The sequence below is a fragment of the Ilumatobacter fluminis genome (assembly GCF_004364865.1).
GTDB classification, from domain to species: Bacteria; Actinomycetota; Acidimicrobiia; order Acidimicrobiales; family Ilumatobacteraceae; genus Ilumatobacter; species Ilumatobacter fluminis.
The window spans coordinates 3804496-3862166 of the sequence record NZ_SOAU01000001.1 but is presented as its reverse complement, the minus strand read 5'-3'; the positions used below and the strand labels follow the sequence as shown (position 1 = coordinate 3862166).

General features: G+C 68.6%; 47 protein-coding genes (1 of these 47 running past the window's edge). 24 read left to right on the top strand and 23 right to left on the bottom strand.

Translation table 11 applies throughout. The annotated features are described in order from the left end of the window. Positions 1 to 68: 68 nt before the first annotated feature. Positions 69 to 668 (top strand): class I SAM-dependent methyltransferase, encoded by a 600-nt coding sequence (locus tag BDK89_RS22710; protein WP_133870169.1) that lies wholly within the window; start codon positions 69 to 71, stop codon positions 666 to 668. Between the two features lie 50 nt (positions 669 to 718). Here BDK89_RS22710 and BDK89_RS22705 read toward each other — a convergent pair whose 3' ends face one another. Next, positions 719 to 856, bottom strand: coding sequence for a hypothetical protein (locus tag BDK89_RS22705; protein ID WP_166657659.1), 138 nt, complete (start codon positions 854 to 856; stop codon positions 719 to 721). A 301-nt stretch (positions 857 to 1157) separates the two neighbouring features. Between BDK89_RS22705 and BDK89_RS22700 the strand changes: the two genes are divergently transcribed. After that, positions 1158 to 1451 carry a hypothetical protein gene (locus BDK89_RS22700; protein ID WP_133870168.1) on the top strand — a complete coding sequence of 98 codons (294 nt, stop codon included), beginning with the start codon at positions 1158 to 1160 and terminating at the stop codon, positions 1449 to 1451. Positions 1452 to 2334: 883 nt separating this feature from the next. On the opposite strand, the gene BDK89_RS17455 is transcribed toward BDK89_RS22700, so the two are convergent. Further along, complete coding sequence (locus BDK89_RS17455; RefSeq protein ID WP_133870167.1) at positions 2335 to 2757, bottom strand: acyl-CoA thioesterase; 423 nt, start codon at positions 2755 to 2757, stop codon at positions 2335 to 2337. A gap of 81 nt (positions 2758 to 2838) precedes the next feature. Here BDK89_RS17455 and ybaK point away from each other — a divergent pair, with 81 nt between their 5' ends. After that, a complete protein-coding gene (gene ybaK / locus BDK89_RS17450; protein ID WP_133870166.1) occupies positions 2839 to 3306 on the top strand; it encodes a Cys-tRNA(Pro) deacylase in 468 nt (155 codons plus the stop codon). A gap of 148 nt (positions 3307 to 3454) precedes the next feature. Here ybaK and BDK89_RS17445 read toward each other — a convergent pair whose 3' ends face one another. Continuing rightward, complete coding sequence (locus BDK89_RS17445) at positions 3455 to 4354, bottom strand: M48 family metalloprotease (protein WP_133870165.1); 900 nt, start codon at positions 4352 to 4354, stop codon at positions 3455 to 3457. Positions 4355 to 4480: 126 nt separating this feature from the next. Here BDK89_RS17445 and BDK89_RS17440 point away from each other — a divergent pair, with 126 nt between their 5' ends. Next, positions 4481 to 6226 (top strand): HD domain-containing phosphohydrolase, encoded by a 1746-nt coding sequence (locus BDK89_RS17440; protein ID WP_166657658.1) that lies wholly within the window; start codon positions 4481 to 4483, stop codon positions 6224 to 6226. 20 nt (positions 6227 to 6246) lie between these two features. Here the strand turns inward: BDK89_RS17440 and BDK89_RS17435 are convergent, their stop codons facing one another. Further along, on the bottom strand, positions 6247 to 6882 hold the full coding sequence (locus BDK89_RS17435; RefSeq protein ID WP_133870163.1) for a TetR/AcrR family transcriptional regulator: 636 nt from the start codon (positions 6880 to 6882) through the stop codon (positions 6247 to 6249). A gap of 97 nt (positions 6883 to 6979) precedes the next feature. On the opposite strand from BDK89_RS17435, the gene BDK89_RS17430 reads away from it, so the two are divergent. The 3 genes from BDK89_RS17430 to BDK89_RS17420 are packed head-to-tail and all read left to right on the top strand — an operon-like array spanning position 6980 to position 9424. Further along, positions 6980 to 7744, top strand: a complete 765-nt coding sequence (locus BDK89_RS17430; protein WP_166657657.1) for an alpha/beta hydrolase — start codon at positions 6980 to 6982, stop codon at positions 7742 to 7744. Then, positions 7741 to 8682: a prolipoprotein diacylglyceryl transferase gene (lgt, locus tag BDK89_RS17425; protein WP_166657656.1), complete on the top strand. Its 942-nt coding sequence runs from the start codon at positions 7741 to 7743 to the stop codon at positions 8680 to 8682. The genes BDK89_RS17430 and lgt overlap by 4 nt, the downstream gene beginning before the upstream one ends. A 22-nt stretch (positions 8683 to 8704) precedes the next feature. Further along, positions 8705 to 9424, top strand: a complete 720-nt coding sequence (locus tag BDK89_RS17420) for a PIG-L deacetylase family protein (protein WP_133870161.1) — start codon at positions 8705 to 8707, stop codon at positions 9422 to 9424. Between the two features lie 6 nt (positions 9425 to 9430). Here the strand turns inward: BDK89_RS17420 and BDK89_RS17415 are convergent, their stop codons facing one another. Next, positions 9431 to 10465, bottom strand: coding sequence for an alcohol dehydrogenase catalytic domain-containing protein (locus BDK89_RS17415; RefSeq protein WP_133870160.1), 1035 nt, complete (start codon positions 10463 to 10465; stop codon positions 9431 to 9433). A gap of 114 nt (positions 10466 to 10579) precedes the next feature. Here BDK89_RS17415 and BDK89_RS22605 point away from each other — a divergent pair, with 114 nt between their 5' ends. After that, a complete protein-coding gene (locus tag BDK89_RS22605) occupies positions 10580 to 11902 on the top strand; it encodes a diguanylate cyclase (protein ID WP_133870159.1) in 1323 nt (440 codons plus the stop codon). A gap of 12 nt (positions 11903 to 11914) precedes the next feature. Here the strand turns inward: BDK89_RS22605 and BDK89_RS17405 are convergent, their stop codons facing one another. Further along, a complete protein-coding gene (locus BDK89_RS17405) occupies positions 11915 to 13057 on the bottom strand; it encodes a citrate/2-methylcitrate synthase (protein WP_243839260.1) in 1143 nt (380 codons plus the stop codon). 96 nt (positions 13058 to 13153) lie between these two features. Here BDK89_RS17405 and BDK89_RS17400 point away from each other — a divergent pair, with 96 nt between their 5' ends. Next, on the top strand, positions 13154 to 14317 hold the full coding sequence (locus tag BDK89_RS17400; protein WP_133870157.1) for a citrate/2-methylcitrate synthase: 1164 nt from the start codon (positions 13154 to 13156) through the stop codon (positions 14315 to 14317). Here BDK89_RS17400 and BDK89_RS17395 read toward each other — a convergent pair. Continuing rightward, positions 14229 to 15209, bottom strand: a complete 981-nt coding sequence (locus BDK89_RS17395) for an EamA family transporter (RefSeq protein WP_133870156.1) — start codon at positions 15207 to 15209, stop codon at positions 14229 to 14231. The genes BDK89_RS17400 and BDK89_RS17395 overlap by 89 nt on opposite strands. Before the next feature lie 92 nt (positions 15210 to 15301). On the opposite strand from BDK89_RS17395, the gene BDK89_RS17390 reads away from it, so the two are divergent. Genes BDK89_RS17390 through gatB form a run of 4 tightly spaced genes read left to right on the top strand, consistent with a single transcriptional unit; the run spans position 15302 to position 19399 of the window. Continuing rightward, positions 15302 to 16219, top strand: coding sequence for a LysR family transcriptional regulator (locus tag BDK89_RS17390; protein WP_133870155.1), 918 nt, complete (start codon positions 15302 to 15304; stop codon positions 16217 to 16219). Positions 16220 to 16230: 11 nt separating this feature from the next. Continuing rightward, entirely contained in the window at positions 16231 to 16533 is a 303-nt protein-coding gene (gene gatC, locus BDK89_RS17385; protein WP_133870154.1) for an Asp-tRNA(Asn)/Glu-tRNA(Gln) amidotransferase subunit GatC, read from the top strand. Continuing rightward, entirely contained in the window at positions 16530 to 17957 is a 1428-nt protein-coding gene (gatA, locus tag BDK89_RS17380) for an Asp-tRNA(Asn)/Glu-tRNA(Gln) amidotransferase subunit GatA (RefSeq protein WP_133870153.1), read from the top strand. The genes gatC and gatA overlap by 4 nt, the downstream gene beginning before the upstream one ends. A 41-nt stretch (positions 17958 to 17998) precedes the next feature. Beyond that, positions 17999 to 19399: an Asp-tRNA(Asn)/Glu-tRNA(Gln) amidotransferase subunit GatB gene (gene gatB / locus BDK89_RS17375; RefSeq protein WP_133871150.1), complete on the top strand. Its 1401-nt coding sequence runs from the start codon at positions 17999 to 18001 to the stop codon at positions 19397 to 19399. Between the two features lie 3 nt (positions 19400 to 19402). Here gatB and BDK89_RS17370 read toward each other — a convergent pair whose 3' ends face one another. From BDK89_RS17370 to BDK89_RS17350, 5 genes are read right to left on the bottom strand one after another with little or no spacing between them, the layout of a single operon-like run. Continuing rightward, positions 19403 to 21076, bottom strand: a complete 1674-nt coding sequence (locus BDK89_RS17370; RefSeq protein ID WP_133870152.1) for a GGDEF domain-containing protein — start codon at positions 21074 to 21076, stop codon at positions 19403 to 19405. A gap of 38 nt (positions 21077 to 21114) precedes the next feature. Further along, the gene (locus BDK89_RS17365; RefSeq protein ID WP_133870151.1) at positions 21115 to 22053 is read right to left on the bottom strand and encodes a mevalonate kinase family protein; all 939 of its coding nucleotides are present in this window, start codon (positions 22051 to 22053) and stop codon (positions 21115 to 21117) included. 31 nt (positions 22054 to 22084) lie between these two features. Continuing rightward, positions 22085 to 23725, bottom strand: a complete 1641-nt coding sequence (locus BDK89_RS17360) for an ABC transporter substrate-binding protein (protein ID WP_133870150.1) — start codon at positions 23723 to 23725, stop codon at positions 22085 to 22087. Next, positions 23722 to 24552 (bottom strand): carbohydrate ABC transporter permease, encoded by an 831-nt coding sequence (locus BDK89_RS17355; RefSeq protein ID WP_133870149.1) that lies wholly within the window; start codon positions 24550 to 24552, stop codon positions 23722 to 23724. The genes BDK89_RS17360 and BDK89_RS17355 overlap by 4 nt, the downstream gene beginning before the upstream one ends. 29 nt (positions 24553 to 24581) lie before the next feature. Further along, the gene (locus BDK89_RS17350) at positions 24582 to 25502 is read right to left on the bottom strand and encodes a carbohydrate ABC transporter permease (RefSeq protein ID WP_133870148.1); all 921 of its coding nucleotides are present in this window, start codon (positions 25500 to 25502) and stop codon (positions 24582 to 24584) included. Positions 25503 to 25735: 233 nt separating this feature from the next. Between BDK89_RS17350 and BDK89_RS17345 the strand changes: the two genes are divergently transcribed. Next, positions 25736 to 27184, top strand: coding sequence for an AlkA N-terminal domain-containing protein (locus BDK89_RS17345; protein WP_133870147.1), 1449 nt, complete (start codon positions 25736 to 25738; stop codon positions 27182 to 27184). Positions 27185 to 27237: 53 nt separating this feature from the next. Beyond that, entirely contained in the window at positions 27238 to 27768 is a 531-nt protein-coding gene (locus BDK89_RS17340; RefSeq protein ID WP_133870146.1) for a methylated-DNA--[protein]-cysteine S-methyltransferase, read from the top strand. 6 nt (positions 27769 to 27774) lie between these two features. Here the strand turns inward: BDK89_RS17340 and BDK89_RS17335 are convergent, their stop codons facing one another. Together BDK89_RS17335 and BDK89_RS17330 are read right to left on the bottom strand one after the other, a co-directional pair. Beyond that, a complete protein-coding gene (locus BDK89_RS17335; RefSeq protein WP_133870145.1) occupies positions 27775 to 28959 on the bottom strand; it encodes a D-arabinono-1,4-lactone oxidase in 1185 nt (394 codons plus the stop codon). A gap of 37 nt (positions 28960 to 28996) precedes the next feature. After that, positions 28997 to 29590, bottom strand: coding sequence for a hypothetical protein (locus BDK89_RS17330; RefSeq protein WP_133870144.1), 594 nt, complete (start codon positions 29588 to 29590; stop codon positions 28997 to 28999). Positions 29591 to 29710: 120 nt separating this feature from the next. Here BDK89_RS17330 and BDK89_RS17325 point away from each other — a divergent pair, with 120 nt between their 5' ends. Together BDK89_RS17325 and BDK89_RS17320 are read left to right on the top strand one after the other, a co-directional pair. Continuing rightward, positions 29711 to 30868 carry an ABC transporter ATP-binding protein gene (locus tag BDK89_RS17325; RefSeq protein ID WP_133870143.1) on the top strand — a complete coding sequence of 386 codons (1158 nt, stop codon included), beginning with the start codon at positions 29711 to 29713 and terminating at the stop codon, positions 30866 to 30868. A gap of 51 nt (positions 30869 to 30919) precedes the next feature. Continuing rightward, positions 30920 to 33937: a M16 family metallopeptidase gene (locus BDK89_RS17320; protein ID WP_133870142.1), complete on the top strand. Its 3018-nt coding sequence runs from the start codon at positions 30920 to 30922 to the stop codon at positions 33935 to 33937. 21 nt (positions 33938 to 33958) lie between these two features. Here the strand turns inward: BDK89_RS17320 and BDK89_RS17315 are convergent, their stop codons facing one another. Continuing rightward, a complete protein-coding gene (locus BDK89_RS17315; RefSeq protein WP_133870141.1) occupies positions 33959 to 34792 on the bottom strand; it encodes a PhzF family phenazine biosynthesis protein in 834 nt (277 codons plus the stop codon). 32 nt (positions 34793 to 34824) lie between these two features. Beyond that, positions 34825 to 35064: a hypothetical protein gene (locus BDK89_RS17310; protein ID WP_133870140.1), complete on the bottom strand. Its 240-nt coding sequence runs from the start codon at positions 35062 to 35064 to the stop codon at positions 34825 to 34827. A 369-nt stretch (positions 35065 to 35433) separates the two neighbouring features. On the opposite strand from BDK89_RS17310, the gene BDK89_RS17305 reads away from it, so the two are divergent. The 3 genes from BDK89_RS17305 to BDK89_RS17295 all read left to right on the top strand — a co-directional run bounded on the left by BDK89_RS17305 (position 35434) and on the right by BDK89_RS17295 (position 38420). Beyond that, positions 35434 to 36558, top strand: coding sequence for an NDMA-dependent alcohol dehydrogenase (locus BDK89_RS17305; RefSeq protein ID WP_133870139.1), 1125 nt, complete (start codon positions 35434 to 35436; stop codon positions 36556 to 36558). 6 nt (positions 36559 to 36564) lie between these two features. Next, a complete protein-coding gene (locus tag BDK89_RS17300) occupies positions 36565 to 37482 on the top strand; it encodes an AAA family ATPase (protein ID WP_208294113.1) in 918 nt (305 codons plus the stop codon). Between the two features lie 80 nt (positions 37483 to 37562). Continuing rightward, positions 37563 to 38420, top strand: a complete 858-nt coding sequence (locus BDK89_RS17295; RefSeq protein ID WP_133870138.1) for a VWA domain-containing protein — start codon at positions 37563 to 37565, stop codon at positions 38418 to 38420. Positions 38421 to 38509: 89 nt separating this feature from the next. On the opposite strand, the gene BDK89_RS17290 is transcribed toward BDK89_RS17295, so the two are convergent. The 3 genes from BDK89_RS17290 to BDK89_RS17280 all read right to left on the bottom strand — a co-directional run bounded on the left by BDK89_RS17290 (position 38510) and on the right by BDK89_RS17280 (position 44064). Beyond that, positions 38510 to 39814 (bottom strand): LCP family protein, encoded by a 1305-nt coding sequence (locus tag BDK89_RS17290; protein ID WP_133870137.1) that lies wholly within the window; start codon positions 39812 to 39814, stop codon positions 38510 to 38512. A gap of 54 nt (positions 39815 to 39868) precedes the next feature. Further along, positions 39869 to 40744: a L,D-transpeptidase gene (locus BDK89_RS17285; protein WP_166657655.1), complete on the bottom strand. Its 876-nt coding sequence runs from the start codon at positions 40742 to 40744 to the stop codon at positions 39869 to 39871. Between the two features lie 146 nt (positions 40745 to 40890). Beyond that, positions 40891 to 44064, bottom strand: a complete 3174-nt coding sequence (locus tag BDK89_RS17280) for a valine--tRNA ligase (RefSeq protein WP_133870135.1) — start codon at positions 44062 to 44064, stop codon at positions 40891 to 40893. 122 nt (positions 44065 to 44186) lie between these two features. On the opposite strand from BDK89_RS17280, the gene BDK89_RS22220 reads away from it, so the two are divergent. Further along, entirely contained in the window at positions 44187 to 49958 is a 5772-nt protein-coding gene (locus tag BDK89_RS22220) for a PKD domain-containing protein (protein ID WP_208294112.1), read from the top strand. Positions 49959 to 50042: 84 nt separating this feature from the next. Here the strand turns inward: BDK89_RS22220 and BDK89_RS17265 are convergent, their stop codons facing one another. Genes BDK89_RS17265 through BDK89_RS17250 form a run of 4 tightly spaced genes read right to left on the bottom strand, consistent with a single transcriptional unit; the run spans position 50043 to position 52230 of the window. Continuing rightward, entirely contained in the window at positions 50043 to 50330 is a 288-nt protein-coding gene (locus BDK89_RS17265; protein WP_133870134.1) for a hypothetical protein, read from the bottom strand. After that, positions 50321 to 50905, bottom strand: a complete 585-nt coding sequence (locus BDK89_RS17260) for a hypothetical protein (RefSeq protein WP_133870133.1) — start codon at positions 50903 to 50905, stop codon at positions 50321 to 50323. The genes BDK89_RS17265 and BDK89_RS17260 overlap by 10 nt, the downstream gene beginning before the upstream one ends. 45 nt (positions 50906 to 50950) lie before the next feature. After that, positions 50951 to 51790, bottom strand: coding sequence for a DNA-formamidopyrimidine glycosylase family protein (locus BDK89_RS17255; protein ID WP_133870132.1), 840 nt, complete (start codon positions 51788 to 51790; stop codon positions 50951 to 50953). 26 nt (positions 51791 to 51816) lie between these two features. Beyond that, on the bottom strand, positions 51817 to 52230 hold the full coding sequence (locus tag BDK89_RS17250) for an SCP2 sterol-binding domain-containing protein (RefSeq protein WP_133870131.1): 414 nt from the start codon (positions 52228 to 52230) through the stop codon (positions 51817 to 51819). A 61-nt stretch (positions 52231 to 52291) separates the two neighbouring features. Between BDK89_RS17250 and BDK89_RS17245 the strand changes: the two genes are divergently transcribed. The 3 genes from BDK89_RS17245 to BDK89_RS17235 all read left to right on the top strand — a co-directional run. Further along, positions 52292 to 52933, top strand: coding sequence for a hypothetical protein (locus BDK89_RS17245; protein ID WP_133870130.1), 642 nt, complete (start codon positions 52292 to 52294; stop codon positions 52931 to 52933). A 59-nt stretch (positions 52934 to 52992) separates the two neighbouring features. After that, complete coding sequence (locus BDK89_RS17240; protein WP_133870129.1) at positions 52993 to 53805, top strand: DUF3097 family protein; 813 nt, start codon at positions 52993 to 52995, stop codon at positions 53803 to 53805. Between the two features lie 400 nt (positions 53806 to 54205). Further along, a protein-coding gene (locus BDK89_RS17235) for an SdrD B-like domain-containing protein (RefSeq protein WP_133870128.1) crosses the window boundary here: on the top strand, positions 54206 to 57671 show its 5' portion. The gene runs 5171 nt beyond the window's last position; only the first 3466 of its 8637 coding nucleotides appear in the window; it begins with the start codon at positions 54206 to 54208; its stop codon lies beyond the right edge, outside the window.

The following is a 57671-nucleotide window of genomic DNA, read 5'->3' as shown; positions in this document are numbered from 1 at the left end:
CGAGACATCGAGGCGCCGGGCCGTTCCGCGTCGACACGCAGTCGCAGCGCTCGACCTACTGTCGGAGGATGGGTGTCGAGGAGGCGTACGCAGCGGTCGCCGACCGGTACATCGAGCTGTTCGGCCGCGTCGACCACGTCCACCCCGACGATGTCGATCTCATCGACCGTCACCTCACGATCCGTGCCGGCACCGTGCTCGACGTCGGCTGCGGCCCCGGCCACCTCACCGCGCACCTGATCGCACGTGACGTGACGGCGCTCGGGCTCGACCGAACGCGCGCCTTCGTCGAACACGGCCGGTCGTCGTTCGGGCTCGACCGACTGCTGGTCGCCACGGTGCAGCGCCTCCCGATCCGTGCTGCGTCGGTGGACGGCATCCTGGCGTGGTACTCGCTCATCCATCAGTCCCCGCACGAGATCGATGGTGCGCTCGCCGAACTGAGGCGCATCGCAACCCCGGGTGCTCCGATGGTGGTCGGGTTCTTCGACGGCGACGAGGTCGGTGAGTTCGACCACCAGGTGGCGGCGGCGTACCGCTGGCCGGTCGACGAGTTGTCGCGACGGTTGGCGACAGCAGACTGGACCGAGACCGAACGGCGCCGGCGGCCAGCCGACCCGAGCACCGGGTCGAGAGCCCACGCAGCCCTCGTCGTCTCGGCCTCCTGATACGGGCCGCCAGGCCCTGACCGAGCGCGTCCCGTGCGATGAGCGGATGGTCAGGCCGCCCGGCGGAGTTGGTCGATGTGGAAGCGGACGATGGCAATCGGGTCGTCCGGGATCAGGTCGGGGACCCGCTCGCCGACGGGAAGGACGACGGTGCCGTCTGCTCGAATGGTGTAGGCGGCCCCGGACATCGCGTCGGGTCCGCCATCGTTGTCGGTGTTTGATCCGATTGTGCGAGCCGCACACGACATTGCTGTTGTCCTGGTCGGTGCGGCCGCCCTCGGCCCACTCGATGTTGTGATCGACCTGCGACCAGGCGGCGGGCATGTCGCAACCGGGCGATTCGCACGATCTGCGGAGCAGCATCGCCGCCTGGCGGGCGAGGCCGGCGAAGAGTCGCTGCTTCGTCCCGTAGTCGACGATGACCCCCTTGGAGTCGAGCACGACCCGGCGGACGTGACCGTTGAGCATCGCCCGCAGGATCACGCTCTGATGAACGGGGGTGCCGTGGGCGGTCTCGCACCGACGCCGCAGGAACGCCTCGGGGTCGTCGTCGAGCGCCTCGGCGAGATCGCCGAGCAGCTGGTCCTCGTCGACGATCTCACCGTCGTCGTCGACCTCGACCTGCCGCTCGTTCGGCAAGATGATGCCGGCGGTGGCCAGCGCGTCGTGCGCCCGATCTTGATCGACGACCAGGTTCACGACGGTGTCGGGGAGACGTCGTCCATCGGGGGAGGCGTAGGCGGCGACGAACATCGCGAACAGTGCGTCGAAGGCTCGCTGTGATGCGGTTCGCGGGAGCGGGTGAGCGTCGGCGTCGTCGCCGTACAACTCCTTACGTGTCTCGACGTCGCGTCGGTACTCGGCCTCGACGAACGCCTCGAAGATCGCTGTCATCTGTGCCGCCTGGACGGGGTCGCCCCCGAGTGCGGTGACGGCGACCTCGCCGCCGACCTCGGCCACGCGCGCCCGGCGACCCTCGATCGAGTCCTTCAGGTCGTCGAACGCTCCGTCCTGGTCGAGGTCGGCGATCAGCGCGGTGACGCGATCGGCGAACTCGTCGTAGGAGGAGTGTTCGGCGAGTTCGGCCAGGACGTGGGCGATCGCCGGGAGGACGGGGCGCACTCGCGGATTCTGGTGCAGCCGACCGATCTGCAGTGCGTGGTCGACGGTGATGTGGCCGGCGTGGAGGGCCTCTCCGATCGCCGGGTACTCGGTGACGACCCGGCTGAGTCGCCGGTCGCGGGTGGTGGTGGCGGTGGAGCAGTTGACGGTCGCTCGGAGGTAGCCGGCCATCGAGCGGTGCTCGGCCGCGAACACGGCCCGATCTTCGCTGACGGCGACGAGGGCGGCCCGCTCGGCCATGAGCCGCCGCAACTCGAGCTCGTTCGTGCGCAGCCGTTCGTCGAGATTCGCATCGGACGAACCGACGCAGTCGTCGAAGAACTCGGCGAACATGAATCCATGGTAGCGGAACATCTGTTTGAGATCGATGCGATTATCTGCAATGACAAGGATATTTGTTGCCGTTTCGATGTCCGAACGCATCCGAGGCAGTGGGTGGTTCCGAAGATCTGGACACGTCGGCGACCCGACACTCATTCACGGGGGTGTCGGGTCGACCGACCGATCGAGCCTCGTGCCGTCGAGCCCCGTGCCGTCGAGTGTTTCAGACGAGGTCGCGGAGCCAGGTCGGCACCCGGGTGGGCCGACCCTCGGTGGTCACGCAGCCGTGGGCCGTGACCCCCGTTGCCCGAACCTCGCCCTCGACCGTGAGCAGGTAGCTCATCTGGAACGAGGCCCGTTCCACCGTCGCCACGTCGAGGTGTACGTCGACGACGTCGTCGAACCGCAACGGTTTGCGGTACTGACACCACGCCTCGATCACGCTCATGTCGACCCCCTCGGCCCGGATCTCGTCGTACGGGTGGCCGATGTGCCGGAGGTACGCGACCCGTGCTTCTTCGAGCATCGGCAGGTACCGGCTGTGGTGCACGATCCCCATCGCGTCGGTCTCCGCGAAGCGGACACGCAGCTGGTGCGTGAAGCCGTACGAGGCGGGATCGAGAGACGGGTCGACCGAGATACGCACGTCGGCGACCGTACCCCGACACGGCACCACCCGCCGGAATCGCCTTCGCGCCGGCCGGGGACGACCGGCATACTCGACACCGTGACCCCGGCGATCAACGAACTCGATGCCGCCGGCATCGCCTACACGACGCACGAATACGAGCACGACGGCGACGGGCACGACTTCGGGATGGAGGCGGCGACCAAGCTCGGCCTCGACCCCGACCAGGTGTTCAAGACGCTCCTCGTCACCGCGGACGGCGAGCAGGCGGTCGCCATCGTCCCGGTGAGCGGAAAGCTCGCCCTCAAAGCCGTCGGCCGGGCGCTCGGTGCGAAGCGGGTCGAGATGTGCGACCCGTCCGTCGCCGAACGGATCACCGGCTACGTGCGCGGCGGCATCAGCCCGTTCGGTCAGAAGAAGCGGCTCCGCACGGTCGTCGACGAGATCGCCACCGTCTACGACGTCGTGTACGTCAGCGGCGGCAAACGCGGCCTCGACATCGGCGTCGCACCGGCCGATCTCGTCACCCACCTCGACGCGGTCGTCGCCGACGTCGCCGCCGGCTGAGTCGGATGAGTCGGATGATGTCAGACATCGACCGACCGACCAGCGTGTCGGATGAGGTCAGACCCCAACCGACGGACAACCTGATCAGCCCAGTCGGCCGGATGTCGGTTGGGGTCTGACCTCAACCGACGTGACATCAACCGACTGGTTATTGGCTGGGGTGCCGCATCATCGCTTCGATGCGGGCGACCCGGGTGCGAGCCGGCGGGTGCGAGGTGGTGAGGCGGGCTCGCCAACCGACCGTCCGGGTGCCGCCACCCAGGCGGATGACCTGACGCAGCGCGTCGGCGAGCGCTCGGCCGTACCCCATCCGCACGGCGCGCCGGTCGGCTTCGAACTCCGACCCGTGGCCCACGAGATTCCCGAGCGCATCCGATGCGTACAACGCGGCGAGGAACACCCACGAGATCGCGTAGAGGATGCCGGAGGCGATTCGACCCAGCGCGGTGAGCGCAGCTGAGTGCGACACGAACGAATCGGTGGCGGCTCGAGCGACGTTCTGGAAGAAGAATCCGATCCGCGCCAGCGCGATGACCGGCAGCGAGAGCCAGTGTCCGACGGTGAGCGCAAACGTGTGGAAGCCGAGGTGATGACTGAGCTCGTGCGCCAACACGCCCGAGAGCTCGCGATCGGTGAGTTCCTCGAGCGCGAACGTGGTGACCACCACGAGGTGTCCGCCGCAGGCGAACGCGTTGAGTTCGTCGGAGTCGATCACCCGGATCGCGTACCGGTACGACGGCAGGTTCGCGGCGATCGCCAGGTCGCGCCAGATCGGGGCGATGATCGCCTGCTCCTCCTCGGTGGGCTGCCTCGCTCCGAACAGCGGACTCAGCACGGCGACCTGCACCGACGGGATGAACAGCAACGATCCGGCCACGAGCCACACGAGCGGCAGCACCCAGATCGGGATGTCGACGATCAGGCGGACCGGCAGCCAGATCACGACCATCGCGAGCAGCCAGAAGGGGAGGAGCGCGACGACAGGGAGCAACGCCGTGAGCGCAGACCGCTCGAGGTGCCGTCCTCGGGCGTCGACCGCCGGCTCCATCGCACGAAAGGATACGGACTCGACGACGTACCGGTGTCGCGACCAGCAGGTTCGCCTGTGATGACACCGTTGTGCCGTTTTCAAGAACCCTTCAAGCTCGGCGCGATCGATGCCGATGCACCAATCGTGGAGTCGAAGACAACGACCGCGGATTCGGGCGCGTCGCCCGCCGTGCGCGAACTGCTCGAGCGAGCGGCGCACGCGCGGCACAGCCAGCCCGAGGACGCCCGCAACTATGCGTTGCAGGCTCGCGTGGTCGCCCGCGCCGAAGGCGACCGTGCGGGCGAGGCCGAGGCCCTCTACCGACTTGCGAGTCTGGCCCACCTGGGCGGCGACCCCGAAGACGCCTTCGGTCTCGCAATGGAGGCCAGCGAGGTCGCCCAGTCGTGCGGCGCCGGGCTGGTCGACGCATGGGCGACCCACCTGCTCGGCATCATCCACTACCAGGCATCGAACTTCTCCGAGGCGCTCGACCACTGCCTGCGTGCCCTCGACACCTATCAGGCCGCCGTCGACGGCGCCGACGGGGTCGACAGCGGCAACATCCTCAACACGATCGCGGCGATCTATCACTCGATGGGCGACAACGACCGGGCGATCGTCACCTACGAGCAGGCGCTCGCCGTCGCCGAACCGTTCGGTCGCCAGGAGTTCGTCGCGCTCATCCTCGGCAACGTCGCACGCATCCGGGCCTCACGCTCCGAGTACCTCCCCGCCGTGTCGCTCGGCCGACGAGCGGTCGAGATCGCTCGCGAGAACAGCCCCTCGATCGTCGCCAACCTGCTCGCCGACCTGGCCGAGTCGTACATGGGCTTGGCCGACCACCAGAAGGCCGCCGAGTGTTTCGCCGAGGCGCGGCGCTCACTCGCCGAACAGTCCGAGGAAGGCACCGAGCCCACCACGGCGGCGCAGCTCGCCTTGATGACGGCCGAAGGGCGGGTCGCCCTCCGCCGTGGTGCCCTCGACGAGGCGATCGCCGTGCTCCAGGCGGCGCTCGACATGTCGGAGCGCACCGAGGCCAAGGAATACGAACTCGAGATCAACGACCTGCTGGCCACTGCGTTCAAGCGCAGCGGACGGTTCGAGGAAGCGCTCGAACGTCGTGAGGTGCACGACGACGAGTACCGCAAGATCTTCACGCACGCGGCCGACCTCCGGTTGCGCACCCTGCAAGTCGCCCACGAGACCCAGAACGCCCGCGCCGAGGCCGAGATCCTCCGGCTGCGGACGACCGATCGCAGCGACACGACGCCGTCGATCGTGGTGCGTCCCGAGCACGAGTCGCTCCACCTCGAAGCGTTCGAACAACTGGCGATCCTCACCGAGTTCCGCGACGCCGACACCGGCGCGCACACCGATCGCGTCGGCGACCTCGCCGCCGAGATCGGTCACGCCATCGGCAAGTCGCCCGAGTGGTGCGAACTGATGCGGCTGGCCGCACGCCTCCACGACATCGGCAAGGTCGCCGTGCCCGACTCGGTGCTCTTCAAGACCGGTCCGCTGACCGTCGAGGAGTACGAGATGATGAAGTCGCACACCTCGATGGGGCACCGCATCCTGTCGGGTAACTCGGCACCGCTGTTCCAGATGGCGGCCGAGATCGCGCAATCGCACCACGAGTGGTGGGACGGCAGCGGCTACCCGCTCGGGTTGAGTCATCAGTCGATCGCATTGAGCGGGCGGATCGTCGCCGTCGCCGACGTGTACGACGCCTTGTGCAGCAAGCGCCCGTACAAGCGGGCGTGGGCGAAGGACGAAGCGGCACGGTTCGTGGTGTCGGGCCGCAACGGCCAGTTCGACCCCGAGGTGGTCGACGCGTTCGTGTCGGTGATCTCGGCACGAGACCCCGAACTCGGCGAACAGCTGAAGTAGCGGATCGGCGACGGCGCCGGTCAGGCGCGCAGTGCGCCGACCACCCACCGGCCGACGAACGGGGCGAGGTCGTCGGGGTCGAGATCGATCTGGCCGTTCCGGAAGGCGCTGCCGAACGACGACACGGCCCCCAGCACGCCGAGCGCCAGCAGTCGTGGGTCGCCGTCCGCGACCTCGCCGTCGGCCTGGGCCTGTCGGATCAACGCGACCACGTCGTCGCGGTAGACGCGGTTCGTGCTCTTGAGCGCCTCGGTGACCGCCGGATCGGCGCGTTCGACCTCGACCAGTGCGAAGTAGTGGGCGTGTTCGGCGATGAACCCGACGCTCGCCTCGGTGCCGGCGCGGATCTTGTCGAGCGCCGACGACTCCGCCGCCATCGCCTCGGCCTGGGCGCGCCGCAATCGCTGCCGCATCGTGCGGACGAGTTCGTTGAACAGATCGACCTTGGTCGGGAAGTACCAGTAGAAGAGCCCCTTCGCGACACCGGCCTCGGCACAGATGTCGCTGATACGGGTGGCGGCGTAGCCGCGGTCGGCGAACAGCTCCATCGCGGCGGCGACGAGCTGCTCCTTGCGCTCGCGGCCCTGTTCGGTCAGCCGCCGCTCGCCGGCACGTTCGCCGGTCGATGCCGATGCGGTGCCCGACGTGCCTCCCATCGGCCCAGTTCAGCCGTCGCCTGACCCACGGGTCAAGTCGGGCGCCCCGGGCCTGGTGTCGGCGGGTTCCGACCGGGGTGCTGGTAGAAACGTGCGGGTGACGGCGACGCCCTCCGTGCTCCCCGGCTGCGAAGCGGTCTCCCACGCCAACGGTTCCGCCGTCGGCGTCGTGGTGATCCACGGCTTCACGGGAAGCCCGTTCTCGGTTCGCGGGGTTGCCGACGCCATGATCGCCGCCTCGTTCGACGTCGAGGTGCCACGCCTGCCCGGCCACGGCACCACCATCGACGACATGCTCCCGACCACGTGGGCCGATTGGTCGGCCGAGGTCGCCGCCGCCCGAGCCCGGCTGGCCGCCCGCGTCGACCACGTCGTCCTGGCCGGGCAGAGCATGGGTGCGACGCTGGCGCTCGCGTCGGCGCTCGACGACCCGTCGATCGCCGGCATGGTGTGCATCAACCCGCTCACCCGGCCACGCACCGCCGACGAGATCGAGATGATCGACGATCTGCTCGAGGACGGTTTCGGTGTGGCCCCCGGTGGCTCGTCCGACATCGCCGACCCCGACTCGCACGACATCTCGTACGAGGGAACGCCCCTCGCACCGATCCGCTCGCTCGTCGTCGACGGCGTCGCCCCGATCTCGACCCGGTTCGGCGAACTCGCCATGCCGCTGCGCCTGTTCTCGTCGCGCACCGATCACGTGGTCGACCCGGCCGACGGAGACCACCTCGCCGACTCCTGGGGTGGCCCCGTCGAGCGCACCTTCCTCGAGCGCAGCTATCACGTCGCCACCCGCGACTACGACCGAGAGGTCGTCGAGCGCGGATCCGTCGACTTCGTCCGGGAGGTCACCTCGTGAACACGCTCGCCGCGACCATCGGCGCCATCGTCGCGTCGATCCCGAGCCCGCCGTCGGGCTCGATCTCGATCGGTCCGCTCGACCTGCGCGCCTACGGCCTCATGATCGCGCTCGGCGTGATCGCCGCGGTCTGGCTGTGTGGCCGCCTGCTCGAACAGAAGGGCGCCGGCACCACCGACGACGTCAGCGCGATCGCGATCTGGGGCGTCGGCGCCGGCATCATCGGTGCCCGGCTCTACCACGTCGCCACCGACTGGGAGCGCTTCGAGGACAACCTCGGCGCGATCCCGAAGATCTGGGAAGGCGGCCTCGGTATCCCGGGCGGGCTCCTGTTCGGTGTGATCGTCGGCATGTGGCAGGCGAAGCGACGCGGCATCGAGCCGCTGGTGATGCTCACCTGCGCGGCCCCGGCGATCGCTCTCGCCCAGGCGATCGGGCGCTGGGGGAACTGGTTCAACCAGGAGCTCTACGGACGTGCGACCGATCTGCCGTGGGCGCTCGAGATCGACGACGACCACCTCCCGGCCGGCTACGAGTCGGGCACCACGTTCCACCCGACGTTCCTCTACGAATCGATGTGGAACTTCGCCCTTGCCGGATTCCTCATCTGGGTCGACCGGAGGTTCCGGCTGGCCCCCGGCCGCCTGATGGCCGTCTATCTGATGGGCTACGGCACCGGCCGGTTCTGGATCGAAGGGCTTCGCATCGACCCGGCCGACGAGATAGCCGGCCTCCGGTTCAACCAGTGGGTGTCGCTGGTCGCCATCGCCGCCGGCGCCCTGTGGCTGTTCCTCACCCGCGGCCAGAAGTGGCCCGAGACGCCGGTCGCCGGCGACGCCGACGGGACCGACGGGACCGTCGCCGACCCCGTGCGGGTCGACGAGCCCGACACGGCCGACGACGCACCCGACGGCGCAGCACTCGACGTCGACGACTGACCGGTCATCTACGCTCGGCGGCATGTCGGACGTGGTGGCACCGTTGGAGATCTTCCCCGAGGACTGGCGTCGAGGTCTCGCCGTCGTCGCTCACCCCGACGACATGGAGTACGGCGCCGCCGCTGCCGTCGCACGATGGACCCGACAGGGCAAGGAGATCTCGTACGTCCTCGTCACCGACGGCGAAGCCGGCATCGCCACGATGCCCCCGGTCGAGGTCGGCCCACTGCGGCGCCAGGAACAGATCGACAGCTGTGCGGTCGTCGGGGTCGACGAGGTCGAGTTCCTGGGGCTGCCCGACGGGTCGGTCGTCGAGGGACTCGATCTTCGTGCCGATCTCGCCGCCGCCATCCGACGCCACCGACCCGAGGTCGTGCTGTCGATCAACTTCCGCGACTCCTGGGGCGGCCACAGCTGGAACCACGCCGACCACCGAGCCGTCGGTCGTGCCCTGCTCGACGCAGTTCGCGACGCGGCCAACCCGTGGATGTTCCCCGAACGAGGCGCCGCGTGGTCGGGGGTCCAGTTCGTCGCGTTCAGCGGGAGTCCCGAACCGACGCATGCCGTCGACACGACGGAGACCTTCGACGCCGGTGTGCGCTCGCTCGAAGCGCACCGGGTCTACCTCGAACACCTCGGTGGCGACATGGCGTCGCCCGATGCGTTCCTGCGCGGTGCGGCCGAATCGACCGGTCCCCGCATCGGCGTCGAACTCGCCGCCGCCTTCGAACTCGTCGGCTAGGAGTGTTCAGAACTCGGTGATGACGGTCATGCCGAGTGCCGGCTCGGTCTCGAGCTTCGTCAAGACGTCGACGCCGTCGGCGAGCGCGACCCGCTCGCCGATCAGCCGATCCGGCTGGAGATCGCCGCTCGCCACGAGGCCGAGGACGCCCTCGAGGCCGGCGGGAGCGATGCCGTGCGAGCCGATGATCGCGATCTCGTGCGCGACGACGCGGCCGGCGGTCACGTCACCGAACGCCGATGGCTGTGGGAGGAGCCCGACTTGAACGTGTCGGCCCCCACGCCGCACGACCGACACCGCATCGGCGACGACACGCGGCGAACCGACGGCGTCGATCGAGACGTGGGGGCCATATGGATCGAGCAGCAGGAGTCCGTCATGTGCCTCGGACGGATCGAAGACGGCGGCTGCCCCGGCGTCGGTCGCGATCCGACGCGCCTCCGGGCGTGGGTCGATCCCGACGGCCCGAGCGCCGAGCGCCTCGGCGATCATGATCGCCGAGATACCGACGCCCCCGCAGCCGTACACGGCGACGATGTCGCCGCTGCCGGCCCGGCCCTGGTCGACCACGGCTCGGTAGGCAGTCGTGAACCGGCAGCCGAGCGCCGCCCCGGTGTCGAAGTCGACCGAGTCGGGCAGCGCAACGAGATTGAAGTCGGCGTGATGAACGGCGACTCGCTCGGCGAACGACCCCCAGTGCGTGAACCCGGGCTGCGTCTGATCGGGACAGACCTGGGCCTCGCCCGCCAGGCAGAAGACGCACGTTCCACAACCGGCGATGAACGGCACCGCCACGCGGTCGCCGGGCCGCCACCGAGCGACGTCGGCGCCGACGTCGACGACGACGCCGGCGAACTCGTGTCCCGGCACGTGTGGGAAGACCGAGATGTCGGCGTCGTGTCCCTGCCACCCGTGCCAGTCGCTCCGGCAGATGCCGGTCGCCCGCACCTCGATGACCGCGCCAGCGGCGTCAGCGACAGGTTCGGCCAACTCGCCGACCGTGATCGGCCCACCGAACGACGAGTACGAAGCACCACGCATGCCGCCGAGTGTGCCACACCCCACGTTCGGCTCCCGGTCCGTGTTCGGTCAGGAACCGGTCATGTTCGGTCGGTTTGGTGCCGATAGGTCAGACGGATGATTGTTGGTGCCCGGATGAACGCAGACACCTTGCTCGACGCCACGCGAACCGCCACGCTCGCGGTCGGTGAGGACGGCACCGTCTTGGCGGCGCGCGGCGGGTTCGGCGGGTTCGTCGGGATCGATCTCGTCGCCACTGTCGGGACCAACGTCTTCGCACGCCTGACACCCACCGACGCCGACGAACTCGCCACCTACTTCATCGAGAACGCCGGGGAAGCCGACGACACGGTCGCCTTGCCGGTGCCGTTCCGCGTCGGGATCATCGACGACGTCGGCAAGTCGCACCTCGTCGACATCATCGCTTCTGGGTGTTCCGATCAGGACGGTGATCGCTACTGGGTCGTCGTGCTGGTGCCGGTGGCTCTCAGTGCCTCGGTCACACGCTCGCTCGACCTGGAGATGGCGGGCGCCGATCGTGCGTCGGTGAAGCGGATGCTCTGCGAGGAGCTCGAGCTCGACAACGTCGACTACGAGAGCCGATGGCTGATGATCGACTTCTCCGACTCGGCGGGGCCCGACGTGGTCCACGCCCGCGACGCCGAGGCCGATCTGGCCGACGCCGTCCGTGTCGACCTCGCCGACGGGTGGCGGCCCTGGCACGGTGTGCCCGCCGGAGGCTGCGCCCCGGTCGACCCGGGTCTGTTCCCGCTGAACCTGCAGGCCTCGATGGCCCGGCGGGGGTGGCGTCGGATGATCGTCGCACCGGTGCACGTGAACGCTCGCCTCGCCGCCGTGCTGCTGTTGGTGGGACGGGTTCCGGACTCGTATCCGCTCGACGTCGTGAAGCGCAACATGGCCGCTCGCACCCAGAGCCTCGTGAAGGCGACGACGCTGCTGTTCGAACGTTGGGCCGAGCAGGACCACCTCCGCTCCGCAGCAACCAGCGATGCGCTCACCGGGCTGGGCAACAGTCGTGCCCTCACCGCTGCCCTCACCGACACCCACCGGGCAGGTGCGGTGCTCTTCATCGACATCGACCACTTCAAGGCGGTCAACGACCGCTACGGCCACCAGATCGGTGACGCCGTGCTCGTCGAGGTCGCCACGCGGCTCGTCGCATCGTGTCGCCACGGTGATCTCGTCACCCGCTTCGGCGGCGACGAGTTCGTGATCCTGCTCGACGGTGCCGACGAGGATCTGGCGGCCACGATCGGCTGGCGGATCATCGACTCGGTGTCGGCCCCGCTCGGCATCGAGGGTGGCCCCGACACGATCTCGGTCAGTGTCGGACTGGCGCCGCGCCACGGACTCGACGCGATCGACGTGGCCGACCGGGCGATGCTCGAGGCGAAGCGGTCGGGCCGTTCACGCCTGGCCACGCTCACGCCTCGCTGACCGGTCCGTCACTCAGCGGAGTTGCGTCAGCCCCCGGAACCGAACCGGTCGCTCGGCCGCCTCCTCGTCGTAGTGCGCGCCCCACCCGGCGAGACGAGCGACGGCGAACAGGGGAGCGTCGGCCGGGAAGCCCCCGGCGTGGAGCAGTGCGCCGAGGGCCAGGTCGACGTTGGGGAGATGCGCCAGCCGCCGGCCGGCCTCGGCGATCATGTCGTCGACGAGGGCGATGGTTCGATCGGCGCCCGGGACGCTGCGAACCGCCTCGAGCAGCGGAGCGACACGAGGGTCGCCACGCCGATAGACCGAGTGTCCGAAGCCGGGGAGCCGGCCTCCCTGGTCGAGCAGGGAGGCGACGGTCGCTGCCGCGCCGTCGACGTCGGCCCGTGCGACCAGGTCGGCCGTTTCGACGCTCGCACCGCCGTGGAGCCGCCCGCTCACGACCGACAGCCCGGCAGCGATCGCTGCGAACGGATCGGCTCGCACCGAGCACGCCACCCGTACGGCCAGTGTGCTGGTCGCCAGTTCGTGATCGGCGAGGAGCACCAGGGCGCGATCGACGGCGGCCACGAGCTCGGGCGAGGGGCGTCGGACGTACGCCTTGGTGAGGCGCTCGGCAACCGGACCGCGTCTCGGCCCGCCGACGAGCGTGGGGGCGATGGCCGCCACGGCGCGGGCCGCGTCGCCCCCCGACTCGCTCCCGGTGCTGCTTGCCGACAGCGCGTGTGACGCTGCGCCCAGCGCCGCGACCGCCGACCGGCCGACGAGCGGGGTGGCGACGTCGAGACACCGGTCGAGCTGCCCCCGGTCGAGCGGCCACACGACCGGGCGACCGGGGAGATCGCCGGTCCAGAGCAGCTCACCGACCTGCTCGAAGCTCCGGGTGCGAGCGAGCTCGGCGACCTCGTGGCCCCGATAGCGGAGCGTGACGTCGTCGAGCAATGTGATCGACGACCCGATCTTCACGTCGATCGAGGGTCGTTCGACCGGTGCCTTCGACCGTCCCCGCGTCGCGAGTCGTTCGATCTGCTCTCGCGGATACAGCGAGGTACGACCATCGACGGCGGTGTGCCGCTCGACGAGGCCACGGCTCACGTACGCGTAGAGGGTCGGCTTGCTGACCCCGAGGAGCCGAGCGGCCTCGGCGGACCCGATCATCGTCGTCACGACACCAGGATCGCCCGGATGATAGACGCCGTCAACGTTGATTCGATCAACGTTGATCAATCGTGGACGACGACCGACACTCGGGGCATGGACTTGATCGACGTACCCGCAGGACTCAACGGTGTGGCCGTGGCCGACACCACCATCGGCACCGTGCTCGGCGACGAAGGCTTCTATCACTACCGCGACTACGACGCCGTCGAACTCGCACGGACGGCTTCGTTCGAGGATGCCTGGTACCTCCTCGACCGTGGCCGCCTCCCCGACGGTGCCGAGCGCGACACCTTCCGAGCCGACCTCGCTGCCCGTCGACGACTGCCCGCCGGCACCGTGCCGCTGATCGACGTGGCCGGCGCGCTGCCGGGCACCCCGCTCGCCCGGCTCCGCACCGTGCTCTCGGCTGCGGCGGGCCCACTCCGACTCCAGCCCCTGCTCGATCTCGACGCCGCCGACCGTCGGGAGCAGGCCCTCGACGTGGCGGCGGTCGTGCCCTCGATCCTCGGAGCGCTCTATCGCTCGGGTGCCGGTCTCGCCGCCGTCGCAGCCGACCCGGATCTCGGCCATGCGGCTGCGTACCTGCACCAGGTCACGGGTCGGCAGCCCGAGTCCGAGCACGCGCGAGCACTCGAGCAGTACTTGATCCTGACGATCGACCACGGGTTCAACGCCTCGACATTCACCGGCCGTGTCGTGGCCTCCACGGGTGCCGACATCGTCGATGTCGTCTGCGCAGCGATCGGCGCCTTGGCCGGCCCGCTCCACGGTGGAGCCCCGAGTCGTGCGCTCGACGCCCTCGACGCCATCGGCACGCCCGACCGGGCAGCGGACTGGGTTCGCGGTGAGGTCGCCGCCGGCCGCCGCATCATGGGGTTCGGCCACGCCGTCTATCGGGCACCCGACCCCCGCTCGGCCCTGCTCCGCGACGTTGCCGAGGCGTTGGGTGGCGAGCTCGTCGAGCGGGCGATCGCGATCGAGACCGAGATCCTGACGACACTGGCCGAGCTCAAGCCCGATCGCCCGTTGCCCAGCAACGTCGAGTTCTACGCCGGCGTCATCATGGAGACGGTCGGACTCCCACGCCAGATGTTCACGCCGACGTTCGCGGTGAGCAGGACGGTCGGCTGGGTCACGCATGCGCTCGAGCAGGCGGCGACGGGCAAGCTCATCCGGCCCGCGGCGCGATACGTCGGGCCGGCGCCCCGGCGCGTCGCCGGGGTTGGAACTGTCCGGCCACCAGCGCCGACAGGGTGACCGCGATCCCGGCCATCTGCGCCCCGGTGAACCGTTCGTCGAGGACGACGACGCCGAGAACGGTCGCGACGACGGGGGAGAGCAGCCCGAGCAGCGCCGTGGCGGTCACGGGCAGACGCCCGATGCCCCGGAACCAGAGGATGTAGGCGACGAGTCCTCCGACGATCGCCAGCCAGGCGTAGCCGCCGACCGCGCCGACGCCCACGGTGTCAGGTACGCCCTCGAACACGACGACCGCGGGCAGGAGCCAGAGCCCGCCGGCGGTGAGCAACCAGCCGGCATAGGCGGTGGGGCCGACGTCGGTCGGTCGGCCCCACTTCTTGCTGAGCGTCACGCCCGTCGCCATCGACGCAGCGCCTGCGAGACCGGCGAGGAGGCCGACGCCGTCGAGCGACGCGGCCGGGCCGAGCACGACGAGGCCGACGCCGACGACTCCGGCGAGTCCCCACCCGAGCCGCCAGATCGACAGGCGTTCGCGAAGCACGCCCCATGCCAGCAGGGCGACGATCGCCGGTTGCACGGATCCGACGGTGGCGGCGACGCCACCCGGGAGTCGTTCGGCGGTGACGAACAGCAGCGAGAAGAACAGCCCGATGTTCAGCGCGCCGAGCACCATGGCCTTCCACCACCAGTCGCCCGTCGGCAATCGACGCGTGATCACGAGTGCGAGCAGCCCCATCGGGAGCGATCGGGTGAGCGCCGCGAACATCGGGTGTCCCGGCGGGAGGAGTTCGGAGGTCACGAGGTAGGTCGTCCCCCAGGTGGCCGGTGCGAGCGCCGTGATCAGCGTCGTCCCCACGAGGCCGCCCGACCCGGTGTCGTTCAGGACGGCGGCAGAAATCGACCGGCGACCGGGCGCCGGGTCCGGGGCGATGACGGTGGTGGAGTTCATGCGTCCACTCTCCGTCGGGACGACGTATGAGTCCAACGCATCGTTGTCAGGGCAGCGATCGATATGTGTCATCGATCTGTCAGACTGGCGGCATGGATCTCCGCCAGATGCGGTACGTCGTCGCGGTCGCCGAGACGGGCAACTTCACACGTGCCGCCGAGCAGTGTTTCGTCGTGCAGTCGGCACTCAGCCACCAGATCAAGGCGCTCGAACGCGAACTCGGTGTCGAGCTGTTCGCCCGCACCAGCCGGAAGGTCGAACCGACCGCTGCGGGTCTCGCGTTCGTCGACGGTGCGCGTCGCACCCTGGCCCAGGCCGACCGGACCGTGGCCGACGCGGCGGCGGCGGTGGGTCGGATCCGCGGCAGGCTGACGCTCGGCATCATCCCGACCGTCACCGGGATCGATCTGCCCGATGCACTCCGCCGCTTCCGAGACGCCCACCCCGCCGTGACCGTGTCGTTGCAGGTCGGCGGCAGCGACGAGATCGTCGCCGACATCCGGGCGGGAGCGGTCGACGTCGGGTTGCTCGGACTCCCGGCGGGCGACGTGCCCGAGGGCGTCCGATCTCGGGTGATCGCCCGCGACCGGCACGTGGCGTGTGTGGCTGTCGACCACCCGCTCGCCGGACGTCGGTCGATCGGCCTCGATCGGCTCGCCGGGGAGACATTCGTCGACTTCCCGGCCGACACACCGGGACGCGCCCAGAGCGACCGGGCGTTCGACGCCGCGGGCCTCGATCGCACCGTCGCCTACGAGGTGATGGCGCTCGACATCGTGGCGGGCCTGGTCCGCGCCGGTCTGAGCGTCGCCCTGCTCCCGTCGGCGGTCGCTCCGTCCGACGACCCCGGGGTGTCGCTCGTGCCGGTGCGCGGCGGCCCCGCCCGGGCAGAACACCTCGCGTGGAGCGATTTCAACCCGAGTCCCGCTGCGACCGCGTTCTTGTCGATCGTCGATGCGTCGTCGCCTGCAGGGGATTCGCCAGCAGTCATCGGACGTCCGGCGGATTAGCCTCGGCAGACGTGTCCGACCGACTGTCCCCCGACGTCGTTGCCAAGGTGGCGCGGCTCGCACGACTCGACCTCACCCCCGATGAGCTCGACCGTGCGACCGGCCAGCTGAGCGACATGCTCGACCACTTCGCCGACATCGACGCGCTCGACCTGAGCGACGTCGAGCCGCTCAACTCGCCGTACCCGCTGGTCAACGTGCTGCGCGACGACGACGAGCAGCCCACGCTCGACCGCGACGAGGTGATGGCCTCGGCGCCCAAGAGCGAGGACGGCCGTTTCTGGGTGCCGCCCGTCCTCGGGGGTGACTCGTGAGCGAGTACCCGACCGCACTCCAGATCGCCGACGGCGTTCGCTCCGGCGACCTGAAGGCCGTCGACATCGTCGAGCAACACCTGGCGACCATCGCCGAGACCGACGACGAGATCCGCGCGTTCAATTACGTGATGGCCGACGAGGCACGCCGACGCGCCGCCGCGGTCGACGCCACCGTCGCCGCCGGTGGCGACCCCGGACCGATGGCCGGTGTCCCGGTCGCACTGAAGGACAACATGTGCACGCGGGGTGTGCCGACGACGTGTTCGTCGAAGATCCTCGACGGCTGGATCCCGCCGTACGACGCCACCGTGGTGCAGCGGCTCGCCGACGCCGGCGCGGTGTTCGTCGGCAAGACCAACCTCGACGAGTTCGCCATGGGGTCCTCGACCGAGAATTCGGCGTTCGGCCCGACCCGCAACCCGCTCGACACCAGCCGGGTTCCCGGTGGCTCGTCCGGCGGTTCGGCTGCGGCGGTCGCCGCCGGCTACGCGCCGGTCTCGCTGGGCTCCGACACGGGCGGTTCGATCCGCCAACCGGCGGCGCTGTGCGGCGTCGTCGGGGTCAAGCCCACGTACGGTCGGGTCAGCCGACTCGGACTCATCGCGTTCGGGAGCAGCCTCGACCAGATCGGTCCGTTCACCCACACCGTCGCCGACGCCGCGCTCACGCTCCAGACCATCTGCGGACACGACCCAGGCGACTCGACGTCGATCCCCGAACCGACCCCCGACTATTCGTCGGTGCTCGATCGTGGCGTCGACGGACTCCGGATCGGCCGCATCGCCGATCTGCCCGACGGCGCCGACCCGGACGTCGTCGCCCGCACCGACGAGGCGTTCGCGGCGCTCGAGGCCGCCGGCGCCACGATCGTCGACGTCGAGGTGCCGGCATTCACCTACGGCCTCACGGCGTACTACCTCATCGCTCCCGCCGAGGCGTCCTCGAACCTGGCACGGTTCGACGGTGTCCGTTACGGCCTCCGGGTCGACGGTGCCGATGTCGAGGAGATGATGCGCAACACCCGCACCGCCGGATTCGGCGACGAGGTGAAGCGACGCATCCTGCTCGGCACGTATGCCCTGTCGGCCGGCTACTACGACGCTTACTACGGCAAGGCCCTGAAGATCCGCCGCCTGATGGCCGACGACTTCGCCAGGGCCTACCAGCAGTGCGACGTGCTGCTCAGCCCGTCGTCGCCGAGCGTGGCGTTCCCGTTCGGCTCGAAGACCGCCGACCCGTTCGCGATGTATCTGTGCGACACGTACACGATCCCGGCCAACCTCACGGGCGACCCGGCGATGAGCGTGCCGTTCGGCACCGGCGCCGACGACCTGCCGGTCGGCGTCCAGATCATCGCCCCGGCCCTCGGCGAGTCGGTCATGCTCCAAGTCGCCGCCGAGCTCGAAAGGAGTGCGTCGTGAGCGACGCCAGCAGCGCACCGTGGACGTTCGAGGGCTACGAGATGGTCGTGGGGCTCGAGGTCCACGTCGAACTGGCCACGCGCACCAAGCTGTTCTCCGGGTCCCCGAACCGATTCGGTGACGACCCGAACACCAACATCGACCCGGTCACCCTCGGTCTGCCCGGTGCGTTGCCCGTGCTCAACCGTCAGGCCGTCGAGCTGGCGATGAAGATCGGCTTGGCGCTCAACTGCACGGTCCAGCCGTGCACCTTCGCCCGGAAGAACTACTTCTACCCCGACATGCCGAAGGCGTACCAGATCAGCCAGTACGAGGATCCGCTCAACGTCGACGGCTGGCTCGATCTGCCCGACGGGACCCGGATCGGCATCGAGCGCGCCCACATGGAGGAAGACGCCGGCAAGACGGTGCACGCCGGCGAGAGCGGGCGCGTGCACGGGGCCGAGCACTCCCTGATCGATCTCAACCGGGCGGGCGTCCCGCTGGTCGAGATCGTGTCGCGGCCCGATATGCGCTCACCCGAACAGGCGCGCCAGTACGTCGCCGAACTGCGTTCGATCCTGCTCGCCGTCGAGGCGTCCGACGCCAAGATGGAGGAGGGCTCGATGCGCGTCGACGCGAACGTGTCGGTGCGGCGTCCGGGCGGCGAACTCGGCACCCGGTGCGAGATCAAGAACGTCAACTCGATCCGGTCCGTCGGGCGCGCCATCGAGTACGAGGCCAAGCGTCAGATCGTCCTCATCGAGGGTGGCGAGGCAGTGCGCCAGCAGACCCGTCACTGGGACGAGGGCGACGGCAAGACCCACACCCTCCGCGACAAGGAAGACGCCGACGACTACCGCTACTTCCTCGAGCCCGACCTGGTGCCGCTCGCACCGGAGCGGTCGTGGGTCGAGCACGTGCGGGCGTCGATCCCGGTCCTGCCGTCGGCGCGACGGGTCGCTCTGGCCGAAGCCGCCGGTGCGGCCCCCGACGACGAAGCGATCGTCACGATCGTCGACCGTGGGCAGGATGCGTACGTGCTGGCCGTCGTCGAGGCCGGGGGCGACCTCGGCCGGGCGATCGTCCACGTCCAGCAGGCGTTCGCCGAACAGGGTGCCGACCCGGCCGTTCCGGCCGGCGATCTCGCCGCGCTCACGACGATGGAGACCGGCGGACAGCTCACCGCGACGCAGGCCAAGACGGTCCTTGCCGATCTCGTCGAGCGTGGCGGTGGCGACCCTGCCGCGATCGCCGCCGAGCGCGGATTCGAGGCGATGGACACCTCCGAGCTCGAGTCGATGGTCGACGACGCAATCGCCGCGCAACCGGATGCGTGGGAGAAGTTCTGCGCCGGCGAAGGCAAGGCGATGGGCGCCCTCGTCGGTCACATCATGAAGGCGAGCAGGGGCCAGGCCGACGGCAAGCTCGTCAGCCAGATCCTCAACAGCCGCAAGGGCTGAGCGTCAGCTGGTCGCCAGCTCGTCCCGAGTCGCTTCGAGGAGCCGGCCGGGGGCGGCGACGACGCGGTTGCGCCCCGACCGCTTCGCCTCGTACAGCGCGATGTCGGCGCGGGCGATTGCATCGGTCGGGTCGTCGCCCCACGCCGTGCCGATCGACACGGTGAGGTTCAAGACGGTGCCGTCGACCTCGATCGGGGTCGCCTCGACGGCGGCGCGCACCCGTTCGCTCACACAGCCGAGTGCCGCACTGTCGCCCGAATCGAGCACGATCGCGAACTCTTCCCCGCCGTAGCGATATGCGGTTCCCCGCTCGCCGACAGCATCCTCGATCGTGCGGGCCACCGACCGGAGTGCGACGTCGCCGGCCTGATGGCCGTGGACGTCGTTCACCAGCTTGAACCGATCGACGTCGACCATCAGCACGAGCACGTTTCCGGTCACCGATTCCAGACGCTCGTCGAGCGCGCGACGATTCGCGAGGCCGGTCAACGAGTCGACGTACGCCTCGGTGTGGATCAGCTCACGCGACATCGCCCCGGCCAGTGCCGCACCGACGAGCGGTCGGAGCGCGGCGAAGGTGTCGATCTCGTCCTGGTCGAAGGGGCGTCCGGGACGGCGGGTGAGCACGATGACCCCGGCGGCGTGACCGGCGGCCACGATCGGCGCTGCGAGCACGCTGCGTCGCTCGCCGATGGCCGGATCGTTGGCGACGACACCGATCTCGCGACCGGTCGCCACGGTGCGTGCGACCACGCTCGATCCGACGCTCGACATGTCGAAGTGCTCGAGCCCGATCGATCTGCCCCGTTCGAAGCCGTCGTCGGTGACACGGACGTACACGGCGGCCTCGGCGCCCGTGATCGCCATGGCACGTTCGGCCGCGATCGCCTCGACCTCGTGCACCGTGTGCACCTCGGCGAAGCTCCGCCCGGCGTCGAGCAGATCGCTCGCGCGATGGTCGGGTGATGGGGACGATCGGCGTCGACTGGCGATCGCCCAACCGGCGACCCCGGCCGCAGCGGCGATCGCGACGATCGCCCACGTCGGGAAACCGGCGCTGTCGCCGTGTCGGTCGCGGCCGTATGGCACGTCGATCGGCCCTCCGGGCGGATCGGGGGCGCCGGGGGACTGTGGCGCGAGCTCGCCGCGCTCGACGAACGCGGTCAGTGCAGCCGCGGTCACCTCGATCGGCGGTCCGGGACGAGGTCGGATCGGTGCCCGCCCGCCGTGGTGCAGGAGGTGGTCGATCGCATGCAGATAGCCGTCACCATCGATCGAGAGCTGCCGACCCTGGTCGAGCCGGGAACGATCGCCGCGCGGCAGCGGTTCGAGCGCCTCGTACACCGGCCGACTGAACGAGATCCCGTCGTCGAACATCGTCTCGAGGTAGTCGTGGCCGTCGTGTTCGAGCCGGTCGAAATCGGCGAGGTCGACGGCAGCGATCGTGCCGTCGAGCGAATCGGTCAAGGCCGACATCGGCGACCCGGCAGCGAAGCCTCCCGCTTCCCGGATCGTCACCATCTCCCGCGCGACGAGGACAGCCGCCTCGTGGGCCGAGCGGGCCTCGTCGTCGGACGCGACGATGCCGTCGAGTCCTGCGGCGGCGACGATCTCGGGGCCCCCGCCTGCCACGATCGTCACCGCTGCGATCGCTGTGACGATGCGGCGGGAAACCATCGTTCGTTCATCGGCGACGGCCCTGTGGTTCTTGAGTGTCAGGAGGGTGTCAGCACTCGCAGACCGGCGGCCTCGTAGGCGGCCTCGACGATCTCGAGATGCTCGGGGTGACGAGCCAATCCGACGATCGAGCGGCCCGAACCGGTCACGTTCACCGCTGCCCCGGCGGTGCGGCCGACCTCGACCAGTCGCCGCTCGGTGGGTGTGAGCTCGCTGACCCCGAGTCGCACCCCGAGCGTCCGGTGGAGGGCATCGGCGACCAGTTTCAGATCGCCGTCGATCAACCCGCGTCGTGCGCGACCGGCCTGCACTCGCAGTTCGCTCATCGCAGCGGTCACCGTGGCGTCACCCCCGTCGAATCGGCGTCGGAGCGAACGGTTCGCGGTCCGGGGTGCGACATCGGTCGACCGACCGATCGCCGTGGAGTCGTCGTGCGACCAGGCGACGAACAGGGGGAGATCGTCGGGTGCGTCGATCGTGTCGATCGTGTCGGTCGTCTCGGAATCGAAGGTCGCCGCCACCGCGCCACCGTGGGCCGGCACGGCGAACTCGGCGAGCGAGACATCGGCGCCGAGCCGGGTTCCGACGACGTCGAACGCCGTCGCGGCGAGATCGGCGGCATCCCAGTGCTCGTCGCCGTCGAACGCCCGAAGCGCACGCAGTGTGGCGATCGCGAGCGCTGCACTCCGGCCGAGCCCGACGCCGTCGGGAATGTTCGTCGACAACGACAGCTCGACCGGCGGCACCTCGCCGCGCCGCTCGGTGATCGCTGCGACCGCGGCGTCGACCAGCGCTCGCTGAGCGGGGTCGGTGCCTCGGTGTGCGAATCGGCCCGTCGCGGACTCTCGCAACGCCGCCATCGCAGTCAGGTCGGGCAGCGACACCGCCGTGATCGCGCCGCCGTACCGCTCCGACGGGTTGCCCGCCAGCACCGCGTGCGCCGCGCACGAACTGACGATCGAGCGGCCGGTGGTCATCGGCCCATGGCTACCACGTCGACGCGGACGATCAGCCGTTCAACGCGATGTACTGCTGGAGGAGGGCGTTGCTCGTGTCGGCGGCCGCGGCGAGTGTCGATTCGACGTCGGCTCCGTTGTAGATGCTCGCCAGTGCCGCGGCCATCTCGTCGCGGACCTGTCGATGCGGACCGATCTGCGGTCCGGCGTGGGCGAGATCGTCGGGGCTGTTGGCCAGCTGCGTGTACGCCACCCGGAACCGAGGGTCGTCGGCATACGTCGTGGCGAGCGGTTCGAGCTCGATCGCCTCGTCGACGATCGGCAGGTACCCGGTCCGGACCGCCCACTCCGACTGGACCGCCGGGGTGATGAGATAGGTCAGGAAGTCCCAGGTGGCCGCCGTGACCTCGGGATCGTTGCCGGCGACGACGTAGTTGGCGGCACCGCCGACGATCGCCGTCTGTTCCGCCGACAGACCGGGCAGCCCTCCCACACCGACGTCGTCGGGTGTGAGTCCCTCCACCAGGCCGGAGCCGAGCACGTTGATCACCGTGCCGAGCCCGGCCGATGTGCCGATCGTCATCGCAGCGGGATCGGCGGTGTCGGCCATCTTCAGGAAGTTGTCGGACCCGCCGGCGTTGTCGCCGACGTTCACGGCGAGCCCGTCGGCGACCATGTCGCGCAGGAAGGTCACGATCCCGACCCCGGTCGCGTCGGCGAGATAGACCTCGCCGGGCAACGCTTCGCGCCCGTTGCCGTTGTCGACGAACAACTCACCGGCGTTGGCGAACCACTGCTCGATGAACCAGCCGCCGCCCGAATCGATACTCGTGTCGAGTGCGATCCCGTAGCTCGCTGCGCCGGAGTCGACGAGCTGCTGCGACATCGCGCGCAACTCGTCGAACGTGGTCGGCGGTCGTTCGGGATCGAGACCGGCCTGTTCAAACATGACCTGGTTGTAGTAGAGGATCGGATTCGACACGTTGAACGGCATCGCCCACTGCACGCCGGCGGTCGAATATGCCTGGACCGCCGACGGCTGGATCACCGACGTGTCGAAGCCGGCGTCGCGGACGCACACCTCGACCGGAATCACCGTCTCGGAGTCGATCGCCTGCTGGAAGCCGTACTCGGGGAACATCACGATCTCCGGACGTCCGCTGTCACCCGACTGGTAGTACTTGTCGATCACCTCGAGATAGCCGCCCTGGTTCTGGAGATCGACGACGACGCGATCCTGGCTCGCGTTGTACTGATCGACCACGAACTGGAGCGCCTCTTCGTTGTCGGCGGTCATGCCGTGCCAGTACGTGATCTCGACCGGACCGTCGGCCCCGTCGAGCGCCCCGGTCGGACAGTCGGGATACCCGTCGAGCGACACCTCGGTCGGGGCCGTCGTCGCCGGCGCCGACTCACCGCCCGCCGAGTCGGTCGAGGCCGTCGAGTCCGTCGATTCGGTGGCCGGCTGGTCCGTCCCGTCGCTCGCCCCGTCGTCGGTGGTGTCGGTCTCGGCCGTCTCGGCGTCGGTCGCCCCGTCGTCGGTGGCGATCTGATCAGCCGGCTCGGTGGTCTCGGACGTCTCGGTCTCGTCGGGGTCGTCCTGGCCCGCGGTGATCGCCGATTCGCCGCTGCCACAGGCGGCGACGAGGAGTGACGCCGTGGCGACCAGGGCGGGGATCGTGATGCGCCTCATCCCTTCACCGCCCCCGAGGTCAGACCCCGCACGAGCGACCGCTGGAACAGCAGCAGTGCGACGAAGATCGGGACGGCGGCGATGACGGTGCCCGCCATCAATGCGTTCGGCTCGTCGATACTGCTGCGGCGCAGCAGTGTGAGGCCGCTCTGGACGGTGTTCATGGATTCCTCCGTGGTGATCAGGTTGGGCCACAGGTACTGGTTCCAGCTCGACAGGAAGCTGAACAGGGCGAGCGCGCCGACGGTCGGCACGATGACCGGCAAGGCGACGTAGCGCAGGAAGGCCAGATGGCCGGCGCCGTCGATCCGGGCGGCGTCGCGCAACTCACCCGGTACGGCCATCAGCGCCTGGCGGACGAGGAACGTGCCGAACGCCGTCGCCAGGAACGGAACGGCGAGTCCCTGGTACGTGTTGAGCCAGTCGAGACCGTCGACCGTGCGCCGATTCACGACGAGTGTGGCCTCGATCGGCACGAGCAGGGTTGCGAGGAAGGCGACGAACAGCACCGTGCGACCGGGGAAATCGAGCATCGCGAAGGCGTAACCCGACAGCAGCGAGGTGGCGACCTGGGCGATCGTGACGATCATCGCCACCACGAACGAGTTGAACAGGTATCGCCCGAGATTGCCGTCGCTCCACGCGTTCATGATCGGTTCGAGCGTGAACGAATCGGGCACGAGCGGATTGACGAGCACCTTGTCGCCGGGCTTGAAGGCGGCGACCAGGGTGGTGTAGATCGGGAACAGGGTGAGGAACGCGACGATCCCGAGCAGGGTGTAGCGCCCCACGAGTCGGGCGCCGGTGATCCGATGTTCAGCGGCCATGGCTCACCTCGTCGGTCGCTCGCCGTGGTTCAGTCGCCATAGTGCACCCGCCTACCGAGCGACCAGAGTTGCAGGAACGACAATCCGAGCAGGACGACGAACAACAGCACGGCGGTCGTTGCCTGAAGACCCTGGTCGGTCGCCATGATCGAGTTCCGGCCGTAGGTGAGGTACGTGATCGTCGTCGTCGAATCGTCGGGTCGAGGCCCGCCCTCGGTGAGGAGATCGATCTCGCCGTACGCCTGGAACGCGCGTGTGGTGAGCACGATCAGGACGAAGAGCAGCGACGGACCGAGGAGCGGCAGCGTGATCTTCCAGAATCGACGCGTCCCGCCGGCGCCGTCGAGTGCCGCTGCCTCGTAGAGATCGTCGGGGATGCCCTGCAGACCGGCGGTGATGATGATGAAGGTGAAGCCGAGATTGGCCCACACACTCGACAGCGCCACCGACCACAGCGCCGTTCCCGGATCGTTGAGCAGACCCGGTTGCTTGATCACCGGGAACGCATCGGCGATCCAGCCGATGTTCGAGAGCACACCGACACTCGGTTGGAGGAGGAACAACCACATCAGACTGGCCACCGCGACCGAGGTGGCGACCGTGGAGGAGAAGATCGCCCGGAACACACCGACACCCGACAGGTGCTTGTGTGCGAGCACGGCGAGACCGATCCCGAATGCCAGACCGAGTGGCACCGTGACGAGTGCGAACTGTGTCGTCACCCACAGCGCGTGCTGGAACTCGGTCGATCGGAAGGTGTCGGCGTACTGGTCCCAACCACCTTCGATGCAGCGAGTACCGGTCGAGTTGCAACGTTCGGTGCCGAGGAACACCGCCTTCACCAGGGGATAGACGATGAAGGCGCCGAGGATGATCGCCGATGGTGCGAGCAGTGCCAGTGCAACCGGGAGTTGCCGCCAACGGCGGCGCTCGAAGACCCGGTTCGTCATGACCAGCAGCGTAGAACCACCCGCGAGATCGCCACCAGTGACGTCGGAAACACTCGGCAAACCCCCGATGAACGTCCCAAGGCGTGAACGAACTGCGGAACTATTCCGCAGTTTGTTCACGCATTGGTCGGGGTGGCGGCGGGGTGCGTGGGCGAGTGGCGGGAATCGGACGGCGTATCGTGGTGTCCGATTCCCGCCTGAGTGTCGGTCTCGGGTGGACGAGGATGACACCCATGTTCGACGGCACCGTGCTCGACCCAGACCGCTGCTATCTCGCCTCGCAGAGTCGCGACGAGCGGTTCGACGGTTGGTTCTACGTCGCCGTCCGCACCACCGGCATCTACTGTCGACCGAGCTGCCCGGCGATCACCCCGAAGCGTGCCAACGTCGAGTTCCATCGCACCGCCGCCGCCGCACAGCAACTCGGATTCCGGGCGTGCAAGCGCTGCCGGCCCGATGCGGCACCCGGGTCGCCCGAGTGGAACGTGCGCGGCGATGTGGTCGCCCGTGCCATGCGGCTGATCGGTGACGGCGTCGTCGATCGCGACGGTGTCGCCGGCCTCGCCGATCGTCTCGGGTACAGCGAACGCCATCTCAACCGCCTGCTGACATCCGAACTCGGCGCCGGCCCGCTGTCACTGGCCCGTGCACAGCGGGCGCAGACGGCCCGCACCCTGATCGAAACGACCGATCTGTCGATGACCGATGTCGCGTTCGCCGCCGGATTCGGCAGTATCCGCCAGTTCAACGACACCGTCCGCGAGGTCTATGCGTCGTCGCCCACCGAACTGCGGAGCCGAACCCGACACCGGAGCGGAACCGCCGGTGGTGTCTCCGTCCGGTTGCCGGTCCGCCGACCGTTCGCCGGCGGCACCCTGCTCGCATTCGTCGGCGGACACGCCGTGCCCGGTGTCGAAGCGTGGGACGGCGAACGCTATGCCCGATCACTCGCGCTCCCGAACGGTCACGGCACCGTCGACATCACCCTCGACCACGTCGGCGACGTCCGTGCCGAGTTCCGGCTCACCGACTGGCGCGATCTCGCCCCGGCCGTCGGTCGGGTCCGTCGCCTGCTCGATCTCGACGCCGATCCGGTCGCGATCGACGAGATCCTCGGTGCCGATCCGATCCTCCGGCCGCAGATCGAACGCAACCCGGGGTTGCGGGTGCCCGGCGGTGTCGACCCGTACGAGGTGTTGGCCCGCACGATCATCGGGCAGCAGGTGAGTGTCGCCGGCGCCCGCACCGTGACGGGCCGGATCGTCGCGGCGATCGGCGAACCGCTCGCCGTCGAACACGACGTCCTGACCCACGTGTTCCCGACGATGGACCGACTCGCGGCAGCACCGCCCGATGCCCTGCCCATCCCCATGGCCCGCAAGCGCACCCTCCGATCGGTGGCCGAGGCGGTGGCCGACGGTGATCTCGTGATCGATCACGGCGACGATCGGCGAGCCGTCGTCGACGAACTGTGCAGCTACACGGGCATCGGACCGTGGACCGCCGAAACGGTCGCGATGCGCGGTCTCGGTGACCCCGACGTCTTCCTCCCAGGCGATCTGGTCGTCCGACGGGCGCTCGAGGCGAACGGTCTCGACGTCGCCGCCGCCGACCGATGGCGGCCCTGGCGCACCTACGCCATGCACCACCTCTGGGCGACCGTCTGGACACCCCCGACATGACGCTCGACACCACATCTATCCGTCCCGACACGACCAGCCAGGAGCCCCTGCCCATGACGAATCGATCCGCCACCATGTCCTCGCCGGTCGGCACCCTCACCGTCGTCGCCAACGACACCGCGGTCGTCGCGATCCGGTGGGACACCGAATCCGACGATCGGCACCCCGATGCCCACAACCCGGTCGACCGGTCACTCGGCGACGTGGTGCCGTGCGACGACATCTCGAGCCATCCGGTCCTCGCCGCAGCGATCGCACAGCTCGACGAGTACTTCGCCGGCACCCGCACCGATTTCGATCTCCCGCTCGAACCGATCGGGACCGACTTCCAGCGTCAGGCGTGGGAACAGCTCGCGGCGATCCCGTTCGGCGAGACCATCACCTATGGCGAGCAAGCGGTCCGGATGGGCGATCGGAACAAGATGCGGGCCGTCGGCGCCGCCAACGGCAAGAATCCGATCCCGATCGTGGTTCCGTGTCACCGCGTCGTCGGCGCCGACGGCAAGCTCACCGGTTTCGCCGGTGGGATCGACAACAAGGCCTGGTTGCTCGACCACGAGTTCCGCGTTCGGGCCGGCGCCTGACGTCGTTCAGAGCCGCCACGATCGCAACACGTCGTTGAGGAAGGTGCCGGTCGGGTCGACGGCATCTCGCTGCGACCACCACTCGGTCCAGCGATGGTGGACGCCGGCGAGATCGGCACCGGAGAAGGCGTGCATCTTGCCCCAGTGCGGGCGTCCGTCGTAGCGGCGGAACACCTCCTCGCAGGCATCGAAGTACGGCCGGTCGTCGAACTCGATCAAGCGGTGCACCGAGATCGTCGCCGTGTCGCGTTCGTAGGCGGGCGACAACCAGACGTCGTCGGCGGCGACGGTGCGGTATTCGACCGGCATCTTCACCTCGGGGAACCGGGCCGTGACCAGCTCCCGGATCTCGTCGAGGCAATCGAGCGACCGGTCGTACGGCACGGCGAACTCCATCTCGGTGTGCACTCGCGGGCGGTGGTTCGGCAACACCTCGTAGTTCCAGCCGACACGGGCACCCTCGTCGGCGAGCGGGTAGCTCGCCGGTTCGTCGGTCTCGTCGATGATCTTCACGAACGCCCGGTCCGACTGCGGATACCAGAAGAACTCGGCGTGGCGGTGCTCGTGCACCAGCCGGTCGATCTCGGGCCGGAGGTCGTCGTAGGTCGACGGGAAGGCCGATTCGGCCAGCCGGAACGCCGGTACGACCGCCAGATCGAGTTCGACGACGACGCCGAATGCGCCCAGTCCGAGCCGTGCCGCTCTCCACAACGCCGGCTGTTCCTGCTCGGAGGCGTGCACCACGGTGCCGTCGGCGGTGACGAGGGTCAGTCCGGCCACCCGGGTCGACAGATTGCCCAACGTGCGACCGGTGCCGTGGGTTCCGGTCGCCGTCGCACCGGCGATCGTCTGACGATCGATGTCGCCCTGATTGGGGACGGCGACACCGGCGTCGTGCAGCGGTCGGCCCAGTGCTGCGATCGTCGTACCGCCGTACACCGACGCCACGAGGCGATCGGTATCGACCCCGATCACGCCGCTCAAGCCGGAGATGTCGAGCACGACGTCGTCGGTCGGCACCAGCGGGAAGTGAGAGTGCCCGGAACCGGCGACGCGAACCGTGCGGCCACGTGCGGTGGCGTCGGCGACCGTCGCCGCGACGTCGTCGATGCTGCGGACGAAGCGAACCTCTGCCTGCTCGCTCCGGGAACGCCCCGACCAGTTCGACCACCCATTCGACCCCCCAGTCACGCCCGGAGCGTACCGAACGGCGGGGGAGCGGGTCGGGTCAGCGGGTGCGGTCGCGCTGCGACTGCTCGCGCCGGGCGCGAGCCTCTTCCTGCTTCTGCTTCTTCAGCTCCTTGCGCTTGGCCTTGATGGCCTCGCGCTCGGCGTCGTCGACCTTCGGCTTGCGGATCATCGGGGAGATCTGCTTCTCCTCGGCCGGCGGCAGCTTCACCAGGTCGTCGTGCTTCAGCAGATCGCGGATGATCGACGATGCCGGTGCCTCACCGGCCACGGTGGAGGCGAGCATCAGCCGTGCGATCCCGAGACCGTGTGTGTCGACGAGACCCGGCAGCACCTCGCGGAGCTGATCGCTCGACGGGTAGTCGGCGTTGTCGCCGAGCTGTTCGATGCAATCGGCGAGACAGGCGTCGGTCACGACGAGGGCGATGCTCTCCATCGTGCCGTCCATCCGGCCGTGGGTCACGGCCTCGCGCACGGTGGCGGCGTCGGCTTCACCCTTGACCAGTTCGTCGAGTGCCGACCGGTGCTCGTCGCCGAGGGCGTCGATCGCCCCGGTCAGCTCCTCGTCGGTCGTGTTCGCGAAGGCGCGGTCGACGAGGCCCAGCGCTTGGAGGCGGTTCTTGACCTGATTCACCCGCTCGACGCTACCGCCGGGCTCCGGGACTTCGGTCCCGAACCCCTGGCGGGAGCTGGCACGCCCGGGCGGCTGCGGTTACGATCGGCCCTGCAGATTCGCCACCTCGAAGGGATCCTCATGGCCACTGTCGAACTCGACAGCATCAACAAGGTGTATGACAACGGCTTCCATGCCATTCACGATCTCGATCTCGAGATCCAGGACAAGGAGTTCCTGGTCCTGGTGGGTCCGTCGGGCTGTGGCAAGTCGACCGCCTTGCGGATGATCGCCGGACTGGAGTCGATCACCGGCGGCGAGATGAAGATCGGCGAGAAGGTCGTCAACGATGTCGAGCCGAAAGATCGCGACATCGCGATGGTGTTCCAGAACTATGCGCTGTATCCGCACATGTCGGTGTACGACAACATCGGGTTCGCGCTCAAGCTCGCCAAGGTGCCCAAGGAAGAGATCGATCAGCGGGTCCGCAAGGCCGCCGAGATCTTGGAGTTGACGGCGAATCTCGATCGTAAGCCGGGTCAGTTGTCGGGTGGTCAGCGCCAGCGTGTCGCGATGGGTCGTGCGATCGTGCGTCAGCCGGCTGCGTTCTTGATGGACGAGCCGTTGTCGAACCTCGATGCCAAGCTGCGTGTGCAGATGCGTGCCGAGATCGCGGCGCTGCAGCGCGAACTCGGTGTCACGACCGTTTACGTCACCCACGATCAGATCGAGGCGATGACGATGGGCGACCGCGTGGCGGTGCTGAAGGACGGCTACCTCCAGCAGGTCGACACCCCGCAGAATCTGTACGACCGCCCGGCCAATGTGTTCGTGGCGGCGTTCATCGGATCGCCGTCGATGAACCTGTTCGAGGCAACGCTGTCGATCGATGGCGACGCCGGTTCGATCCAGCTCGGTTCGCTCACGGTGCCGTTGAGTGCGTCGTCGTTGCAGCAGCGTCCGTCGTTGCGGAACTACGACGGCAAGAAGATCGTGCTCGGCATTCGTCCCGAGGACTACGAGGATGCCGAGTTCGACAAGGATGGGCATCCGACGATTCAGGCCAAGGTGACGCTGCTCGAGGCGCTCGGGTCGGAGATCATGGTCCACTTCGGGATCGATGCTCCGACGGTCGATTCGGGTGACCCCGACGCGGTCGACGAGACCGGTGGCGGTGCGAACGCCGTTGGTCGCTTCAACCCGCGTTCTCGGGTGAAGCCGGGCGAGATGGCGACGATCGCGATCTCGACGGAGAATCTCCACTTCTTCGACTTCGAGACCCGCGAAGCCATCCACTGATCGGTCGATCGACCGATCTGCGGTCGGCTCGTCCGGAGTAGGGTCCGGCGGATGCGCCGCGCCTCGACCATCGCTGTGGCGGCGGGCCTCGTGCTCGCCGCGTGCAGCGGCGACGACACCACCGACGACACGACCGCCGACGTTTCCGATCCGGCCCCCGCCGAGTCGGTCGCGCCCGACGACGATCCGGACGCTGATCCCGACGACGACCCGGACGCCGGCGACGCGGATCCGGACGTCACCGCGCCGCCCGCCGACGGCACGGCGCCACCCGCAGGCGACGACGAGGTCGTCGCCTTGCCGGGACTGCTCGATCCGTCGGACGATCCGATCCCGAACGACGAGCTCGTGGTCACCGGCCAACTCGACAACGGCATCCGCTACTACGTCCGTGAGAACGACAACCCGGGGGCGAAGGCCGATCTCCGCTTGGCGGTGCGAGCCGGTTCCGCCGACGAGTTCGGTCCGTCGACCGGGCTCGCCCACTTCGCCGAGCACATGCTCTTCAACGGCACCGAACAGTTCCCCGAGAACGAGCTGATCGACGTGCTCCGCAGCTTCGGGGCGTCGTTCGGGCCCGACGTCAACGCCTACACGTCGTACGACGAGACCGTGTACTCACTCGTCGTGCCGAACGACGAGCAGACGGTCGAACTCGGCCTGACGGTGCTCGACGAGTGGCTCACGGCCACGACGTTCGACCCGGCACAGGTGGAGTCCGAGCGCGGCGTGGTCCTCGACGAATGGCGCATCCGCACCCAGACGTCGAACGGCCGACTCTTCGAGCAGGCCGCCGATCTCTTCCTCGATGGCACGCCGTACGACGGTCGGATGCCCATCGGCACGGCGGATTCGATCTCGAACATGGACGCCGACGAACTGGTCGAGTTCTACGACGCCTGGTATCGCCCGGACAACGTGGCGATCGTCGTCGTCGGCGACATCGACACCGACGAGATCGAAGCCGACCTCGAGCGGATCTTCGGTGACGCCGAACCCCGCTCGGCCGAGCTCAGGGAGCGGGCCGACCGCACGTTCGACACCTTCGACGAGGCCGACGTCCGCCTCCACCTCGACCCCGATCAGCGGACGGTCGACGTCGAAGTCACCTTGCCGCTCCCGGCGTTCGAGAGCGAGGGCGACGCGTCACTGCGCGCCGACCTGATCGACGAGATGATCTTCTCGATCCTGGTCCAGCGACTCGACCGCGACGTCGCCGAGGGCACGGCGCCGTTCGACGACGTGAGCCCCGGTACGAACAGCATCGTCACCGGACTCGACGCCCCCGCGCTGTACGCCTTCACCGACGCCGATCGCGCCGCCGACACCCTGACATCGCTCCTCGACGAGTACCAGCGCACTGCCGAGTTCGGTTTCACCCAGGACGAACTCGACACCGCCCGCGACAACGTCGCCGCGTTCTTCCGGACCCGATTCGACGGGCGAGACAGCACCCAGGACGTCGTCTACGCCGACCAGTACGTCGAGCACTTCCTGCGCGGCACGCCGTATCCGTCGATCGACGACGAATTCGCGATCGTCTCCGATGAGCTCGACGGCATCACCACGGACGCGCTGGCGGCGCGCTTCGACGCCCGCTGGGCGAACGCCGCACCGCAGGTGATCATCTCGGCACCCGAGTCGGTCGCCGACGCGCTCCCGACCGAGTCGGAGGTCCTCGAGATCGTCGCGGCGACCGGCTCGCGCCCCGTCGACCAGCGCGACACGCTGCGCGATCTCCCCGACGAACCGATGGCGCAGCCCGAACCTGTCGAACCACTGTCGATTCAGTCGCTGATCGACGGTGGCTACTCGTTCTTCGACCCGATCGAGTTGATCTATCCGAACGGGGTCCGCGTCCGGCTGAACCCGAACCAGATCGTGACCGGGCAGATCTACATGCAGGCCTCCAGCCCCGGCGGGTCGTCCCTCCTGACCGACGACGACGTCGTCGACGCCCTGTACGCCGCCGACATCGTCACGACCAGCGGCGTCGCCGAGTTCAACCAGGCCGAACTCTCACAGATCCTCACCGGCACCGATGTCGAAGTCGGCGCCTTCGTGTCGCCGTACACCGAGAACTTCCTCGGCTCGTCGGCGACTGCCGACGCCGAGACGATGTTCCAACTGCTCCACCTGTACATGACAGCACCTCGCGTCGATCAGGTCGCCGTGAACCAGCTGATCGCCTCCGAAGGGCCGGTCGTCGCCGACCCGGGCATCGACCCGGGCGCCGCCGAGAACGACGCCCTCGTCGACACCCGGTACGACGACGAACTGCGCTACACCGTGCTGCCGAGCGACGAGCAGTTCGCGACCCTCGACATCGACGGTGTCGAACGCGTCTGGAACGAGCGGTACGGCGACGCGGGCGACTGGACCTTCGTGTTCAGCGGCGACTTCGACGTCGACGAGTTGATCGAGCTCTCCTCGAGCTATCTCGGCACCCTGCCGGGCACGCGAGCGACCGAGCAGCCGATCGACGTGTCGCCGGCAGCGCCGACCACCATCCTGCGCACCGACGTCGTCGCCGGAACGGGCGACACCGCCTCGGTGTCGATGCTGTTCACGAGCGAAGTCGACAGCCTCGGCCCGTCGCTGACGGCGCACGCCGACGTCGTCTCGTCGCTCGTCTCCGCCCGGCTCACCGACGTCGTCCGCGAACAGCTCGGTGACACCTACTCGCCGTACATCGTCACGTACCCGACCACCGACCCCGAGCCCGTCGTCGAGACCTACGTGAACATCAGCGGGTCGCCCGACCGGATCGGACAGATCGCCGAGCTGGTCGTCGCGGAGCTCGATGATCTGGCCACCAACGGACCGACCGACGGCGAGTTCGCCAACGCCTTCGCCCAGATCGAGGAGCGGTACAACTTCGTCGACAACGGTCAGTTCCTCGACGCACTGATCAACGACTCGCTCGACCCGGGCGGCCAGCCGGTCACCGACTACCTCGAGCACTTCTTCGCGCTCGACGGCGTGACCGCGGCGAGCGCCCAGGCGTACATCGCCGAGCACATGCCGACGACGGCGTTCGTCCAGGTGACCGTCACGCCACGGGGCTGACGCCCCGACGCCGGCTCGCGATCAGACCGACACCGTGCCCGTGATCAGGGTCACGGTGTCGCCGCCGACCCAGATCTGGCCGCTGTCGCCGCGTTCGATGTGGACCCGGCCGTCGCGGCCGAGCGCGGTGCCCTGCCGGGCCACATACGACTGCAGCGAGGCGTCGCGTTCCATCAGCCACATCGCGATCGCGGCGTTCAGGCTGCCCGTCACCGGGTCTTCGAAGTGGACGCGGCCATCCGGATAGAACGCACGCACCTCGACGTCGTAGTCGCCGTCGTCGGCGTGGGCCGAACCGACGATGCCGAGCTTCAGATGCGGAACCGCTCGGAAGTCGGGTTCGATCGAACGGACCGCGTCCGCATCGGCGACCTCGACGGCGATCCAACCCGGTCCGTTGTCGGCCCAGGCGGCATCGATCACGTCGATGCCGATCGCCGCCTCGATCTCCGCGATGGCCGTCGCTTCCACGGTGCCCGAGCGAAGGAGCGGCGGTGCGGCGAACGCGAGTCGTCCGCCGTCGGCTCGGAGCGTGACGAGCCCGACGCCACACTCCTGCACTACCGAGCCGGCCGTCGCCGGGACGCCGCCGTGATCGAGCCAGGCTCGGCACGAACCGATCGTCGGATGGCCCGCGAACGGCAGCTCGCCGGAGGTGGTGAAGATCCGGACCCGATAGTCGGCGGACGGATCGGTGGGCGGCACCAGGAACGTCGTCTCGGACAGATTGGTCCAGTTCGCGAACCGTGCCATCTCGTCGTCGGTCATGCCGTCGCCGTCGACCACGACGGCCAGCGGGTTCCCGTACAGCGGCTCGTCGGTGAAGACGTCGAGTTGGGCGAAACGGCGATGCATCCGACCAGCCTCGCAGACGGGACGGTTCGGCGTCAGCGCATGTCGCGACCGGACACGTCGCGCTGGCTCACCTCGACCAGATCGCCGCCCCGGACCTCGAACGACACCACGTGCTCGACCGAGTGACCACCGCTGCGGGCGCGGCCCGACACGACGTCGATCTCGGTGCCGTCGACCACCGGGATCAACGCGACCGCCCGAAAGCCGTCGTCGACGCCCGGTGACGATCGTTTGTCCTCGCGCAGCAGCAACCCGCAATCCCAGACCCACACGTCGTCGACGCTGATGAACCGGCAGCGGTGACTGGTGTGCGCGACTTGGTGATGATGGCACCGGGGCACACGATCACGTCGCCCTCCAGCCACGGCAGGACACCGAGACCGTCGCGGCCGAAGCCGATCTCGAACGCCCGTGCGATGATCGCATCGTGATCGCCGCCGGTGATCGCCCGTTCGATCTGCACCTGGCGGATCGCCTCGGCGAGATTGTGGAGCTCGTCGCTCTCCATCTCGCGAAGTCGTTCGATGATCTCCTCCGGGTTGTCCACGCCACCAGGATGGCGGCTAACGTCCGCGACGCGGTGCCAGAGCCGCCCGTTCGCACGAACGGACCATCTTCGAGCCGACCTGGGGGTCCGAACCATGAAGACACGTGCTGCCGTCCTGCGTGAGATCAATGCGCCGTGGAGCGTCGAGGAGATCGATCTCGATCCGCCGAAGGCGGGCGAAGTGCTCGTGAAACTGGTCGCGTCCGGCATGTGCCACTCCGACGAGCACATCGTCACCGGCGATCTCGCCGGCGCAGCACCGAGCCCGCCGATGGTGGGCGGCCACGAGGGTGCCGGCATCGTCCAGGAGGTCGGGCCCGGTGTCGACTGGCTCGAGGTCGGCGACCATGTCGTGTTCGGCTTCGTCCCGGCGTGTGGTCGCTGCATGTCGTGCGTCGAAGGCCACTCGAACCTGTGCGACAACTCGGCGGCGTTCCCGACCGGGATGCAGATCGGCGACGGCACCTCTCGGCACCACACCGCCGACGGTCTCGATCTCGGCCTGATGTGCCTGCTCGGCACGTTCGCCGAGCACACGGTCGTCCACGAGTCGAGCTGCGTGAAGATCGAGAAGGACTGGCCGCTCGACAAGGCCTGCCTGCTCGGCTGCGGTGTCGTCACCGGCTGGGGTTCGGCGGTCTATGCGGCCGACGTGCAACCCGGTGACTACGTCGCCGTCGTCGGCATCGGCGGCATCGGTGCCAACGCCGTCCAGGGCGCCAAGATGGCGGGTGCCCGGGCGGTCGCTGCGATCGACCCGGTCGAGTTCAAGCGTGAGAAGGCGCTCGAGTTCGGCGCCACCCACACCTACAGCTCGATCGAAGAAGCCATGGGCAAGCTCGACGAGTCGACGTGGGGCCGCGGCTTCGACAAGGTCATCATGACGATGGGCGTCGGCGACGGCGATGCCCTCGGACAGGCGTTCCACCTCGGCGGCAAGCGCTCGAAGATCGTTGTCACCAACATCCACCCGACCAGCGAGCAGTCGATCGCCGTTCCCGGTTCGTTCCTGACCCTGTTCGAGAAGCAACTCGTCGGCTCGCTGTTCGGTTCGGGCAACATCCGCAAGGACATCCCGCGGTTGATGGAGCTGTACACCCAGGGGCAGCTCAACCTCGACGATCTCATCACCCGCACCTACACCCTCGACCAGATCAACGAGGGTTACGACGCGATGCGGAACGGCGAGAACATCCGCGGCGTGATCGTCTTCGACTGATCGCACGTGACGACCCACGACCTGATCGAGCACCTGGGTGCGTCGGTCGTCGGTCGGCGCCGCGAGATCGAACTCGTGGTCGCCGCACTGGCCGCCGACCGGCACATCCTGCTCGAGGGTCCACCCGGCACCGGCAAGTCGACGCTCCTGCGCGAGGTCGCCCGTGAACTCGGTGTCGGCTTCGAGTTCGTCGAGGGCAACGCCGAACTCACACCGGCACGCCTGATCGGTCACTTCGACCCGGCCCGGGTGCTCGCCGACGGGTACGACGCCGACGTGTTCGTCGACGGCCCGCTCGCCCGGGCGTTGCGGGCCGGATCGCTCCTGTACATCGAGGAACTCAACCGGGTCCCCGAGGAGACGCTCAACGTGCTCGTCACCGTGATGAGCGAACGAGAGACCCATGTCCCGCGGCTCGGCCGGGTCGCCGCCGCCGACGGTTTCCGTCTGGTCGCGGCGATGAATCCGTTCGATGCCGTCGGCACCGCTCGCATCTCGTCGGCGATCTACGACCGCATGTGTCGGCTCGCCGTCGACTACCAGACGGCCGACGAAGAGCGGTCGATCACCGCTCGTCGCTCCGGCGAGACCCCCATCGGTGACCGATCGGTCGAGCTCACCCGTCGCACGCGTGCCCATCCCGATCTGCGGATGGGATCGTCGGTCCGCGGCGCCATCGACCTCGTGGCGATGGCCGCGACCCTCGCCGACGTTCGTTCGACATCGATCGACGACCCGTCGGTCACGCTCGACGCGGCGCTCGTCGCGCTGTCCGGACGCATCCGGGTTCGTGAGGGCTCATCACGCTCTGCAGAAGACATCGTGACCGAACTCTGGCGCGACGTCTTCCTGCCGAAGCCGGAGCCCGCGACCGGCGACGACGACGCGGGAAAAGCCCACGCCCCGACGGGGGCTCCGACCTAGCTCCGCCTCCGGCGGCCACGGGTGCGGCCGCCGACGAACGGATCGATGACGCCCGCCGCTCCACCACGACCCGGCGTGAGATGGCCGGCGACGACGTGTTCGAGGCGATCAGCCCCGACGTCGGCGAGATCGACGAGGCGGCCCTGTCCGAGCAGATGGAGGCGAACCCCGACGCGACCTTGGCGACCTTGGCGCGGATGACGGGCGCCACCGACGTCGCGCTCCGGGCCCAGGCGAAGCGCCTCGCCGCGAGCCTGTTCCTCGACCTGGCACGCACGACGCGTGCCGACAGTCGCGGCATCGGTCGGATCGGCAGCGTGCCGTACCGTCCCGACGGCGACGTCGATCTCGACGCCAGTGCCGAGGAACTGGTCGAGGCGCGCGCCGTTCGTCGCGCCGTCTCGCCCGACGCGATCCGGGTTCATGCCTGGACCGCCCCGACGACGGCGTGGTGCCTCCTCGTCGACCGCAGCGGTTCGATGCACGGCGAGCCGATGGCCACCGCTGCGATGTCTGCTGCGGTCGTGGCGGCGCGTGCGGAGCGCGACTACGCCGTGTTGTCGTTCGGCCGTGACGTCATTGCCTGCACAGCGATGTGGGAGCACCACGACACCGACGACGTCATCGATCGGGTGCTCGCGCTTCGTGGACACGGCACGACCGATGTCGCCGGTGCGCTCGTCGCCGCCCGACAGCAGCTGGCGGCATCGTCGGCGCAGCGACGGGTCGCGATCCTGCTGTCCGACTGTCGGGCGACCGAACCCGGCGATGTCACCGGTGCCGCACGTTCGCTCGACGAGTTGGTCATCGTCGCCCCCGAAGGCGACAGCGCCGAAGCGGCCACGCTCGCCGACTCGGTCGGTGCCCGCTGGACGACCGCGTCCGGACCGACCAGTGTCGTCACCGCCCTGTCGAGGGTCCTCGACCGCGCGCCCTGAGAACAGAAGGGGTCAGGCACCCTCTGTTCAGGACCGGCGAACGATCAGATGATCAGGAGAACAGAAGGTGCCTGACCCCTTCTGTTCGGTCAGTTGCAGATCACGTCGCGGGGCGGCACCACACCGGCGACGTTCTCTTCGGTCTCGACCGTCGGCACCGTGGTCGCCGTCGCCTCGTCGTCGCCGGTCTCGTCCGCGTCGCCGGTCTCGTCGTCGTCGGCGATCGAGGTCGTGGTGGTTGCGGTCGTCGTGGTCGTCGTGGCGTCGTCGTCGCCGGTCTGATCCGGCGCGGAGGCGAGGAGCGCCTCACCGCGGAAGACGGCGAGGATCGCCTGCATGTTGTCGCCGCCGATCCGGGGGCGTTCGACGCTCTGGCCCGAGTACGTCTCGCTGGTCGACTCGATGCGGTACGTGGTGACCGTCGTCGGGTCGAGGCTGCGCAGGGTGGCGGCGAACTCGAGCATGCGGCGGGGTGTCAGCTCGGCGTCGGTGACGATGTACTCCGCGTTGGCGTTGATGATCGCCGTCGCGACGTCGGGCGAGTAGAGACCCTCGTTCACGACCTTCGCGATCACGCGGCGGAGGAAGTCCTGCTGTCGGGCGATGCGGCCGAAATCGGACGTCGGGTCCTGTTTGAACTCGCCCGAGCCGACCGGGTCCTCGTAGTAGTAGTACCGGGAACGGGCGTAGGCGAGCGCCATGTCGCCCTCGAGGTTGACGCAGCCGGTCGTGTCGACGACGAAACCGCTCTTGCGGTCGTACGCAGGCGCATCGAACGGGATCTCGACACCGCCGACGGCATCGACGAGGCGCTTGAACGCACAGAAGTCGATCTGGACGTAGTGGTCGACCGGGACACCGAAGTTGCGCTGGATCGTGTCGATCAGCAGCGACGGATCGTTGCGACGGTAGGCCTCGTTGATCCGGCCCTTGCGACCGCTCGGGAGATCGACGAGCAGGTCGCGGGGGAACGACAGGACGGCGAGCTGGTTGGCGACCGGATTGACACGCCAGATCATGATCGTGTCGCTGCGCTCGCCGATGTCGGAGCGGTCGCCGATCGTGGCATCGGTCTGGTCGTCGCACGCACCGTTGTCGGCGCCGGTCACCAAGAAGTTGGCGGCGTCCGGCTCGACGAGCGGGATGGTGGTCGTGGTGGTGGTCTCGCCGGGAGCGAGGGTGGTGGTCGTGTCGCCCGGCATCACGACCGGGGTCTCCGACGCAGACGGCACGAACACTTCGGACGACTCGTCGAGCACGACGAGATTGCGCTGGGACAGCACCCACTGGCCTGCTGCCAGTGCGCCGGCCGTGGCGAAGCAGGCGAACGCGACGACCAGGACGAACGCGAACGTCAGGCGTTGGGGCCAGGTGCGGCGGGGCTGGTCGGACATGAAGCGGTCAGCGTACCGCTCGGGAATGTTCGACGGATCGCGCGCGTGCGGCGATCAGGGGAGGACGACGACCTTGGTGCCGACCGGGGCCCAGTTCCACATGTACAGGGCGTCGGAGGTGCGCTGTCGGACGCACCCACCGGAGAGGGCGAGGCCGAGTTGGCTCTCCGACTGCACCTTGTAGCCGGTGCGGAGATCGGTCGGGATCTCGTGGAAGCCGATGTTGTCGCCGCCCGGCCCCTTGGTGAACCGCACCATGTACCGCCAGCACAGGTTGGGGTTCTTGATGTTGCAGGTGTATCCCGAACGGGAGAACACGCTGTAGGTGCCGGGGAGCGGCTGATTCCAGGTCGCGCGACCGGAGACGAGGTGCGTCTTCGACACCGCTCCGGTCGACTCGACCGTCCAGACCCGCATCGGCCACGACTTGCGGTAGACGACGCGACGTCCCTCGCCCGAGTTCTTCGGCAGTGACCACTCGGGCGGCAGTGTGGTGGTCGTGGTCGTGATCGGCGGGGGCAGCGTCTCGGCGACCTGGCGGTCGGTGCCACGCTGGGGCGCAGCGCCGATCGGGTTCGGCATGTCGGCGACGAGCGCCGGCGGCTGCGTCGACGGGGCCGGTTCGGTCTCGCCCAGACCGGGAGCCTCGGTCGTGGTGGTGCTCGTGGTGCTGGTCGTGCTCGTGGTGCTGGTGCTCGTCGAGGTCGCGGCCGGCGACGAGGTCGTCGGCGCCGTCGACTCGACCACTGACGTCGGGGCACAGTCATCAGCGTCGGTGGTCGTCGTGGTCGACTCGTCGGCGACCGTCGCCTCGGGAGCCGACGTTTCCGGTGCCGTCGTCACCGATGTCTCGGGAGCCGTCGTCGACGACTCGACGGGCGCGCACTCGGGATCGGGGGTGCTGTCGGCGCTCGCGCCTGCAGCTGTCACCCCGACGAAAACCGTCAATGCCGCCACCGAAATTGCGGCGGTGCGTCCCAACAACGACCGCATGGCGGGACACGCTACACCCACCTTCACGCCCGGTGACAGCGCGACCGCAGGATTTTCTGGCGTGCTCGCAGTAACCGGTTCGGTCAGCCGAGGTTGGCGAGCGCCGTCTCCGCAGCGGCCAGGTCGGCCTCGGCGGCCGCCAACAGGGCCCTCGTATCGGCGACGACCTCGGGCTTCGCGTTGGCGAGAAAGCCCTCGTTGGAGAGTCGGCCGTTGAACCCGGCGATCTGCTTGGTCTTGCCGTCGATCACCTTCTGGAGGCGGGCCCGTTCGGCATCGAGGTCGACGTCGTCGACCAGCCCGGACAGGAGCACCTCGCACCCCTCGAACGCGATCGGGCTGACGACCTTCGGGCGCTCGCCCTCGCCGTCGTGCACCGTCGCGATCCCGGCGAGGACCTCGACGACTCCGTCGACCGATGCGATCAGCTCTCGCACCACGGCGGGCGCATGGATGTCGATCTGCTTCTTGGGCGCGACGTTCTGACTGCCCCGGATCGCCCGGATACGACCGATGAGGTCGTCGGCCCGGCCGAATCGGCTGACGAGTTCGTCGTCGATCAGCGTGTCGGCGGCGACCGGCCACGCCGCAGCGGCGAGCAGATCGGACGATGGCAGATCGAGCCCGGTGATGTCGCCGATCCGGGCGGCCGACACGTTGGGCCAGAGGGCCTCGGTGACGAACGGCATCACCGGGTGCATGAGTCGCAGAACGGCGTCGAGCACGTTGCCGAGCACCGCTTGCTGCTCGGCGTCGTCGTCGATCGTGGGTTTGACCATCTCGAGGTAGCGGTCGCACACGTCGTTCCACACGAAGCCGTACAGGGTGTCGGCGAACGCGTTGAACTGGTACTGATCGACCGAACGGTCGAGACGCGCCACCGTCTGGGCGAGGCGGGCGATGATCCAACGGTCGGCGAACGGTCGCGTCGTGATGTCGACCGGGGCGTCGAGTGCGGTCGACGGATCGATCCGCTTGAGCGCGAATCGGGTGGCGTTCCAGAGCTTGTTCGCAAAGTTGCGGCCGAGGTCGAACTTCGACGACGTGTTGCGGGCGAGCGGCATCTCGTCGGTCGGAGCCACCAGGCCGGCGGCGACGCCGTACGCGGACACCATCTGCTTGGCCGGGTCGCTCGGCGACGTCTGTGTCGGTGCGGCGACACGGTGGCCCGCCGACGTGGTGATGTACTCGGGCTCGAACGTCTGGCCGGAGTAGGGGTCGATCATGTCGACGGGCATCCGGACGTCTTGGGTGTCGGTCGTCATCTGGACGAGTGCGAAGCGCATCGCGTCGGCGCCGTGACTGTGGATGATGTCGCGAGGGTCGACGCCGTTGCCGAGGCTCTTCGACATCTTCTGGCCGTGACCGTCCTGGACCATGGCGTGGATGAAGACGTCGTCGAACGGCAGCCGGCCGTCGAGGAAGTAGCGGTTGAACATGACCATCCGGCTGACCCAGAGGGTGATGATCTCGCGAGCGGTCGACAGCACCGAGGTCGGGTTGAACGAATCGAGCAGGCCGATCGTCTCCGGGTAGTCCTCGGGCCACGGCCAGCCCATCGTCGACAGCGGCCACAGGCCGGACGAGAACCACGTGTCGAGCACGTCGGGGTCGCGTTCGTACCCGGCACGTTCGAGGTCGGCGACGAGTTCGGTCGCCGACACCAGGTGATCCTCGCGGTCGAGACGGCGCAGGGTCGCGGCGGGCGGCACGCAGACCGCCTCCTCGACGTCGGTGTCGGTGACCTTGCGGACGAGGTGGCGCGCCCCCGCCTTGGTCCAGTTGCTGTCGATCAGGACGGCCTCGTCGACGTCACGGCCGTCGACGGCCTCGCGGACGTGGTCGGGCGCCGTGTCGAGCGACTCGGTCTTGAGCCACACCGGGATCTGGTGACCCCACCACAGCTGGCGGCTGATGCACCAGTCGCGGATGTTCTCGTGCCACTGGAGGTACGACTTCGCGTAGCGGTCGGGGTAGAAGCGCAGCTCGCCGTCGCCCTGGCCGTCGGTTCGTTCGGCGACGCCGTCGGGCATCGTGGGCACCTGATCGGCGACCTGTGCCCGGATGGCCGAGCCACGGAGGCGGTCGTCGGTGACGGCGACGTACCACTGATCGGAGAGCCACGGTTCGATCGGCACGTGGCTGCGGTACGAGTGGCCGACCGAGTGCGAGTACTCGCGGACCTCCGCGAGCAGGTCGTGGGCGCGGAACCAGGTGACGATCGCCTCGCGAGCGTCCTCGCGCGACAGGCCGAGGAACGGGCGCGCCTCGTCGGAGACGTCGTCCCACCCGTATTGGTCGGAGATCGACGCGTCGGGACCCATCACGTTGATGACCGGCAGGTCGTGGCGCAGGCCGATCTCCCAGTCGTTCGGGTCGTGGGCCGGCGTCACCTTCAAGAAACCGGAGGCGTACTGGGCCTTCGAGTCGCTCGAGTCGGGGTCGGCCATGACGACGTAGTCGTCGGCGACGATCGGGATCTCGCGGCCGACGATCGGCAGGATCAGGGTCTTGCCCACCAACTCGTCGGCGCGCGGGTCGCGCGGGTTCACGGCGACGGCGGTGTCGCCGAGCATCGTCTCGGGCCGCGTCGTGGCAACGGTGACATGGCCCGAGCCGTCGGCGAGCGGGTAGCGGAGGTACCACATGTGTCCGTCGACGTCTTCGGCTTCGACCTCGTCGTCGGACAGGGCGGTACGCGTGACCGGGTCCCAGTTCACCAACCGCTTGCCGCGGTAGATGAGGCCGTCGCCGAACAGCTCGTAGAACGCGTGCTGCACCGCCGTGGCGCACATCTCGTCCATGGTGAAGCGGGTGCGTTCGGTGTCGGTCGAGGCGCCCATCTCGGCGAGCTGGTCGAGGATGACGCGCTCGTACTCGTCCTTCCATTCCTGGGTGCGCGCCACGAACGCGTGCCGGCCCATGTCGAGACGCTTCACGCCCTCGGCGAGGAGTCGCTTCTCGACGACGGTCTGGGTCGCGATGCCGGCATGGTCGGTGCCCGGCATCCAGAGCGTCTCGAAGCCGCGCATCCGGTGGTAGCGGATCAGGACGTCCTGGAGCGTGTTGTTGAGCGCATGCCCGAGATGCAGCGCCGCCGTCACGTTCGGCGGCGGGATGACGATCGAGTAGGTGGGTACGTCGTCGGCGACCGGTTCGGCGTGGAAGACGTCGGACTCGGCCCACTTCTGCTTGACGGCGGGTTCGGCGTCGGCAGGAACGTAGGCCTTCGGCAGCTCGGGAAGTGACTCACTCATAGAACGACGCCCCAGGGTATCTGCCGTCCCTCCCGGCGAACCCACAGGATCGACCGGGTGTGGCGAGGGCAACGATCACGCTGTTACCACGCTGTTACCGCGGGTCCGTACCGTGCGCTTCCGTGAACGATCACGGTGGGAAGGCAGGAGACGGCGACGCGACGCGGGGAGCGGTGGCGTGGTCGGTGATCACGGCAGTCGTGGCCGTCGCCGTGAGCGCCGTCGCGCTCTGGGCTCCGGCGCCGGTGGAAGCCGCGCGTTACGCCCCGACCGGGCCTCCGCCCCAGTGCGTGATCGTCGACGACGTCGAAGGCCTCGGGTGCGTGGACGCGCCGCTCAGTGCCAAGGTCAGTGGGAAATACGCGGCGGGTCAGTCGTTCACGACGACGACCGCCCCGGCGGGTGTTCCGCCATGCTTCGACACCAACCAGTACGGGTGCCACATCAACATCTACACGCCGTCGGTCGGTCGGTGCGTCTACCTCGCGAACAACGACCCGACCGACGTCAGGCCGTGCGAGCCGCTCAGCTCCGAGGGGTCGGTGCTCCCGACTCGGACCGGGAACTGCTCGGGCGGTCTGGGCGATGTCTGGTCCCGTGGAGGCCCGTCCCTGGAGACGTACTGGATCTCGCGTGCACCGCAGGTTGCGGACTGTGTGTACGAGGTGCCGGACGCCAGACCGATCGACAACCTGCTCGGGCCGACCTTCGTGCTGGTCACCACGTCGGCCCGCGAGTGCGTCTACACACCCCGCCGCTGCACATGGAACTACAACATCGACGGCGTCCCGGCCAACACGTACCGCACCGTCGCCGAGTCGGTCTGGCTGCCGGTGCAGGGCACCCTCGCGCCCCACGCTGCATTCGACGCGACCGAGACGTCGACGCCGGGCTACGTCTCGTTCACCAACCGATCGCAGGAGTGGGACGACGGTCAGACCACCTGGGAGTGGGACTTCGGCGACGGCGAGACGTCGACGCTGCGCAACCCCTCCCACCTCTACGAGGAGGCCTACACCTACACGGTGACACTGACGATGCACAACACCGAGCACCCGGACCGCTCGGTGACCGACACCGTCGAGATCACCGTCCCCGAGTTGACCGTGGCCGTGTACAACCCGGGCGCCGACTTCGGGCCGGAAGGAACCGGCAACCGGTTCTCGATCGGCGACGAGTTCACCGCACGGGTGACGGTCGGCACGAACCGCGACCTGCCGACGGTCGGTCCGGTGGGCGACATCGTGAACTTCCCGTCGCAGGTCGAGTTGGTCGACACCATGCCGGTCGTGTCGGCGTTCGCGCTCGGCGCCAACGCCACACGGTCGTACGACGTCACCCTGCGCGCGATCGCGCCGGGCAACGTCACGTTGCGTTCGACGTGGGGCGCCACCGACGCGTTCAACCGCACACTCGGGCCGGTCGAGGGCACGATGGGCGCCGCCGTCTCGGGTCTCCAGGTCGAGATCACCACCGATCCCGAGACGTTCGTGATCGGTGAGGACAACGACGGCGACGGTGAGGTCACCGACGCCGACGCCGACGTCGAGGTGACCGTCACGGTGACGAACGTGTCGGGCGGTCCGATCACCGGGATCACCTACGACGAACTCGACCTCGCGTCGAACGTCCCGGGCGAGCCGGCCGTCGCGCTCGAACTCCGCACCGAGCCCGAGCGCGGCTTCGTTGACCTCGGCACGACCCCCGAGACCGACTCCGACGAACTGACGTGGGTCTTCCGGGCGACCGATCCGGTCGACGCCAACGCGCACATCCTGGTGACGGGCATGGCCGACGCCGTCGAGACACGGGCATACGGCGAGGCCGATATCCGGTCGTTCACCGAGAAGCTGATCGAGGCGACGATCACCCAGGATGCCCAGTCGCTGCGGTCGGGCCAGGTCGTCCGCTACACCGGCACCTTCACCAACGTCACCGACGAGACGATGGAGGATCCCACCACGGTGTCGTTCGGCGTCGCCCACGTGCTCAGTGGCGCCTTCGGCGGAGACGACAACAACGCCGGAAACGGACACTTCGCGCTGCCGGGCTCGTCGACCCCGACGGGCATGACGATGTTCGAGCTCGAACCCGGTGCGTCGATCGAACTCGAGTCGATCGTCCAGACGCTCGAGTCGACCGGACCGTCGGGATTCACCGTCAAGTACCAGGTCTTCCCGTACGTACCCGATGAGGACGACCCGACCGAGTACGTGCCGGCGGACCCTGAGAACACCGAGATCGTCGACACCGGCGGGTCATCCGACACGTTCACGGTCAAGCTCACGCCGGTTGCCGAGGATGCTGTGGTGGAGGCGGCCAACTGGATCAGCTGCTACGAGGACCTGATCGGCGACCTGATCGGCGACATCGCCTACATCGGTTGCAAGCTCGGTCGCGGGATCGAGACGTTCGGTCGTGGTCTGGGGCAGATCGCCTATCTCGGCTTCCAGGGTCAGCAGGGCATCGGCCAGGCCAAGGCGTGGATGGCCCGGACGGCGTACGAGTTCCTGATCGGCGACGAAGCAGCCCGCCAGATCATCGTCGACGAGATCGTCGCCGAACTGACCGAGCTGAAGCGGCTCGGTCACGCCGCACTCCAGAACGTGACGGTCGACCAGATGGTGATCCTGGTCGGCGACATGGTGTACAAGTCGATCGATCGGATGTACACGGTGTTCGCCACCGGCAACCTCACGCTGATCAGCGGCGAGGTCGCGGAGGTCGTCGGCGAGAACCTCGACATGGCGATCGAAGCGCTCGTCGCCGCTCGCACCACCGCGAAGACCCTGTCGGCGCTCGGCGGCAACGTCGGTCTGCTGAGCGGGGCGATCGAGGAGGGCATCCGTACCAGGAACCGACAGGCGATCAGCGACGCGCTCGAGGTCATCCGGACGAAGGGAGCGGCCGCACTCCCCGAGTCGCGGGTGCTGCCCGCAGGCGTCGACGTCACCGATGTATCCGAGATCAGGCACGCGTACGGAGTCGGCCGCGACGACGTGAACGCGGTGATGGACATCGCCGAGGACAACGGCGTCGAGATCGTGTTCCGCTCACGGGCGCCGCTCTCGACCGAGCTGATCAAGGCCAAGAAGGCGCTCCCGAAGCCGCAGGGCGTGAAGACCAAGGGGGTCAACGAGCTCGACGTGAAGTATCTCGGATACCGCGACGTCGACGAGGCGCTCGTCGTCGTCGCCGAGCCGCCCCTCCCGTACCACCCGGAAGGCGCACTGCGCGATGCGGAGATCGCGAGATACCTCGACAGCATCTCGGCGTTCCAGGCCGTTCCCGACGGGCCCGGCAAGAGCGACCTCCGAGCAGCGCTCACCGAGCGTCTGCAGACCCGACTGAAGGAGTGGGAGGACTTCGCCGTCCGAACGGGCAAGGACAACCAGCGGGCGATCTGGGAGAACGACGGCATCAAGGTCGACTTCGACCCGGCGTTCAACGGTCTCGACCGGGAGTTCATCCCCGAGGCCCCCAACGTGAATGCGAAGCTCGAACCGATCGACTATCCCGACGGGCGCCGCGCCTGGAAGGTCAAGATGGAGCATCCCGAGGGGCTGACCGGTCCCGACGGGTCGACGTTCTGGGACATCACCGGCGACATCGACTTCCTCGCCATCCTGACGCCCGACGGACGCGTCCTCGGCGATGTCGCCGACCCGGCTCAGCGGGCCCAGGAGCTGGCGCAGCGCGCCAAGATCTACCAGCAGCTCCGCGACCGGGTCGGGATGCAACACGGCGAGTCGTTCACGATCGTCAACCCGAAGCACCGCACCAAGTACGTCGGCCAGGGCACCAACAGCGAGGGCGGCGAGACGCTGATCGGCGCGACCCACAACCGGCGCCTGATGACGACCTACTTCGACGACAACCTGTCGACCCTCGAAGGGGGCCCGAACGCCCGGTTGATCGACGGCGTGCAGCGTTCGTTCTTCCAAGGGCTGTTCACCGAGACGGCGAGCCCGTACCGGGCGCTCAACCTCGTCACACTGGCCGAGCTGAACGCGCTCTACAACGCGTGGGACAACGTGACCCGCGTGTTCAGCGCCTCGGTGCTGGCGCGCCTCGTCCAGTTGCTGAGCGACGGCGACATCACGCCCAGCTTCGGACGTGATCACGGCGTCATGGTGCAACCTTCGGTGACCGGAGGACTCGAGCAGTACGTACCCGGCGAAGGTGCGCCGTTGCCGCCCGAGGGATCGCGCTCGATGGGTGCCGTCACCGAGGCGATCGTCGAGCCCCCCGCCCGGTCGAGTGGGGCGGACACACCCGCCGACCCGATCCTCGCAGCGCTGGTGGCCGCAGGGTTCGTCGTCCCCGTCGGCGCGCAGGGCGGCGAGTGGGTGGACGTCGACCCACTCGACTACGTCGACGGTGGGCGTCTCACCCTGGCCCCGATGACCTATCTCGCCGAGGACGTCGACGCCGGGACCAGCGAGGTGCCGGTGCTCGACCTGGCCGCCATGGAGATGCCGCCCGGCAGCGAGTTCTTCGAACCCGGAGACCGGGTCGTGGTCGACCCCGGTGGGTTCGAGGAGGAGTACGCGACCGTTGCTTCGGTGAGCCCGTTCCGGTTGACCGAGGCACTCGGACGAAGCCACGAGATCGGCACGATGGTGCTCCTGCTCACCGCGACGACCGGCCCGAATCCCGACCCGGCGAACGGTCCCGGCCCGGACCCCGACCCGGATCCGGACCCGGACCCCGACCCGGAGCCGTCGGCGTTCGTCCCACTGGTGCCGGCGCGGTTGTTGGAGACGCGGTCGGGTTCGGGTGATGCGACGGTCGATCATCGGTTCGAGGGGCAGGGTCGGGTCGGTGCCGATGGTGTCGTGGAGTTGGTGGTGGCGGGTCGTGGTGGTGTGCCGGTCGATGCCGAGGCGGTGATGTTGAACGTGACGGTGGTGGGGCCGAGTGGTGCGGGGCATGCGACGGTGTATCCGTGTGGGGTGTCGCGTCCGTTGGCGTCGAACCTGAACTATCTGGCGGGTGTCGCGGTGCCGAATGCGGTGCTCGCGAAGGTCGGTGTGGGTGGGAAGGTGTGTGTGCACACGCACGCGGAGACGCATCTGGTCGTCGACGTGAACGGGTACGTCCCCGCCGGCGGATCGTTCGAGTCGGTGGTGCCGGCGCGGTTGTTGGAGACGCGGTCGGGTTCGGGTGATGCGACGGTCGATCATCGGTTCGAGGGGCAGGGTCGGGTCGGTGCCGATGGTGTCGTGGAGTTGGTGGTGGCGGGTCGTGGTGGTGTGCCGGTCGATGCCGAGGCGGTGATGTTGAACGTGACGGTGGTGGGGCCGAGTGGTGTGGGGCATGCGACGGTGTATCCGTGTGGGGTGTCGCGTCCGTTGGCGTCGAACCTGAACTATCTGGCGGGTGTCGCGGTGCCGAATGCGGTGCTCGCGAAGGTCGGTGTGGGTGGGAAGGTGTGTGTGCACACGCACGCGGAGACGCATCTGGTCGTCGACGTGAACGGGTACGTCCCCGCCGGCGGATCGTTCGAGTCGGTGGTGCCGGCGCGGTTGTTGGAGACGCGGTCGGGTTCGGGTGATGCGACGGTCGATCATCGGTTCGAGGGGCAGGGTCGGGTCGGTGCCGATGGTGTCGTGGAGTTGGTGGTGGCGGGTCGTGGTGGTGTGCCGGTCGATGCCGAGGCGGTGATGTTGAACGTGACGGTGGTGGGGCCGAGTGGTGTGGGGCATGCGACGGTGTATCCGTGTGGGGTGTCGCGTCCGTTGGCGTCGAACCTGAACTATCTGGCGGGTGTCGCGGTGCCGAATGCGGTGCTCGCGAAGGTCGGTGTGGGTGGGAAGGTGTGTGTGCACACGCACGCGGAGACGCATCTGATCGTCGACGTGAACGGGTACGTCCCCGCCGGCGGATCGTGATCGCACGTCGCCGTTCGTCCGAGCGCGTCAGCCCGTTGCTTCAGCACCGGCCGGGAAGCGGCCTGGCGTCCGGCGGAGCGTGACTCAACGGTCGTCGGCGGAGCGGTACTTCTTGACGCCGCGGAGGACGTCGTCTTCGTTGGTGCGATCGACGAACCGGGCATCGGCAGCGGCCTTGCTCATCTGTTCCACCGAGTCGGCAGACCGGGGCGCAGCATCCGGCGGCCCCATCGCCGTCACGTTGTCGCCACGCATCTGGCGCAGCCGCTCCGACAGATCACCGATGCGGAGATCGTCCGCGCTCGGGTGCTCGTCCATCGGTTCGGCGTCCGAGCGCCCGAACAACCGCTTCACCCGCTCCGTCAACCCCATGAGGTCGACCGTACAGGCTCGTGGCGGCAGTGTGCGTCGTATCGTTCGGCCGTCATCGGCTCGGCGTCGAGCGTGTCGGGATCGAAGAGCGTCCGGTCGACCGAGCTGAGCGACCCGAGGTACACGTGCACCGCCCGACACCAGGCGCCGGGTGCACTGATGGCGTGGATCGCCGACGGTCCGAGCGCCAGCACGTCGCCGGCGTCCACGTCGGCGGTGCCGCTCGGAACGGGTACGTCGCGGGACCGGCGGAAGAACCGATGCCGCTCACGTCCTTCGTACACACCGATCACTGCGGACATCAGGTGATCGTGCGGCGGCTGCACCACGTCGGGAGCGGAGTGGACGAGATACACGGTCACGGAGTCGTCCTCGAACACGATCTCGTCGAACCCAGCGATCGACGCGCCGGCGGTCGGGACGCTGACGGTCTCGCCGAGCGCCGAGGGATCGGCGACCAACCGTTCCATCTCGCGCGTCAACGCGGCGACAGGATCGTCACCCGATGCGATCGTCCGGCACCGATCCACGAACTCGTCGAGGATCGACTTGTCGGATGCCAGGGCGTCGGACATGTCAGCAACCGTACCGAGTGCCCGAGTCCGCTGCCCCGCCGCCGGCTACTTCAGGAACTTGCTGGTGGTGTTGTCGGCGAGGATCTTGCCGCTCGTCTGACAGGTCGGGCAGTACTCGACGGTGTACGACGAGTACTCGACCGCACGGATCTCGTCGCCGCAGACCGGGCACGCCTGACCGGCGTTGTGATGCACGTTGCCGGGACGATCCTTCGACGAGCTCATGTCGGCGCGACCACGCTCGTACTCGAGGCCTTCGTCGATCGCGGCGCGGATGCCGGCGACCACCTGTTCGGCGCCTCCGATACCCAGCTTGCCGGTCATCGAGAACGGGCTGAGCTTCGCCCGCCAGCACACCTCGTTCGCGAGGCGTCGTCCGAGCCCGGCGATCGAACGCTGGTCGCGCAGGAACCCGTGGAGTCGCTGGTTCTTGATCTCGAACCGCTCCACCAGTTCGGGCGGGGTGATCGCGTCGGCCTCGGGGCCGAGCACGTCGAGCGGGGGCGTGGCGAGGGCGTCCTCGGCGGGGAGTGCCCACACGCCGGCGCGTCGCTCACTGCCCTGTTCGGTGAGGAGCAGCGCTGGCCCGTCGTCGAAAACGAATCGGGCCTGCCCGCCACGGGGTTTGGCCGACTGCTTCTCGTCGACGAGAAGGCGGCCGCCCTGCATCAGGTGCACCGCGAACACCACGGGCTCGAACTCGAGGAGGAGGTACTTGCCGCGACGTCCCACTCGCCGGAGCTCGCTGCCGTAGGCGTCGTCGGGCGCCGGCAGCGCCGTCTTGAGTGCCGTGAACGTGATCGGGCGGAAGCGCGTGAGCACGCGGCTGGCGAACTGTTCGGTCAGTCGCTCGGCGTGCGCCTGGACCTCGGGCATCTCCGGCATGATCGGCTCCTGTCCCGCCCGGCCGCTTACTCGTACCGGGTGCGCTCGCGGACCGAGGCGAACACCGAGTCGAGGGCTCCGAAGACCGGCTGTGCCCCCATGAGCGCCTGCTGGTCGCCGTACAACTTGATCCTGCCCGTGATGAATGCCTCCTGTGCGTTCTGGGCGCCGGTGGCGACCGCGACGGCGGTCGCCCAGTCCTGCTCCATCCGCACGTTCTCGGGGTCGGCCGGGCCGGCGCCGAACGTCGCCTCGCCGTCGCCGACCTGGAGGTGGTAGATCACGGTGCCCTCGGGGCCGTCCGAGATCACCTGGGTGACCCCGATCGTGTGCTCGTCCGCGAGTTCGCGGAGTTGCTCACTCTCGGCCACCTCACGGGTGAGCTCGCGCATCCACGCCAGGCTGAGGTAGCGGATCGTCGGTTCGGTGTCGGTGCTCATGGCGTCCCCAAGTCTGCCCGATTCCGGCGGGGTCCCGGTCGGTTCCGGGCAGGATGGGGCAGTGAGGTTCGACGCCGGCGACGAGATGCCACACCCCGATGCGGCGGTCGACGAGTGGTTGTTCGCCGCATGGCGACCCGACGGTACGGCCGGTGTGGTGTCGGGGCACCGACTCGTCGGGCGACGTGCGTGGTACTGGTCGGCGGTCGTGGAGGACGGCTACCCCGTCCTCCACCTGACCGAGTGGGACGTCAGGCTCCGGTCCGACCCGTTCATCGTGAAGGCGCCGGAGATGTGGGCCGAGCACCATTGTGTGGCCCCGTTCGAACAATGGTCGATCGGCAACGAGGGCCATTTCGCGGCCCTCGACGACGCCGACGAGGCCCTCGGTCGGGCGTACGGCACACCCGAACCGTCCTCGGCCGATCTCGAGTGGTACGCCACGGGCGAGCCCACGCCCATCGACCACGGCTATGAGCAGGCCGGCGTCGTCCACGGCGTCATCGAGTTACTCGGTCGGCACCATGTCACCTTCGCCGAGGCGCCGGCACGTCGCTGGCGCCGATGGGGGAGCGAGCTCGGTCCGCAACCGATCGCAGGCGCCTTGGCCCACACCGGGTTGCGGGCGCCGTTCGCCTTCCCGGACGGGAGCACGGCCGACTGGGTGCTCACACCCGACGGCTGGCGGTCGCGTCTCCGCTAGGCCGACCGCGGCCGGTGTCCGCCGTCTCGACGGTTCGTCGTGGCAAGCTCGACGGTCCCATGCAGTACGACCGCGACATCCTCGACGAGGTCGCCGACTCCCGACGCCGGCCCGAGTACCCGAAACTGGAGGTGGCGATGGGGCTCGTCGTCGAAGACCGCGCGAGCGGGTTCGTCGGGGACGTCGTGCGCTGGAACCACGAGGCGGTCACCCTCCGCGACCGCAAGCAGCATCTCCGCCACTTCACCTGGAAGCCGGGCGGCTTCCTGTACGAGGGCAAACCCGTCACGCTCGTCCGTCCCGCGCAACAGCGCACCGCCGTGCGGACGGTGACTGCCTCCGGCTCGTTCGCCGCCGATCGGTCCGCCGGTGCCCGAGTCGCCCGGGCGAGCCGGATCTGGGTCGAGGGCAAGCACGACGCCGAACTCGTCGAACACGTCTGGGGCGACGACCTCCGCGAGCTCGGCATCGTCGTCGAGCCGCTCCACGGTGCCGACGATCTGCGGGCGGCCGTCGGCGAGTTCGGCCCGTCCTCGCAACGTCGACTGGGCATCCTGCTCGACCACCTGGTCGACGGATCGAAGGAGTCGCGGATCGCAGCCACCGTCGACCATCCGGCGGTGCTGATCACCGGTCACCCCTTCGTCGACGTGTGGGCGGGCATCCGACCCAAGGTGGTCGGGCTCGCTGCGTGGCCGGACGTGCCGAAGGGGGAACCGTGGAAAGAAGGCATGTGCGCCGCCCTCGGTGTGCCGTTCGAGGGGTTCTGGCCCCGGCTCCGCAACCAGGTTCGGAGCTTCGCCGATCTCGAGCCCGAGCTGATCGGCGCCGTCGAGCGCCTGATCGATTTCGTCACCCTCGACGACGCCTGAAACACCTCGCCCGGGATCACCCTCACCCTCGACCCGAGGTCGAGGGTGCCCGTCCGCGAGTCAGCGTCGCTCATGATCGACGTCCATCGCGAGCGACGCCGAGTGGGCTCGGGGCGTCGGCGCTGATCGCCCCGCCGGAACCTCATCTTCTGGCGACTTCGCAGCTACTTGACGGTGGGTGATGACGGTCGAGATCCTCCCTCGCGTCCAGCTAGCGTGCGGTATCGTCCTCAAGATCGAGCCGTTATCGGCCGATTTGATCCATTGCTGATCTTTGCAAGACATCCGGAAGATCATCAGGTCCGAAGGTACGAGTGACGTTTTTTCGTCAGTCGTCTGCAAAGTCTGTGAAGTAGCCGCAGGTACGACCACCCACCACCTGCTCGACGGGAGAAGCCACATGTCCGCACTGATCCGCCGCCTCCTCGCGGTCGCACTCGTCGTCACGAGCGCGATCGTGATCAGCCCTGCCGCCCCGACGGCGGTCGCTGCCGGTACCCCCGACATCGTCGTCACGTCGTCGATGCCGGGGCAGGTGTTGGTGGGTGAGAACATCACGATCAGCATCGAGGTCGCCAACCCCGGCGGCCCCGACGGCTACAACACGCTGATCCGCGACGTCCTCCCGGCCGGCGTCTCGTACCTTCCCGGATCGAGCGACCCCGAGCCGCTGCAGTACCCGCAGGTCGACGGCACCACCGTGCTCGTCTGGTCGAACGTCGCCGACTCGCTCACCGGCACCACCATCGGCGTGAGTTACGAGGTGTCGAGCGTCCTGCCGACCTACGACGCCGGCACCTTCGTCCAGAACGCCGCCTCGGCCTACACGAACAGCAATCCGCGGATCAAGCCGCGAGTCGACGGCACCGGTACCCCGATCGGCATCACCTACACCGGCAACGACGACGCCGACCCCGCCCGCACCGACATCGTCCCGTTCACCATCACGAAGAGCGAGAACAACGAAGAGAACGAGATGCTGCGCGGGGTGCACGACCACAAGTCGCTCTACACCCTCCAGATCGACAACAACCTCGTCGGCCCGACCACCGGCTTCAGCGTGGTCGACTACCTGCCGGCGAACCTCGAGTTCCTCGGGTGTGGTGCCGTCGACAACTCGACCCCGGGCACCGAGGAGTATCCCGGTGCCGGGCGCATCGACGACACGCTCGATCCGATCCTCGCGGAATCGCCGTGCGTGATCCCCTCGTCGGTCACCACCGAAACCGTCGACCCCGACGGTCCTGGTCCGATGGAGTTCGACGTCTACACCCGCGTGGAGTGGGACGCCGCTGCGATCGCCACCGCGCGCGGCGCTGCCGATCTCGCACCCGGCGGCCAGTTCGTCATCGAGTACATCGCCGCGATTCCCCTGCGGGAGAACGTCGACACCGACCCCGTTCCGGCCACCGCCAATCTCGACAACAACACGGGCGACCTCACCACCGAAACCGAGGGCGAGAGCTACAACTACACGGCCGCGGTCGGCACGTACGACGGTGTCCAGTGGAGCGACGACGACATCGATGCGTTCGTCGCCGAGGACATCCGGATCGTGAAGAGCGGCGGCGACGGGGACTTCCTCCAGGGCGACACCCTCACCTACACCCTCGACGTGGCCACCAGCGAGTACGCCTTGGCGACCGGACCGATCACGATCACCGACACCCTCCCCAATGCCCTCGACTTCGTCGAGGCCCGTCCGACCGAGACGTCGGGGCCGGTCCTGAACCCCGACGGTTCGCTCACCATCACCTGGATCATCGATCCCGGCTTCGCCGGCCCGTCGGGCAGCGTCGTCGTCGAGATCGACACCCTCGTCCGCGAGTTCTACCGGCTGGGTGACGGGGGTAACGGCACGCCCGTCGCCTCGCGCGACTCGTTCGCCAACACCACCGACACCGCGGCGGTCATCACGACGATGACCGACAACGACGGATCGAGCACCGACATCCCCCAGATCGACGACTCGGCCGCGGGCTCCAGCTCGGCCGGCCCGGTGATCCTGAAAGAGGTCAGCGAGCCGGTCGTCCCGGGCACCCTCACGTGCGCCGACGGCGCGGGCGTCACGTTCGACCCCGACTTCGCAACCGACTACCGGCCCGGCGACCACGTCTGCTACCGGCTGACGGTTCAGTTCGCCGGCGGTCTCACGACGTTGCAGCCCCGGGTGCGCGACTTCCTGCCGGACGGCTTCGAGCTCGACACCGCTGCTGCCGGCGGCGGCTGGCAGTTCGGTGCGGCCAACACGGTCGCTGCGGGCGACGTCACCTTCGTCGACGACAGCCCGGTGCTGGCGTGGAATCTCGCCGACATGTTCCCCGACGCCGTCACCGGAGCCGGCCAGACGTTCCAGGTCGTCGTCCAGACGGTCGTGAGCCACCCGACCGAGATCCAACCCGGCGACATTGCCGAGAATCTGATGAAGTTCAGCCATCGCAACACGGGCGGACAGGTGTTCCAGCTCCGCGACGACGCACTGGCGGAGTTGAGCGAGGCGATCGTCGGACTCGACAAGGGCATCATCGAGCTCAACGGCAGCCCGATCAGCGGCACACCGGTCGACCAGCAGGACGTGCAGGAAGGCGACGTCGTCACCTACCAGATCACGCTGTCGAACACCGGGAACGAGAACGCGAACAATGTCTCGGTCCGCGACGTCCTCCCCGGTGACATCGCCTGTGCCCAGGTGTCCGCGATCAGTGACGGCGGTGCCTGCGACACCGTGAACGACTGGATCCAATGGGACGACACCGACGGCATCGCCGTGGCAGCCGGGGGCTCGTACACACTCACCTACGACGTCACCGTCCCGACCGGTATCTCGGCCGGTTCGGTCCTCGTCAACACCGCAGGGGTCCGCACGTACGAAGGCGACACCAACTCCGGTTCGCCGTTCGTGTACGTGCCGGCGAACAACATCGACGGCACGCTCACCCCGAACACCGACCGCGCCGACGACACCGCCCGGATCACGACCGATCTGCCGGTCATCGACAAGGTGCGCACCACGAGCGTCGACGAGCCCGGCAACGCAGCGGCCAACCAGGCGACCATCGGTGAGACGATCTCGTACACCGTCACCCTCGACCTTCCCGCCGGTCTCTCGTACTACAACGCCACGATCACCGACAACCTCACGAACGAGCACGATCTGATCGCCGGCTCGGTCATGGCAACGCTCGACACCGTGGCGCTCCCGACCGCCGGACTGACCCTGACCGTCGACGACGCGACCAACCGGTGGCGCATCGACTTCCCGGCGACCTACTCGGTCGCCCCGGGTGCCGACCAGCAGATCGTGGTCACGTTCGATGCCGTCGTCACCGACGTCGCCTCCAACGTGCGAAACACGACGGTCAACAACCGGGTCGACTTCAACTATCAGAACGTGGCCGGTGCAACCCGGAACGTCAACGACGCCGTGAACACCCAGATCGTCGAGCCGAACATCGTGCTCGACAAGGTCGACGACGATGCCGACGGCCTCGTCACCTCCGGCCAGGAGATCGGCTACACGTTGACGGTCACCAACGACAACGGCGTCGCTCGGGTCTCGACCGCGCACGACACCGTCGTCGTCGACACGGTCCCCGACCAGCTGATCGTGCTCGACGGCCCCGGCGGCAGCCCCGTCGCCGACAACGGCACCGTGGGCCCCGACAACGGCACTTGGAACGAGACGGCCCGCACCATCACGTGGACGATCGACACGATCGCCCCGGGAACGTCCGTCGACCTCGACTACGCCGTCACCGTCGCCGACCCGATCGTGGCGGCCGCCGAGTTGCGCAACACCGCGATCGCGACGACCTCGTCGCTCGACGGCGACACCGCCGGTGAACGCACCTCCACGTCGCCCAACG

Bases quoted from the DNA above. Each gene is read 5' to 3' on its own strand.
- BDK89_RS17325 (WP_133870143.1), top strand. From the start codon at position 29,711: ATGGCCACTGTCGAACTCGACAGCATCAACAAGGTGTATGACAACGGC.
- BDK89_RS17320 (WP_133870142.1), top strand. From the start codon at position 30,920: ATGCGCCGCGCCTCGACCATCGCTGTGGCGGCGGGCCTCGTGCTCGCC.
- BDK89_RS17240 (WP_133870129.1), top strand. From the start codon at position 52,993: ATGCAGTACGACCGCGACATCCTCGACGAGGTCGCCGACTCCCGACGC.
- BDK89_RS17415 (WP_133870160.1), bottom strand. From the start codon at position 10,465: ATGCGTGGTGCTTCGTACTCGTCGTTCGGTGGGCCGATCACGGTCGGC.
- BDK89_RS22605 (WP_133870159.1), top strand. From the start codon at position 10,580: ATGAACGCAGACACCTTGCTCGACGCCACGCGAACCGCCACGCTCGCG.
- BDK89_RS17250 (WP_133870131.1), bottom strand. From the start codon at position 52,230: ATGAGCACCGACACCGAACCGACGATCCGCTACCTCAGCCTGGCGTGG.
- BDK89_RS17315 (WP_133870141.1), bottom strand. From the start codon at position 34,792: ATGCATCGCCGTTTCGCCCAACTCGACGTCTTCACCGACGAGCCGCTG.
- BDK89_RS17280 (WP_133870135.1), bottom strand. From the start codon at position 44,064: ATGAGTGAGTCACTTCCCGAGCTGCCGAAGGCCTACGTTCCTGCCGAC.
- BDK89_RS17355 (WP_133870149.1), bottom strand. From the start codon at position 24,552: ATGGCCGCTGAACATCGGATCACCGGCGCCCGACTCGTGGGGCGCTAC.
- BDK89_RS17445 (WP_133870165.1), bottom strand. From the start codon at position 4,354: ATGGAGCCGGCGGTCGACGCCCGAGGACGGCACCTCGAGCGGTCTGCG.
- BDK89_RS17435 (WP_133870163.1), bottom strand. From the start codon at position 6,882: ATGGGAGGCACGTCGGGCACCGCATCGGCATCGACCGGCGAACGTGCC.
- BDK89_RS22705 (WP_166657659.1), bottom strand. From the start codon at position 856: ATGTCCGGGGCCGCCTACACCATTCGAGCAGACGGCACCGTCGTCCTT.
- BDK89_RS17255 (WP_133870132.1), bottom strand. From the start codon at position 51,790: ATGCCGGAGATGCCCGAGGTCCAGGCGCACGCCGAGCGACTGACCGAA.
- BDK89_RS17305 (WP_133870139.1), top strand. From the start codon at position 35,434: ATGAAGACACGTGCTGCCGTCCTGCGTGAGATCAATGCGCCGTGGAGC.
- BDK89_RS17350 (WP_133870148.1), bottom strand. From the start codon at position 25,502: ATGACGAACCGGGTCTTCGAGCGCCGCCGTTGGCGGCAACTCCCGGTT.
- BDK89_RS17405 (WP_243839260.1), bottom strand. From the start codon at position 13,057: ATGATCGGGTCCGCCGAGGCCGCTCGGCTCCTCGGGGTCAGCAAGCCG.
- BDK89_RS17345 (WP_133870147.1), top strand. From the start codon at position 25,736: ATGTTCGACGGCACCGTGCTCGACCCAGACCGCTGCTATCTCGCCTCG.
- BDK89_RS17390 (WP_133870155.1), top strand. From the start codon at position 15,302: ATGGATCTCCGCCAGATGCGGTACGTCGTCGCGGTCGCCGAGACGGGC.
- BDK89_RS17420 (WP_133870161.1), top strand. From the start codon at position 8,705: ATGTCGGACGTGGTGGCACCGTTGGAGATCTTCCCCGAGGACTGGCGT.
- BDK89_RS17295 (WP_133870138.1), top strand. From the start codon at position 37,563: ATGGCCGGCGACGACGTGTTCGAGGCGATCAGCCCCGACGTCGGCGAG.
- gatB (WP_133871150.1), top strand. From the start codon at position 17,999: ATGGTCGTGGGGCTCGAGGTCCACGTCGAACTGGCCACGCGCACCAAG.
- BDK89_RS17290 (WP_133870137.1), bottom strand. From the start codon at position 39,814: ATGTCCGACCAGCCCCGCCGCACCTGGCCCCAACGCCTGACGTTCGCG.
- BDK89_RS17370 (WP_133870152.1), bottom strand. From the start codon at position 21,076: ATGGTTTCCCGCCGCATCGTCACAGCGATCGCAGCGGTGACGATCGTG.
- BDK89_RS17260 (WP_133870133.1), bottom strand. From the start codon at position 50,905: ATGTCCGACGCCCTGGCATCCGACAAGTCGATCCTCGACGAGTTCGTG.
- BDK89_RS22710 (WP_133870169.1), top strand. From the start codon at position 69: ATGGGTGTCGAGGAGGCGTACGCAGCGGTCGCCGACCGGTACATCGAG.
- BDK89_RS17265 (WP_133870134.1), bottom strand. From the start codon at position 50,330: ATGGGGTTGACGGAGCGGGTGAAGCGGTTGTTCGGGCGCTCGGACGCC.
- BDK89_RS17365 (WP_133870151.1), bottom strand. From the start codon at position 22,053: ATGACCACCGGCCGCTCGATCGTCAGTTCGTGCGCGGCGCACGCGGTG.
- BDK89_RS22700 (WP_133870168.1), top strand. From the start codon at position 1,158: ATGAACGGGGGTGCCGTGGGCGGTCTCGCACCGACGCCGCAGGAACGC.
- BDK89_RS17360 (WP_133870150.1), bottom strand. From the start codon at position 23,725: ATGAGGCGCATCACGATCCCCGCCCTGGTCGCCACGGCGTCACTCCTC.
- BDK89_RS17400 (WP_133870157.1), top strand. From the start codon at position 13,154: ATGGACTTGATCGACGTACCCGCAGGACTCAACGGTGTGGCCGTGGCC.
- BDK89_RS17395 (WP_133870156.1), bottom strand. From the start codon at position 15,209: ATGAACTCCACCACCGTCATCGCCCCGGACCCGGCGCCCGGTCGCCGG.
- BDK89_RS17340 (WP_133870146.1), top strand. From the start codon at position 27,238: ATGACGAATCGATCCGCCACCATGTCCTCGCCGGTCGGCACCCTCACC.